Raw genomic sequence first — 57,671 nt, 5'->3', positions numbered from 1 at the left:
TATCATCTAAATCTATGAGACTCACTATTTCAATCTCGTAATCAGGAACGCTTTGTAATATTTGCTGTTTTCCCTCTGGTAAAATTACAGCTCGCAACATTGGATGACGATGGATCACCTTGTGAAAACTTTTTGAAAGACGATTGATATCCAATGCTGTTTCATATTCAAAATATGTTTGAGGTGAAATACCACTTAATTCAAACTGTGAATTCCTTCCTAACATATACGCCGTCTGAACTTCTGTTAAGGAAAATGGATTAGACAAATCTTTAACATGAGTTGGTTTACTTTCAAAGTTTTCTTCTTTATGCTCTAACTTTACACAAGAACTCAGTTGAGCGATTGTAGGGTGCTTAAAAAAATCTGTTGTACTTATTTTTAAGCAGTCTTTTCTTAATAAATTAATTACCTGAAGTGCTTTAATAGATTCTCCTTTTAATGCAAAAAAATTATCATGAATACCGATTCCCTCAATCTCCATAACTTTTTCCCACGCACGCACCAATTTTTGTTCAATTTCATTGCGCGGGGCAACGTATGGAATTGATACATAATCCGTTTGGGTTATATCCAATAACCTTTTTCTATCCACTTTTCCATTTGGATTCAATGGAATCTCTTCTACCTGAATCATTTTTTCAGGAATCATAAACTCAGGTAATTTATTACTTAAATATTTTCTGATTTCACCAAAAGACACCTTGTTATCCGATACATAGTAGGCAGCTAATAATTTCCTATTTCCATACACTTGATCAACAACGATAGCCTGGTTTATTTCTGGATATTCCCTTAATTGAGTTTCGATTTCTCTTAATTCAATCCGATACCCTCGAATTTTCACTTGATGATCCATTCGACCTAAATACTCAAGTTCTCCATTAGGCAACCAACGAACGAGATCACCTGTATGATACATCATTTCCCCTGCCGCAAAAGGACTCTGTACAAATTTTTCATCTGTCAGTTTACTTTTACCAAGATACCCTCGTGCTACCGCTACTCCAGCAATGCAGAGTTCACCGGGAATTCCAAATGGTTTTAATTGGCCATACTTATTCAATATATAGGAATGATAATTCGGATTTGGTTTGCCGATCGTAACTTCTTTGGAAGTGCTCAAGTCTTTTACTGTTGCGCAAATGGTTGTTTCTGTGGGACCATAAATATTTAAAATTGTTGCTTCACTGATACAACGAATTTTTTCAACCAAATCAATGGAAAATGATTCTCCTGCTAATAAAATAGATTTTAAATCTTTTAGAAAAATCGCCCCTTCTGGATCACTCAAAATCACTTCCATTCGCGATGGCGTTGATTCCCATAAATCCACCTTATGTTTTTTGACCAAATGAGCCAATTCTTTTGTTGCAAACTGGTCCTCTGTAGCAATTACTACTTTTGAACCTTGCGTTAAAGGAAGACATATTTCTAACAAGGAAATATCAAAAGATACACTAGCAAGAAACAAGAATGATTGATTAGCCTTTACTTTTTCTCTCATTACATTTAAAAAATGAACTAGCGATTTTTGTTCGATCATTACCCCTTTTGGATTTCCTGTCGATCCTGATGTGTAAATAACATAAGCCAAATCATTAGGATTATGTTCTCGTACTAAATTACTTTCTTCACCTTGGAAAAGATATTCTTTATCAAGATACAGTACTTCACCCGCAAATTGCGGCAATACTTCCTCTGTTCGCTTACTAAGTAAATATTTTGCTTGACTATCTTGTAACATATATTCAATTCGTTCAGTTGGGTAGTTAGGGTCGATTGGTAAATACGCTGCTCCTACTTTTAAAATCCCCATCATACCAATAATCATTTCTAATGACCGATCTACCATAACGCCAATAATACTTTCTTTTGAAACACCTTTACTTTGAAGAATAGAAGCCAATTGATTCGCTTTCTTATTCAATTCTCTATATGTCAAAGATTGTTCATTACAAACAACAGCAATTTGATCTGGAGTTTTTAATACTTGCGCTTCAAACAAATCTTGAAATGATTGAAACAAGTCTATACCCGTTTGAAAAGTATTCAATCCTTCTAACAACTCTTTTTCTTCTTCTGCAATAATACAAATATCTTTCAATGCCAAATTCGGATTTTGTGAAACTTGCTTTAAAACATAACAATACGAATTGGCAAACTGTTGCAAAGAAGAGAATGAACGGGACTTGCAAGAAATTTGAAATTCAAATTCATTATGTATTTCATTCCATTTTCTTCGTATCCATAGGGCTAAATTATTCTCTGCGTATTCTTCTAGCGAATTTTCATTATGTAATCCTTCCATCCCGATTACAATTTGAAAAGGAGTTAAATTGTGTTTAACTAATAATTCAGAGAGCGGATACTCCTGATTTTCATACCCGAATAAAGTCGTTTGTTCAATCTCATTTACTAATTGTTTAAAGGTGTGATGCGGCTGGATTTCACTTCCTAAAGGAATCAACTTATTAAGATTCTCACTTTGTTCAAGATTCTTTTCAATTATAGGAATACCAATAGTAATTCTTTCTTGATCTGTATAATGTGCCAAACAAACCCTTAAAGCGGCTTGAAACCAGCTAAATAATAATAAATCTTGAGACTTACTTATTTTTTGTATACTTTTACTAAATTCTACATTCACTATGACTTGAACGTACTCACAAGGTGTTTCTTTATTTAGTTGGTAATCGCTATTAAATTTAAATACAGAAAAATCGAGAATCTCGGAAGATAATTGCTCCTTCCAAAACGCTTCTACTTCTTTATTTTCATGAATCGAACTTCGATCTTTAATGTGCATTTTTATCTTTATCCCCCTAATATTCATTTCTTCTACTCGTTAATTTTTAAGCCAACTTCAAGCCCATGGAGAAACACTTGATGATTATCCAAACATAAAAATTGCTGAATATCTTCAAATTTCATATGACCAACGGAACAAACCCCTAAATTTAATGTCTCAGCAACCATATTTAAGGTAGCAGTGATAATGCCTGACTCAATACAAGCAAATAAATATCCATCTGAACCGTATTTCGGGATGGAAGCGTTCGCATTATAAACCAAATAAACTGAGAAGGCAGATTGAGTAAATAAATCCTGATTAATTAACTCATGATCACTTTTGATTACTTGATCAATGTTGTTTACAATCACAAGACTATTTTTTGATGGGTTATAATAATAAAATCCAGCTTTCATACCCTCTATACGTTTTGGTTTTACATAAACAAAGATATCAATGGGATAGAGCCCGCCTGCACTTGCGTAATGATAGTATATTTTTTCTTCCCTAACCTGTTTTAGAGTTGATAAGAATCGGGAAAATTCCGAAAAATTAATATGTTTTTCCATATCAAATTGACGACAAGATCTACGTTCCTTGATTATAGTAGGTAGCTCATTTGTTGTTTCAAGTTGAATTTCGGTCGACCGTGCAGCAACGTGCGTGCGATTTAATTGTTCACTCATATATTTATCTAACTTTTCTTTAGAAAAGCGAATCTGGTTGCTATATGGATTTGAAAAAATCTTTTCTTGTGAAGAAAATACTTCTCTTGGGTGTAATATGTTACTTACTAACACACGATTTTTTATCATGAGCTCTATGTTTTTTTGTGTCTCTTCTACATTTCCTAACGAAAAGCGCTCTACTAGTTCACTAATTTTCACACCTTTTTGAGCCATAAAATAAAAATCTGGAAACCACTCAGACAGAATACCTGTAAATCTCATTTCCCCTATCAAAACTTCATTATGCAACTTCTCCCAATGCTTAATCGGAGACCAGTAATAAATTTTCTCGCTCATATAACCCTCCATAAACGTTTAACTTATTTTTGAAATGCAATTTTCTAATTTACAAAAATTTTTTCGGATTCTGCTCCTTGTCTCATATTGATTATAAATACATGCACTTTAACGAAACTTGAAAATAATGAAATAACTTTTTCTTCATTAAAATTTTTTATTTCATCATAAAAAATGATTTCTTTTTGGATATTTCACATCCTTTCCCATAGTAATCCTATAAGGTATAAACCATTTATAACATTGAGAATATTCATGTATTTCCAATGTGAAATTATTGTAATGGATTGGAGAGCGGTTGAATATAGTTATTAAGTCAAATAATGTTGAGAAAGTTTTATTTATTATATCGATAAAATTTTATGATGTAATTTATTACAAATAGATTAAGAAAAGAGTTTTAAATTTTTCTTAATCAGTTAGTGTGAAAATATCACATGCTATTACATACAATCGAGTTACTTACATTTCATATTCAAAATAGAGAAAAGACACCTTGAATGGTGTCTTTTCTCTATTTTAATTCCATATACTTTTTACGCCTTTGTTATTTTTAAACGATTTGTAGGAATTAATACAACTCGAACATCTAGTTCGTTATATGTTCGAATATATAATAAACATTATATGAATTACGAATGTATTTCAGGTAATTTTATAAATAAACTCAAAGATATCTTCTCCTCCTACTGTCACAAAAGAAACAATCTATTGCTTATTTCTTTTATTAAATTGTAATATAATTACAGTATGTGAAATTATATTACATTAACTTTAAAAACGAAGTGAGAATAATCTTCACTTCGCTTTTTTTATTTGCAATCCTTGTTAAATTTGCTCAATGCAGTATTTATTTCCACATTCTTCGCTTTTATTTAATCGGTTTCTCTGTTTTTAAGACAAATGAACTTAATGCAGGAACTTTAATTTTATTGTCATGGACAACATAAAGTGGTTTACTTCCCGCCTGCTTGCTGTCTACTAGTACTTTCCAAGGCCCTTTCGATGGAAGTGTTATTTCAACAGCTTCTCTATTTGCATTGTGAGCCACTGTAAAGTATTCATTTTTATTCCCCTCTATTGTATAAGCTACAGTATTTTTCGGAGCATCAATAAATGATACGTGTGTTTTTATTTGCTCTGCAGATGTCATTCGAAAAGCTGAGTACTTTTTGCGTAATTCTATTAAACCCTTCATATAATCTACTTCATTATTAAACGTTGCACGGCGCAGCCAATCCATCTGGTTAATTGAATCTGGAGATTTGTAACTATTATGATCACCGTATTTCGTCCGCATAAACTCTTGCCCTGCATGTAAAAATGGAACTCCTTGTGATGTTAATAAAATTGAAGAAGACAATTTGTGCATTTGTTTTCGCATTTCTTCACTGTCACCTGGATTAGTTAACTCAAGTTTATCCCATAATGTATGATTGTCATGTGCTTCCACATAAGTTAATACCTGTTCAGGATCTTGATAGGTAGACGAATTTGTATCATAGTCAATACCTGCTGTAATGCCTTTTTTAATACGATCTTCCATGTTTTGCTTTCCATTTACAAAACCATTTTCCTTTTCCTCAAATACACTACCTTTCAACCCATCACGTATATTATCGTTAAAATGAGCAATCCCTTTCATTTTCTCTGCATTTTTTTGATTTGCTTTCAACTCAGCTGCAAGAGGTGTATTTAAATCCCATCCTTCTCCGTGTAGTATAATAGAAGGGTCAATTTGATTAACAGCTTTACGTATTTCATTCATCGTTTCATAATCATGAATACCCATTAAATCAAAACGGAATCCATCTAAATTGTATTCTTTTGCCCAATATGTTACAGAATCTATCATAAATTTCCTCATCATTTTTCTTTCTGAAGCAGTATCATTTCCTACTCCAGTTCCATTTGCAAATGTTCCATCTTCATTGTAACGATAATAATAACCTGGAACTAACTTATGAAAATTAGATTCAGCAGCATTATACATATGGTTATATACTACATCCATCACTACTCGAAGATTATTATCATGTAGTGTTTGAACCATTTGCTTTAATTCAGTTATTCGAACAGTTGGCTCATAAGGATTTGTAGAATAGGAGCCTTCTGGAACGTTGAAATTTTTAGGATCATATCCCCAGTTATATTGCGGTTCATTTAAAGTCTCTTCATTTACTGAAGCATAATCAAATATCGGTAAAAACTGAACGTGAGTAACACCAAGGTCCTTTATATGATCAAGTCCTGTTTTTACACCTCCTGGCCCTTTTGTTCCTTTTTCTGTTACACCTAAATACTTCCCTTTCTGTTTAATACCACTTTCAGGTTGAATGGAAAGATCGCGTACATGTAACTCATAAATAATAGCATCTTCCGGATTTTTAAATTTTGGCTTTTTGTTTGCTTTCCATTTTTTCGGATTTGTTTCTTCTAAATTAACGACTGCACCTTTATCCCCATTTACAGAAGCAGCACGCACATATGGATCAACCGCTTCAGTCCACTTATCACCAATTTTGACCTTATACGCATAAAAGAGCCCTTTTTGGTTCCCCTTTAGTTCTGCTGTCCAAGTTCCCTTTTCACCTTGTTGCATGTTTATTTCAGCACCTATTTTATCGTTCCAGTTTTTATATGTAACTAACTTCGCTTCGCTTGCAGTAGGAGCCCATAAACGGAACTTTGTATGTTGCGGAGTATATGTATTTCCTAAATCGTTGCCACCATAATAAAATAAATTATCAAATTCTTCGCTACGAATGACTTTACCAATTTCAGTATTCGTATCAGCTAAGTTTTCAATTTTAACTTTGTATGTTTGTTTTAAATCAATTTTCTGTTCCGTAATTATTTTAACCTTATTAGTAATATCTCCACTGTTTGTATCATAAGGAGTAATATTTTTAATTTTAATGCCTTCAATTTCAATTTTCTTTTCCTTAATATGAAACGGGACATTAGTCGTTACAGTAATTTCATTAAAACTATCAATAGTTGCTTTTTGAATTGAGAGATCCGATGAAGGCTTAGAGTTATATACTTTTTCATCACCCGAAAGAATCCATACTTCAGCACGACCGTCCTTTATATTTTCAATCCAACGATCCCCACCATCTTTTTCCCATTCATTTGTTCGAACTATAAATCCTACACGATTATAGTCACCGTCTATTTTTATCTTAGCGTATTTTCCAAATTCATCTTCACCAGTAAATTCATAAGATGTACCATTTGCATTTTCTCCCCATAACCAAAGATTCCAGTCTTTTGTATTTCCAAGCTTTTCTTTGTAATGAATGATAATTTCAGTTGTTTTCGAATTTGAAACTGCCTTCACACTCTGAAAAGAGAAAACAGATGATAACATAATGATTAAAGTAAGTAATAAAACTGTTTTATTACTTAATCTTTTTGTAATTTGCACCACATACACCCTTTCTTCAAATATTACTAGCGATTTATTATGCTTACACTGAATAACACTGCTTAAATTAATCTAGAAATCTCTTTTAATTCACCTCCATATTGGCTATTTTCACGTATGTATTTCAATGACCTTTTAATACGAAAGCGTTTGCATTAATGCTTAAAAAAATAGATTTGTGTATGCCCTCATATATTTGTAAATGCTAAAAGGTCAGGGAAATCATTTTAAAGCAATCGTTTGTTATCGCTTTCATTTTATAGACTTTCTATCAAGAGGTCAATATATTATTAATTTTCTGTTTTTACACACTTTAAACCTTATTTATCGCAACTTCTTACAGATAACGCACCTAATTATTGCTTAGTCAGTTTATTTCCAACAATACATTACGAAAAAAACAGCTAATATCCTTAAAATGATATTAGCTGTTTTTTCATAATGTATTAATATATGAATGATAACTATATTTCTAAATTACTTAATTTTTGCTGCATCAAATGCTTTTTGAACTGCTTGAACTTCAGCTGTATTCGCACCATATTTATTAGTTGCCACTCGAATACATGCTGATTTCAATTCTTTGAAATTAGAAGTCATGTTTAACTCATCTGTATTTGCATAATAGAAAATATCAAACATTTTATCTTCACCAATTCCTTTAACAGTTACTCCGTTATGAGTTCCACCTTTCGCAATGAGATACGCAACTTTATTAATAATACTTGAATTAAAATGAACACCGCCTTGATCCCATCCATTAAAATCGTTAAATTCACTGTAATCATCTGGATAAGGTACTCCTAGTGAAGATGGAACAGAAGCTGGGTTTTCCATATCACGGAAAACAGATCCTGTTTGTTCTCCCATTGTCCAGTTAAAGTTTCCATTATTTACGTATTTCTCAATAGATGTTCCCATAATATCAGATAATGCCTCATTAATCGCACCGGATTCTCCGTAATATTCAAGATTAGATTCGCTAGAAGTAACAGCATGTGTAAATTCATGTCCAGCTACGTCATATGCTTTAACGATAGGATCGCCATATACAAGCATACTTCCATTATTAGCACTTAATGCATTCTGCCAATTTTTCGGATCATTCGTCTCTTCAGAATCCCAAGCGTGTACAACTGAAACTACTTTTTGTCCTTTATTATCAAAGCTATTACGCTTGTATTTATCTTTATAAAAATCAAATACTTTTGTTGCTAAGTAATGAGCACTTACTGCTTTTGGATCGTTAAATGTTGCCGAAGTACTAGTCGCTAATGTACCAGGATAATAGCTTTCTTCTTTAGTAATATCTCTGTAATTCACATCATATGTTTCAATTCCTTGCCCTCTTGTATAATCAGCAAGAGCATATTTGCCATTACTTTGTTTAGAGATACCAAATGAACGAGAAATACCTAAATCATCTTTTCCTGTTCCAGTTAATGATGTAAGACTGCTTTGTTTACTTTTCTTTAAAGCTCCAACTAGTTTGTCACTGGCTTTTAAGTTAGATTCTTGTACCATATTTTTTAACATATCACCATTTTGTGCATTTACTAAATAAGTACCAGAAACATAGTTTGGTGTTGCAGCTTCAAAGGTAACTTGGTATGCATTTTTAGCTTCTCCATTATCTTCATCAACAAAAATAACCTCTTTAACTTCTGGCTCAGAAATAAACTTGATATCGTTCCCGTACTTCGTATAAATAAATTGTTTTGCTTCATCTTTTGATAGATTAATAGGTTTTTTCAATTCTTCTTGTTTTAAATTTTGCGCGCTATCACCTGAAACACTTTTAATAACACCATTATTATCTACGTGTGCAGTTAATTGATGACCATATACTTCTTTTCCTTCGTATGTTTGCTGCATACGTACAAGTGTAGTTCCATCATACGAACCACGTTTTTGAAGGACTTTATAATCTACTCCTGCTTCTCCATTGACTTGTTTTTGGGACAGAGCTTGCTCTGTTTTCTCCTTAAGTGCATCCTTTACTACATTTTCTGGTGCCTTTTGTGACGGCTGTGTAAGTTCACCCGAACGGAACGATTCCTCTTGAATTTGAACTTGTAGTTGATCTGTTTCCTCTGCATGACCTACGCCATATGGTGCCACAGCTGTTAAAGCTAATCCTGTTGTTAATGCTACCTTAGTTAATGTCTTTTTGTTTTTCATTATTTCACCTCGTATAATTTTTGAAATAGAAAGCTTGTACAAAGTATACTGTCTATTCCTGTCGGAAAAAAGAGAAAATAAGAAATTTATGTAACATTATGCAAAATTACATAAATTGTGGTCAATATTATAAATAATGAACGGAACACATATGTACATTATTTTGAATAAAAGAGAATCCTTATAGACACTCATCCAATTGGTTAGTTATTAATTATCTATATTCATTCTAATAAAAGTATACTTACATCTAAATAACAACATAAAAACCCACTCTTTACTATTGTAAGAGTGGGTTTCATACTATTAAAATAACAATTACTATAAGAAACCTTATAATTTATATTTTTTTAGTAATCCTATTAAGTTTTTTATAAAATTCACCTTTTGTCTTTGCATGATTAAACTCATTTGGATTAATATTTGCTTTTTGTGCGAGTGCTACAATTTCTTCTTTTGAAATTGAGTCTTTCGTATTTATAGATGCTATATTTGTGTATTTTCCGTCTTCTGTTTTTGGAATTTCTAAAATCCCTTTATTCACAAGATCAACTACAGCCTTATGCTCTGAAGAATGTAAATCTACACCAGTAATTTTCCAATTACGCATAACTTTTGGTGTGTATACACCGTTCTTTACCTCTTTTAAATATGTAATAGCAAGGTTACGAATGGTTCCACCAGTTTCTCCAAATGCATTCTCTTGTTTAGATGACCAAATTTGTTCAAACTTACGCCCCTCTAAAGCTCCCCCTTTTGCCTGAAGAGCCTCCATTCTATATGCATTCATTCCCAGCGTCATAACATCGCTCGTTTTGATTGGTTTGTTTGTACGAATAGAGCGTAAATTTGTAATTCTACTTCCATATGGTTTTGTTAAGTCAATTTCGTATTTTACGCCTCCAAAGAAATCGTTCGTACTGTATTTAGATGCACGGCGGGTTTTATCAAAGCTAACGGTTACATCTCCGGCACGAGATGAGTTAAAATATCCTGCTGCCCATTCCATATAGTCTTTTAAATCTTTTCCAGAAATCTTATATACTGTAATTTCTCCCAAGGCATATTGGTAATTGTACGCAATATCTTTTTTCTTAATAGGACCTATATCCAAACGGGCATAATCATTATCAATTTGATGGGCTACTACATCTGCTTTACTGTAGTAGAGCATGACTTCATGAAAGAAATCTGATAAAGGTGTTTCTTGAATCTGAACACTTGGAATACCTTTTATTTCATTTTCAGGAACAAGATTTCTCCCCTTTAATTGAGCGACTACAACATTTGCATCTCCTCTCGCATATTCGTGAAAAGGTGTTAATGTTTCTTCAAGTGTAGGATCAGATAATATCGTTGTTCCATCAGCATTTTTTACAGGTATAGCGGTAGCAATTTTATCTTTTAAAACCAATTTCCCATCTTGCTTTGTAAAAGTAAGGTCAATACGTGAAATATGTGTTCCATATTTATCTGGTTCTGTAATAATTACGCCATTTACAACTTCTTTTTTTACAAGTTTATGCATATGAGCCGCAAAAATAGCGCTTAGTTCCGGACAAGCATTTGCAATATCTTGAACACCAGTACCAGGGATACCATTCTCATTTTCTAATCCCATATGCATAACTCCTACCATTACATCTACTTTACCTTCTAATTCCTTAATTGCCTTTTTCGTCTCTTCTACCGGATTTTTCACCACTACACCATCTAAGTGATCTGTCCCTTTTTCAAAATCACTAATCATTGGTGTATTCATACCAATAATCCCAACTTTAATTCCACCTTTTTCTACAATTGTATATGCAGGAAGAAAGCGCTCTCCATTTTCCTTATAAATATTTCCTGCTAACGTTTTTCCCTTATATTGCTCACTAACTTTTTTCAATGTATCTAATCCAAAATTGAATTCATGATTTCCAAATGCCCAGGCGTCATATCCCATTGTATTCATCGCTACCATCATTGGCGATTGTGGTTTATCGTTGAATAATTCTACTGAGTTTCCTTGAATTGTATCCCCAGCATCTACTAATATGGTATTGGGATTTTCTTGACGGACCTTCTTTATAACCGTATAAAGCTGCGTCAAACTTCCACTCATATTTGCTCCATCAAGCGCATAATCCCAAGGCATAAATCTACCATGAATATCTGCAGTACCTAACAATGTGATATTAACTTCAGATTCCTCAGCCTTAGAGATAGGTGGTTTGACTATTACTGCTGTTCCAAGCAGTAATAGAATTACAAAGTAACATACATAGTTCTTCCATTTCATTTTTTGCATAATAATAATATTTCTCCCCTTTTTGTACTTTCATAAAGTTGCTTGAACTTTAAAAATGTAACTTATTATTTAGGAAACTTCAACTACAAAAGATAATTTTGAAGGTGGTTCTGTTGCAAAATAAAGAGAATAAATTGCATACATCCCCTAACAGAATTGTATTTTATCGTTTCCTGACAGAATACCCCTTCCTTAAGCGTGTGAAGAGTACTTTCAAAATAAGGACATATCATTCATCATCATAAAATCATTATTTCAATTTACTAAAATTCGCATATAAAATATGTTATGATGATTATTTTTTTGAATTTCATTGTCGAAGTATTTCCTTCTCAATGAAAATACTTCCAAAAAAATAACCCCGCTCTTCATTTAAGACGGGGTTACACTTATACAGAAAATCGGATAGTTTTATATTTTCTTAAGCTTATTGGTTACTTTCAACTAATTTCATTCTATTTTTGTTTTCTTCTGAGTCAATATGAATCAACCGTTTTACCTGTTTATAATACGCATCAATAAATAGGGAATGATTTTTACTTTTCAATTTCACAAAGCGATTTTATCTCTTTTATTTGTGAAATATGACGCTGTTCATGTAAATAAATCAGTTCTATCCACTGATCAAGGGATAATTCTCCAAGAGCTGGATGCATCACTGCTTTTTTCGCTAATATAGACTCATCTTCTATTGTACTCAGGAAACGCATCAATTCTTTTCTTGATTCGTTTAGCATATTGAGCATTTGCTCCACTTCAAATGGTTCTATACTTGGTTCAATCATTTCTGGAGCTATAAACTTTTTCGTTCTATCTAATAAAATAGTGTGAATTTCTTTACGCTCATTTTGGGTACTATCTAACTTTTTTAATCCTGATGAAATAACTGTTATAACTCTCTCATCTAATAAAACTAAATGATGACAAACTTGTGCAATACTCCATTTATCCTTATCTGGTTTCCTATTAAATTGAGCATCACTCAACAAATTAATTTCCTCAACTAATTGATCTCTCGTTTCATAAAACTTGTCATTTACAAATGTATCCATGTGGATTCTCCTTTCATTGCAACCTACATACTTAAATTCCTACGCTAGAAATATTATCTTCAAAAAAAGTTTTTCTTTCACTACTATTCCAATTTCATTTTAAAGCTACAAATGAAATTATTTGTTTTTTATATCTTTTTAATTGGCACAAATAAATTAACCTTTAACTTTCCGTCTAGATCTTCAGCAACATTATTTAAGCAAAACTCTAAATTATCTCTATCATAATCTGCATCATACTCACTATTTGGTAGCCACTCTGCATACATGTATTGATACGCTTCACTTAATTTATGAGGTTCATCATAGAACTGGTATAGACCATATGTACCTCCATCTAATCTTTTAAATTGCACATCATGATGCTTTTCTTTATCGAAGTTTTCAGGAATCGTAACACATGCATCATGCCGGCACTTATGACTTGCAACAAGTTCAGGATTATCTAATGATATTCCGATAAATGATTGCTCTGGTGGATAAAGTTTATTTTCAATTGACCAATTCAGTAACTTTCCCCAGTGATCTTGTGGTTCAAAGTAGCTACCAGTTCGTCTTATATATGCTACTTCTAATGGTGGAAATTTTTTTATAAAAACTTTCATTTACATCTTCTCCCCTATAAATATGTACACTGTTTATTTAGCTTTCTTTAAATATTTATTCCTTCTTAAATAAAAAGAATCCTCTAATCACATGAATTTTAATTGAAATACAATTGATTACTATTACTACTACTAAAGTAGTATGTACTTTCATACTTTTATTTGATTTTAAATTCTTTTTAAATCGATATATTAATTGTAAGAAAATAAAAAGGTGGAGGATTTTAATTGATTAAAGGAATATACGAAGCGCATTTACCAGTATAATGTCCTATCAATTTATCATTAAATAAATGTAAAAAATGACCCTATTTATTCATTTTTAATGCGTATGTATGTACATTTGTTAATTTATTCGATATATTATGGGTATTGAATGATTACGTGAAGTGTATAGGTCGCTTATATAACACCTTATATTTTTATATCCGTGAAAACTACAAAGTGTATGAAAATCCATTTGTCAAATGAATTTAGTGCGGAAGGAGGTTTGTGGTTACTTCATAGGGTATAATAATCAGTTTTTTACTGATAAAAATATAGGAGGCGACATAATGTTTCGTACGATTTCAAATTTCATGAGAGTAGCTGAGATAAGAAGGAAAATCCTTTTTACACTAGCGATGTTAATCGTTTTTCGAATTGGCACGTTTATTCCAGTTCCTCATACTAACGCAGAGGTATTAAAAGTACAAGATCAAGCTAACGTTCTAGGTATGTTAAACGTATTTGGCGGAGGAGCATTGCAACACTTCTCAATCTTTGCTGTAGGTATTACACCATATATTACAGCTTCCATCATAGTACAGTTACTACAAATGGATGTTATACCTAAATTTTCGGAATGGGCAAAGCAAGGAGAAATGGGCCGTAAGAAATCAGCTCAATTCACTCGATACTTTACAATCATTCTCGCATTCATACAGGCCATCGGAATGTCTTATGGCTTTAATAATATAGCAGGTGGACAATTAATAACAGATCAAAGCTGGACTACATACTTATTTATTGCGACAGTTTTAACTGCAGGTACTGCATTTTTACTTTGGTTAGGCGAACAAATTACCGCTAACGGAGTTGGTAATGGTATTTCGATGATTATCTTCGCAGGTCTCGTTGCCGCCATTCCAAATGTTGCAAATCAAATTTATTTACAACAATTCCAAAATGCTGGCGATCAGCTATTTATGCACATAATAAAAATTGTTTTAATTGGACTCGTAATTTTAGCGATAGTTGTTGGTGTTATTTACATTCAACAAGCTGTACGTAAAATACCGATCCAATATGCAAAAGCTGTTTCAGGAAACAATCAATATCAAGGAGCAAAAAACACTCATTTACCGCTTAAAGTAAATAGTGCTGGTGTTATACCAGTTATCTTTGCTTCTGCATTTTTAATGACGCCGCGTACAATTGCGCAGCTCTTCCCTGATTCAAGCGTATCAAAATGGTTAGTTGCAAATCTTGATTTCGCACATCCAATTGGAATGACACTTTATGTCGGTCTTATTGTTGCTTTCACATACTTCTACGCATTTATTCAAGTAAATCCTGAACAAATGGCTGAGAATTTGAAAAAGCAAAATGGATATGTTCCTGGTATTCGTCCTGGTAAAGCAACTGAACAATATGTAACTAAAATTCTATACCGTTTAACATTTATCGGTGCAATTTTCTTAGGTGCTATTTCTATATTACCGCTCATATTCACGAAAATTGCTACGTTACCACCTTCTGCTCAAATTGGTGGTACAAGCTTACTTATCATTGTCGGTGTAGCACTAGAAACTATGAAGACGTTAGAAAGCCAGCTTGTAAAACGTCATTATAAAGGCTTTATTAAAAAAGTGAATTAATTATCAAAAACACAGTTGGTTATTTTTCCAACTGTGTTTTTGATTTTGTCAGTCCTGTAATATACAGGGCTATTGCTTTATTAAACTACATCTCCTTCTCTAATAACCGCCCTTTTTTGAAATAAGTCCGTAGTGTTGAACGATTGGCCAAAAATACACCAATCAATATAAAACAAGCCCCCATTCCCATTGTAGGATTTAAAGGTTCTCCTAAAATGATATATCCCACAATTATTGCAATTAATGGTGATACATATAACCACGTCGATGGAAATACTGGATTTGTTTTTGATAAGAGCCAGTAATATAATCCGTGTCCACCAATCGATCCGATAAATATGAGATATAAAATAGGCCATTGCACACTCCATGAAGTTAATACGGTTACATTTGGTTGTTCTACAATAATAGATGCGATTAGTAGTAAAATCCCTCCATAAAACATTTGAATACCGTTAATAAGAAATGGTGATACATTTGATAAATCTGACAGTATTTCTTTCGAACGAATAGAGCCTATTCCGTAAAATAACTCCCCTATAACTAACACAATACAAGCAATACTCCATATGAAACTTACTTGTTGATGCATTCCTGGTAAAGAAACAAATATAACACCTGCTAGTGCAATAACTAAAGCAACGAGTTGTTCCTTTTGTAATTTCTCCCTATTCCTCTTTGCTTGTATTAATAAAATCATCATTGGTCCCGTAGCAGAAAGAACAGCAGCTAATCCCGAAGAAATATATTGTTCTGACCAATATAAACTTGCGAATGTCATAAATGTTAAACAAAATCCAGCATACATAATGCGTTTTGAAAATATATGTGGCATAATTTCTTTTCGCTTTAATTTAAAAATAATCATAAGGATTATGCCCGCTAAAAAGAAGCGAATTCCTGCTGAAAACAACGGTGGCACCCCTGCTTCAATTCCAATTTTTATCGTTAAAAATGTTGTCCCGAAAATAATACATACTAAAATGTAATTAAAAATGACCATTTTGCTTCCTCCTTTTTACTCTTAGAATGAGTATAGAGGCTATGGTGTATAACAGTGTATCGGTATATATAACAGTTACTTCAAGTTGTAGTTGATTCCCTATATATTTTTCGCTTTAATTAAGTTAAAAAGAAAAATAGGTGAACCTATGAAAATTGTATTGCGTAAAGAAACAAACATACCGTATTACAAGCAAATATATATGCAAATTGTTGACAGAATACAAAGTGGTATGCTTTCACATGGTGAATCTCTTCCTTCTTTACGTTGTATGGCCACAGATTTACAAATCAATGTATTAACAGTTCGTAAAGCGTATAAACAGTTAGAAACGAAAGGGTATATACGCATCGAACAAGGAAAAGGTGCTTACATATATAAACGGGTAAAGAAAGATTTCAAACCAATTCCGTATAAATGGCAACAAATGAAAACGATTAATGTTATGCGTTCTCAATATGCAATGAATAAGCACCGTAAATATTATAATTTTTCACAAGCAATTCTGTATCCTCGTCTGTTACCAAATCCATTTTTGGCAGATGAAATGCATAAATTGCTGGATAAAAATCCGATGTTGTTAGCAACTTATGGGCCAGTTCAAGGCGATTATGAATTGCGAGTTGAAATAGCAAATTACTTAAATGAACACCAGAAATTAGTGACAGACCCATCTCAATTATTAATTACAAGCGGCGCACAACAAGGAATTGATTTAATTGCTCAAACATTATTAAAACCTGGAGATATTGTATTAGTAGAAAGTCCATGTTACAGTGCTGCGCTTGATATTTTCATCAATAAAGGTGTTCAAATCATTCCCGTTTCTCTTGATAATCATGGAGTTCGCTCCGACTTAATTGATGATATTTGTCAAAGTAAAAATCCCGTTTTATTGTATACGAATCCCACCTTCCAGAATCCGACAGGTACAGTAATGAGTAAAGAACGAAGAATGGAACTTATAGAACTATCGGAGTTATATCAATTTTTTATTATTGAAGATGATTCTTTCGGAGAAATATATTTTGAGGATGCTATAATCCCGCCCCCAATCAAAAGTTTTGATAAGGATGGCCACGTAATATATATAAAAGGATTTAGTAAAACGTTAGCACCAGGACTGCGTATCGCGGCACTTATTGCCGATGGTCCTATTTTTGAATGGCTATATGCAGTAAAAGGTTCAATGGATATCGGTAGTCCTTTATTAACACAGAAGGCACTTCTACCGTTTTTACGTGCAGAACGTATGAAAAACCATTTAGAAAAATTACGTACAGCTTTACAAATGAGACGTGATTTAACAATTGATATATTATCGCCATTAAAAGAACTACACTTTGAAATACCAAATGGAGGTTTTAATTTATGGGTGACACTACCTGATTCGATAGATCCCTTTACCTTATTACAAAAAGCAAATGAAGTAGATGTCTCTTTTTTACCAGGAACAGCTTGTCTATTAAATTACGAAACAAATGATAACCAATTAAGAATTAGCTATTCAATGTTAAACGAGAAAGATATGGAAATTGGATTAGAAAAATTACACGATACAATACGAAACAGTATTTGTTAGAAGTAATATCACAATAGCTAACAATAAATAATACTCGAAAATGAAAATGTATAGTATGGGATATTATTTATTGTTGAACTTTTTCGTTATTCTGAACAACCGGTTTTAAAACTTGTCTTTCTTTTAATTCTTCAACAAGACCATATTGATCAATAATAATTGCTTTCATTTCCTCTCCTCCTTGCTGTTTATTTTAATAACATACAATTATTTCTCAAAATTTTTTGCCTTGAATTAACATATAATTATTTTTGGGGGTAATTATGCAAGAAGCATTATAAAGTGAAACTTTAATCAACCCTCGCCAATCGGGCTTTTTCGGGAAGTTGGTCCCCTCCCAACTTCTTTACTTTCCCTGAATTTTAAGATGGGACTCTTACTGCCCAGCAAATAGCGGGATGAATTCCACCACGAATCTTACACACATCTTAGAATCATCCAAAACTGTTTTATTGATCAAATTCAAAAGAAATGGGGCTAACTATATGAGTGAAAAGATGTTTAAAATAAACGGAATTGATATATGTACAGAAAGCTTTGGAAACCCTAAGAACCCTGCTATTTTATTAATTATGGGCGCTACATGTTCCATGGTTTATTGGGACGAAGAGTTTTGTGAGCTGTTGGCTAGTACGGGGAAGTTTGTTATTCGCTTTGATAACCGTGATGTTGGACGCTCTGTTGCCTATGAACCTAGAACTTCCAATTACACAGTAACAGATATGGCTGAAGATGCAATTGGAGTACTAGATGCTTATCATATTGATAAAGCTCACCTATTTGGCATGTCATTAGGTGGTATGATTGCTCAAATTGCCGCTGTAAAACATCCCGAAAGAATTTTGACGCTAACTTTACTAGCGACTAGTGTAATAGGATCTGATGACAATACTCGCGATTTACCTCCAATGGACGAAAGGATTTTAACACATCATGTAAATGGCACAAGTATAGATTGGGCAAATAAAAATGATGTGGCAGAGTATTTAGTTTCAGGATCTCGTCTATTATGTGGATCAGAACGAATATTTGATGAAAATAGAGTTTATAAACAAGTAAAACAAGAAATAGAACGCGCAAACAATTTATTAAGTATGTTTAATCACGCTTTACTTCAAGGTGATGATGCATATGAAGGTGTACTTCAATCCATACAAACACCTACATTAGTTATTCACGGAACAGACGATACAGCACTACCATTTGAACATGGCCTCGCACTAATTGATGAAATTCCAAACTCAGTACTATTAACCCTTAAAGGGGCAGGCCATGAAAACCATCCAGATGACTGGGAAAGCATAATTAATGCTGTTTCTAAACATACATCTAAAATTTAGATAAATAACTAATGGAAGGGTCACAAATTGTATTGTGCCCCTTTCATTTACAAACAAAACCCCATCACTGTATTCGTATGTATAGTGATGGGGACTTCTTATATTTTTCTATGTTTAAAAAAATGGACAATCTAATTGATCAACAGATTCCCATAATTTTTTTTTTGCATTTTCAGTGGATGTATTTGTGTCTAGTGTCATGTTTTTAAAAGGGTTTACTTCGACTTTTAATAAGGATGAAGGCTCCACATATAATGAGAAAACATGGCTGCTTGGTAAAGCTTTAGAAACGTCAATATCTCCTACTTGTTTGAATAGTTGCTGCGCAGCAAAGAAGAAGAAATTAGTTGGATTTGATTGTTTATTCAGCCACGCAAGCATTTCAGGTGATACCGATTTATGAATATTGATTTTTACTCGATCACCACGTTTATATCGCCTAGATCGCATACTTCCACCAACTAACTTATCGTTAAGTTTGTAAATCCTAACTCTTTTTGCTTATGCTCTCTATATTTTGGCGAACAAGTATAGACTAATAATCCTCGTGCATTTGTAAATAACGGATTATCTACAAAGATTACATTTTTGAGTCGTCCTTTTTGCTTTAAAATCATTTTTAAACTGTTTTTAATAATTACTGCACCCCCGCCATAAATAAACACGTATGGATCGTCTTTCATATCATCAATTTTATTTATAATATCTGTTGCAACACGCGCTGCTAAACCTAATAGCGCTGGCTGTGATTCCTCAACTAACAATGTATTTCTCGGATGCTTATCATTTAAATAAATTTGATTGAATTCTGTAATGCTATCAATCGTTTTAGTTGGATACTTCCGGTTCCATCTCGTAATGATTTGTAGTAACGTCTCTTTTACACCATAAGATAAACCTTTACTTAGTTGCGGACGGAAATTCACCCCTAATGAAACGACTTCTTCTGTCGTCCCTGCGCCAATATCAAAAGAGAGTAGAGTTTTATCTACAAAATCAATTTCAGAAACTTGATTTTGCTCACATTCTATTTTATGTTTCACAACATTTCCTTCTTCATCGTATACAATGCCCCACGTCCCAGAAGCACCCTCAGGCAGGCATTTACAATACTCAATTGAAACATTAATTGTCACATCGCGTCCGTTCGGATAATGGAAAATAACCTTATGATTTCCCATATAACGTTTTGCATTTTCAGCAGCTATTTCTTGTGTAATAAGCTGCATAGGAAGAGCGACAGATAAATCATAACGAATATTAATATGGCTAGAAGTTGGACTTTGACGCATAGCGCTTACCGCCAAACCTGATAGTATTGTAATAACCATTAACTCATCCGTTGACTTATTTGATTTCTTCTCTACCTCAGTACCTTTTAATTGATCTTGAATGACTTTTTCTCCAACGATGTATCGTACATTATTTAGCATTAACGATGGCGAACTTATAGTCACATCAATGTGGTTTTCTAATTCAGATAATGAAACATCTACCTCATCTAAGAGTCCTGTAGGCTCACCTATATATAAAGAATAAATACTCGGAATAAAAATAGGGTCTTGCCCTTTCACCATTAACTTCAAACCGTTGTTTCCTGCATCTGCACCAGCTTTTAAAAGTATAGACATAACTACCCCCTAAATTAATCTGACATCCCTTCCAAATATATGCGAGCCCATTCTTTTACATTCAAATGTATTGTAATTTTTTATTTATCATAGAACTAAAATATTACATACTTACATATTTCGTGTAAAAAGTATTTGACATGATACTTTTCCAATTTTATACTTATATTTGTAAAGAGTTTTTTACAATCAAGGGGGCAATTATTTATTGAATACTAAAAAAACTATTTTTATAATCATTGTTTTAGCATTAATTGCAATACTAGTACATGGCACATATAAATACATAACTGAAGGTTCTATTTTGGGCGGTACGATTTTTGCTATTTCGTTAATACTTAGTAATTTAATTAATTACATTACTTGGGGAGATCCCCACGGTGTATCAGAAGAAAGTCAAGATGAAATGGGACAACAAATTACATATAAAAGCTTTAAAATTGCATATTTTGTGCTTGTAATTGTAATGTTCCTTATATTAATCTTCTCTGAAGGATTTTCTATGGGGGCTAATTTAGATGGAGTAAAAAACCTCCCTCTGTTCATCGCAATTTGCTCTTCCTTCTTTATTTATCCTATTGTCGAACTCGTAGTTGCAAAACAATATAAGTAAAAAGATGAGGTTTTCTACATGTAGAAAACCTCATCTTTTTATATTTACATACTCTCTACAATTGCTTTTAATTTATTCACAGTCCGCCAATTCCTAACTGTAGCTGGTGTATGTAACTTCTGAAACTGGTTCATTAATTTAGAATTTCGAATGCTATTTTTGAAAAATAAATAAACGACCTTCTCATCTATATAGCAATCTTCAAGTTCACTTTTAAATATAAGCAATTGACTACTCTCTTCTTCAGAAAGTACATTAGCTAAAAAAGCAACATGAACACTTTCTCCTTCTAACAATGAATGAACTTCATACGGACATTGCTTAATAATATTTATAAATTCATCATGTGTTCTTAGCATGACTGGAACATCGAAATCAAATTCATTTTTTATTTCCGTTTGTATTCGGTCTTTTAGAAAGTTTATATCTTCCTCAGATTCGAACACGATATTACCACTTTGTATATACGTTTTCACTTGTTTTAACCCTATTGATTCAAACACTCGTTTTAACTCAGCCATTTTGATTACTTTATGTCCACCGACATTGATTCCTCTTAGTAATGCAATATAAAGTGTCATACTATTCCCCCCACAATAAAATGAACTTATCAATTGAATCGATTTCCCCACTCATATTTCTCGGATATTTGTTTTAATTCTTCTAACATATCATGAATAGATAATACCTCAAATAAAATAATATACTCACTTGAAAAATGGTGATGATAATGATTTGGTTTATAATCTTTTAAATCATTTTTATAACTCCAAGTTGAGATATTAAAAAATTCACAAACTAACACTGTAAGAAAAACTGCAATCCCAGTTTTAATCACTCTTCCCCCAACGATATTCCATTTTCTATCTTGATTTATTTTTTATATCCTTCATTTCTGTTTCATTTCATATACATATATTGTATATTATTAAAATAAAAAAACCTACTACATGAATATTCAAGAGTAAGTTTTCTATCTCATTATTTCATTATAGACAAATGCATTATTATTTGTTGGCCTATTGGTCCCATTCTTCTAAAACCTTTATCTTGGAAGCCGACTTTTGCATATAAATTTTGTGCAGGAATATTTCTTTCATTCACAGCAAGTACAACTTCATTTTTTATTGGAAAATAACGTTTTACAAACTCTTCTAATAATAACAATGACTTTTTAGCGAATCCTTTTCTTTGTCTATTATGATTTATAGAAAATGATGTTAAAAGTAAAGCATCCTCATTATCTGTGAACTCCTTTACTCTATCTCCCGTTTCCAATGCGAAAAGACCCACCGGTACCCCATTGTAATCTAAAATAACAATCACATTTTTTGTACGATCACTTTTTGCTTTCTCCAGTAATGCGCTTGGATCTGATGTAAACTGAACTTGTTCACTTGGTAAAGTAAATGTTTGTATAACTTCTTTATATTTCTCCTTATACGGAACTAATTGAATTTCCCCTGTGTGTATGTTCATGCTAAACTCTCCCATTTTTTAGCTTATTAACTTATACCTTGCTGTGCTTTTGAATGCACTCTTCCATCTAAAAAGGTAATTTCAACAAATGAATTTGGATTGTTTCCTTTCCAAGCAAAAATTTGTTTAATTTGTGTAGAATGTTCTACCCCTTCTTCTATAAGTAAATCTCCTTCAAAACCAATTAAATCTTTCACTTCTGTATAAGTCATCCCTTCATTTATACTCGAAAAATGATTTATATTGATAGACTCTTTCTGTTGCCTTTCCATCACAGTAGAAGAAGTTGCTGTTTGATTTTTCACTTCTTTTCTCTGTTCACACGCTGTCATACTGAAACCTAAGCATAAACTAAACAATATACATGCGCTTTTTTTCATCATAACAGTTGTCCCTCCCATCATAATTAAACCATATTTTTCCTTGAAAATAAACTGAATATTTAATATTGTATTTAAAAACCTCGTACAATTAAGTACGAGGCTAATTTCATTTATTCAAATGATTATTTGATTGATCATCCTGTTCTTTTCTTAACTCTTGTTCTTCATCTTTTGGTAATTGTTTATCATTATCTTTAATTGGATTCGTTTCTCTATTTTCTATCATATCATTTGGAACTTGTGGCATTACTCGGCCCACAATAGCGGCTAATTCATCTAGTATACCTTCACCTGTTTTTCCTTTTTTAATTTGCTTTCCGATTTGTTTGAGCCGTTCATACGTATCAACATCTGCTACAACGACTGCATTAGCACCGTCAGGGTCATTTTTTAAACTTTCTGCAACAGAGTATTTAATTGATTCAACTCGAGTTCGATCAAGTTTTGCTTTTACATCAATACCTACAATAGCATATTTTCCAACAACGACCGCCGTTGCATCATTCACACCTGGCACACTTGCTGCTAAAGATGCTAAATGATCTGCTGCTTTTTCATTTGGCTTATTTGATTTATTCGTATAATTAACATTTTTCATTGAAACATTTTTTTGTTCCGGCTTTTCGTTTGGATTGTCTTTTTTTCCAATACTGCATCCAGTTATAACGAAGCAAAGCATCAATATATATATTAGAGTTTTCATTATTTTCACCACTTCACTATTAAGGTTTAATCATAAATTTTTTCAACAGCTTGCATTTTCTTTACCTTTTCCTCGGCCCCGCTATTAGCATTAATGAATATTTGGTACGTATCTTTTCCTAAAGTGCCTACAAATTCATAGCAAAGCACTTCATTATGCAAATCATTGACTACTAAAGCTTTACGTTCTTCCATGACTTTTACATCCGGATTGATTTTCTTTCTTGCTTCTGCTGCAGTTAGCTTTGCCGATGGAACTGTTCGCTTTTGATGTGACGCTAAATATTCTTTTGCGGAGAACCCAACGATAGAACCATCATCTAAAGCAATTTTCATTTGGATTGCTTCTGGATAAATTCGTACTCCATTTTCATTTACTACATACGTAAATACACCAACATTATCATATTGAGAGCTATCATAAAGCTCCATATTATTAAACTTATGGTCCTTTAAAAATTTCAAACCTTTACTACCTGCATCGTTTAAACTAACTTTCTGTTCTTTAATTTCGCGGTTATTCATAACCCAAATTGGATATCCGCCTTTTCCGGTAATATCCATATAGAACTCATTATTCGTTGCTTCATCTTTAATTTTCACACTATAGAAGGATTCTTTCGCACCTTTTCCGCTTTTCTCAACATCTACTTTTTCATTTCCTTTTAAATTCAGAAACGATTTTGCGATTTTCGCCGCTTCATCTTTAGAAATTGCCTTTCCTTCCGCTTCAAATCCGCCTTTTTTATTTTTTTGCGCACTTGTAAAGGTCGGTCCGAAGTTTGTAGAAGAATATGATGTTACGTTTTTCTCTACAGTTTTCAATCCATCAATAATTGTGTTATCTGCTGGATCGCGATTTGATGCAAGTGCCATTTCTACATCCATCCAGCGTAAATTATTTTTCAAAACAAGATGTTGTACTTTTCTTAGTTCATCTTGTATATTTCCTGCATTTGAATATAAAGTTTGTAGCGTTTTATATTCTTGCTCATTTAACGGCTCTTTTTCTAAATCACGAATGGCTGCACGGTAACTGAAATCACCGATATTCGCTAAAAATTCTTCCGTTTTATTAAATGGCATTAATGTTAAAGGAAGTTGCCCTACATCCGAGCGAGCTTCAGATGTTAAACGCCATACATCCGCTAATGCAGGTGATAAAGATGATCGTGAATTCATCGCAAGTGTTGTGCCAATTTTATCGTGTAATAAATCGACTTCGTATGCTAAATCATGGAATGCACGTTGATAGCTATTTTCCGCTCGAATTAAAACTGCATTTTTCTCTTGGTGCTCTTTATAGCCCCAATAGCCTGTTCCTACTACACCGACTGTTAATAATACAATGATAATACCTCGTAACATTGTCCCACCTCCGCTCTATTTACAGAAAATATGTTTACCGATTTTTTTAATTTGTGGACGAGTCCAAATCCATTTACTAGTCGCAGTATCTGGATTGAAATAATATAAAGCATTTCCTGTTGGATCCCATCCGTTAATCGCATCTAAAACTGCTTTTTTTGCTGTTTCATTTGGCGTTAAATATATTTGTCCATCGGCTACCGCTGTAAATGCTCTAGGTTCAAAGATTACACCTGAAACAGTATTTGGGAATGACGCACTTGTAACACGATTCAAAATAACGGCAGCTACTGCAACTTGTCCTAAATACGGTTCACCACGCGATTCTCCGTATACTGCGTTTGCCATAAGCTGAATATCATTTTGAGAATAACCGTTCGGAACATTTGTCCCTTTATTTTGAGGTGGTTTATTCTCTTGTGCAGTGCCACCGCTATTTCCTTTATTCGTTGTCGTCCCTTTATTAGCAGTTGACTTGTCATACTTCGTTGCCTTCACGAGCATTTGCTTCGTTTTAGCTCCAGCTAAACCATCAACGGGTAATCCGAATTTCTCTTGAAAATTCCGAAGTGCCCAATATGTACCCCATCCGAAAACACCATCCACTTTTCCCGTATAAAACCCGTTATATTTCAAACGAGATTGCAGTTCAATGACATCTTCGCCAGATGCTCCTCTTTGAATAACTTGATTAGAAAAAGCTTCTACATTCTTTAATTGTATACTACTGACCATTAAAGACAGTCCTATGAACGCAAGTAAAACTGCTATTTTAAAAATAGCTTTTTGGCGCATAATTTTCCCTCCTTAATTACGGAAATGATTTCTTGGTTATGTTTTGTAAAAGCCTCGCTTTTATGTAAAGAAGACAAAAAAATCCAAACTAATATCGTTGAAAAAATATGTAAACAATATAAAAAAGGATAAAAGGAGTTCATCATGAAAAAATTGTTAAAACGTGTCGCACTTGTCATTCTGTTCCTAACAACATGTTCAAATATATATACAGGCTTATCAATTGTTCATGCGCAGCCGCCGTATGCCAAATGGGGTAAACTTGCCGTAGAAAAGACGAAAGAACAATACCCAAAAGCAGAAATTATTGACTATCTTCATATAGGTAGAAAACCAAAAACAGTTCAAATAACTGTTGAAAAATTTAAATTGTGGTTACGTGAGAACGGAAAAGAATACGGTGTTTTTGTTGATGTAGAATTTGAAACGAAGACGGAGAAATTTATAAAGTTGTCGTTTCAGAAGACGAGTAGATAAAGTGAAACCTTAATCAGTGGGGGTTTTGTTCATCTCCCACTAATCATCAGCCCTCACCAATCGGACTTTTACGGGCAGCCCGACAAATAGCTGGATAAAGTGAAACCCCCACTGTTAAAAACAGACACAGTGGGGTTCTTGCATTTCTAAAATTCTTTTCTAAAGTTTCGATTCCCTAAAAATCTTACCAATATACAAATAGAGCCAATTACAACTGCTATCCCTATACTGTATAAAAGTACTTTACCATATCCACCTATTCTCGGATCTAAAAACGGATATGGATACCAATTCACGATTGGACCACGTATTAAGCTATATACAACGTAAAAAAACGGGAATAAAAGCCAACTTGCAGCTTGTTTCCAAGTGATTTTCTTAATAGGTGGATTTAAAATCCAATCTAAAAGCATTGTAATCGGCATGATATAATGTAGCACAGTATTTACCCATGGTATTGCCGTTTGAAGTGACTCTTCTAACCCTCTTAGTAACAAAAAATAAACGAGTCCTGTCGTAAGTATATATACCGTCGCCGCACCACGAAGTATACTAAACTGCTCTGAGCGACCAAATGTAGCTGTTCCGATACTACTTAAAAGGAGAATACATGCAACTAAAATGTTACTTTCGATAGTAAAGAAACTAAAAAAGTTAACTGGATTGAACGGTTTCACTTGTGCCCTGATTATGAATTGCGTAATAATGGCGCTACATACTAGAAGACTTAAACAGAATCTAAATAAAGATAAAATTTTTTCATCCTTCATACATTCCCTCCTTTTCTTATATATAATTAGAATTTCCCTGTACATGCTCAATAAATAGTTTTAATGGAACGAGCCCACGTTTTGGCATATGACTACTTATAATAGCTACTACTTCTAACTGAGGAATGATAACGATGTATTGTCCGCCGTATCCCATAGCGAAATATATACAATACGGTATGTGAAATCTTTCGGTATGTAATACCCACCAGTGATATCCATATGCGCCGACATGTTCATATGTTTCAAAATGCGCCCTACTTGACTCTTCTAACCATTTCGCTGATACAATTTCTTTTTCATCCCAATATCCATTTTGCAAACATAATTTTCCTAATTTTAATAAATCGGTAGATTTCATTTTCATACCGAAGCCGCCGACATATATACCCTGCGGATCTTGTTGCCACTCGTATTCGTTAATTTCTAATGGATTAAATAAATATTTCTTTGCAAACCGCTCTGTCGACATTCCAGTAGCTTCTTGAATAATATAGCTCAGTAAATGAGAAGAACCTGAATTATAATTCATTTTTGTAGCAGGTTCTTCAATTATTGGCTTTTCTAATATGTACTGTACCCAGTTCTCTGATTCTACAAAGTCATTTGGGAATACTACTCCATTCCCAAACTCTTTCCAGTCCTCACCAGTAGTCATTGTTAATAAGTGATATAGTGTTAAATTATGTTTTCCCCTAGGTACATTTTCAATCCACTCTGTGATCGGTGTATGTATATCATTTATATAGCCCTTATCAACTGTAATACCAATTAATAAAGATACGATACTTTTTGTAATCGAATTTATTTTATATAAGTTATTTGCACATTCGGGTGTTTTATAATACTCAGTTGTTAATTGTCCTTTTTGATAAACAAGAAATGTATTCACTTTTTTCTTTTCGAATTTATTTTCTAGTTGCTTGAAATCCAAAAACTTTACCTCCATTTAAATAGTTAATCCATTTATTATATCTTGTTCCTTCATTTTAAACATAATTGTGCTCAAATAAAAATAAACCTGTCAGCCATAATGAACTGACAGGTTTATTTTTATAATTTCGTACGAACATTCCAAAGCTCTGGGAAGAATTGTTGATCAAGTACTCGCTTTAAATAAGAAACACCAGAGGATCCACCTGTACCCATTTTATGTCCAATAATTCTTTCTACTGTTTTCATATGACGGAAACGCCATTGTTGTAGCCAGTCTTCAATATCAATCAATTTTTCAGCAAGCTGATATAAATTCCAATATTTTTTCACATCCGCATACACTTCTAACCATGCTGCTTCTACTGTTGCATCTTCTTCATAAGGCTGCGTAATATCACGGTTTAACACATCTTTATGAATAGAGAATCCTTCTTTTACTAATGCTTGAATCGCGACATCATATAGACTTGGTGCATGTAGCGCTTTATGAAGTCGTGCATGTAATTCTGGATCCTTTTCATAAATTTTTAATGCATGTGGCGTTTTATAGCCAAGTGCATACTCAATCATACGATATTGATACGATTGAAAACCTGAAGCTTGACCGAGTGAATCACGAAACTCAATATATTCTGATGGTGTTAATGTCGCAAGAATATCCCAAGATTGAATAATTTGAGACTGAATTTTTGATACACGTGCTAACATTTTAAAAGCTGGTTGTAATTTATCTTGTTTAATAGATTCAATCGCCGCATTTAGCTCATGTAAAATGAGCTTCATCCAAAGCTCACTTGCTTGGTGAATAACGATAAATAACATTTCATCATGATGGTCTGATAATCTTTTTTGAGAAGATAGTAAATTATCTAATTGTAAATATTCCCCATACGTCATATTCTCTTTAAAATCCGTATGAATCCCTTTTTCCATAATTACTTTTTCATTTTCTTTCATATTAGCCAAACGCCCCTTTTATATGATTCTACTTATATTGGTCTAATAACGGCTCGAACTGGACTTCCATCCGCATCAGTTAATGCAAGTGGTAATGCAATCAATTCATAATCACCGTCTGCTACATGATCTAGTACGACATTTTCTAAAATATGAATTCCATGTTTAAATAATTGATGATGCGCTGCTAATTCTTTATCATCTAGCGGATCAACTGATGGGACATCTACTCCGATTAAACGAATACCTTTCTCCGAAAGAAAAGGTGCTATGTCTGCACGTAAATGAGGGATCACATCTGGAAATTCTTCAGCTTTTCCATGTGAAGATGTACGTAATAATAATCGTTCTACACCTTCTAAATGAAAGCTTTCTAATTCCTTTTTCCCGATGCTTTCAAGATTAGAAACGTCAATAATCCGTGCTGGGCCAACATAAACTTGAACATCTAAATCCAATACTTTCTTTCCATCATTATCAAAATGAAATGGTGCATCAATATGAGTGCCTGTATGAATACTCATCGTTAACTTTCCAACATTTACCGAGCCACTTTCTTCTTTTGACCATGAAACTTCATATGAGAACGGTGTGTCTCCTGGCCACGTTGCAATATCATTATTTAGCGGTTGTGAAATATCAATCCACTCTGATGTTTTCATGCTTATGCCACAACCTCTCGCTTATTTTCAAACTGCTTATACTCTTCTTCTTTCATAATTTTCTTTAATATTTGTACAGATTTCCACACTTCTTCATATGTGTTATATAAAGCGACCGGCGCCAGTCTTACTCCATTAGGTGCTCGGAAATCAGGGATAACTCCATTTGCTTTTAGCGCTTTACAAATACGTGCTGCTTCTGCATGTTCTAAATATATGTGCCCGCCACGTTTTTCATCCTCTAATGGATTTCCAATTGTAAATCCGAAATCTTTTAATTCGTGATCAATTAAATTCAGCATATATCTTGTAATATGTAAAGATTTTTCGCGTAAACGTTCAATACCAGCATCTTTAAACATTTCAAGAGAACCAATTAAAGGTGCTGTACTTAATACGTGCGGTGTACCAATTTGATAAGCACCTGCATGATCGGCAGCTGTTAATGTATGCTCCATATCAAACTGTTTATCTTTTCTAGAACTAAACCATCCAGACAATCCTGGCAGTCTATTAAAATGTTTACTATTTACATAAAGGCCTGCAACACTACCCGGTCCTGCATTTAAATATTTATAATTGCACCAAACAGCAAAATCGACATCCCAATCTTTGAAATGATGCGGAATAGATCCTATTGAATGGCATAAATCAAATCCAATGTGAATGCCGCGTTTATGAGCTTCCGTTGTTAAACTTTTCATATCAAGAATTTGACCACTTCTATATAAAACAGAAGGTAATAAAATTAAAGCGATATCATCTTCCATCGCATGGATAATATCTTCTTCAGAAAGTGTTCTACCATCTCGGCTTTTCACTCTTACTAAATGCTCCTCTGGATCTAATCCTTTTAAACGAATTTGACTTTGAAGTGCATAAATATCTGATGGGAAAGTCAATTCATCCGCAAGTATTTTTGTACGTATTCCTTTCGGCTCATAAAACGTCGCAATAACTTGGTGTATATTCGCAGTTGTGGAACCGGTTACAATAGTTTCTTCCGGTAAAGCTCCAATAAGAGGGGCTGTAAGTTTACCTAATTTCTCTGAAAGGAAAAACCACGGATGCTCACCTTCTGTCCAGCCGTCAATACCATACTCTTTCCACGAATCTAGCAACGTAAGTAATGATTTCTCTGCTCTTTTTGAAAGTAGCCCTAATGAGTTTCCATCTAAATATATAGTACCTTCTTTTTTATAGAATTCAGTTTGAAAATCTTTCAGTTCATCATGTTTATCACATTCAAGCGCATACTCATAAGTTGGTTGAAATGGTTCTTTATACATGGTGTCACCTTCTCTTAATTTTCTTTTTATTCTAACTAATTGAAATATATCACCTTAATTGATACAACGTCAATGATATTATGTCAGTTGACTTTATATATGAACTTCTTTTACAATACAATTATATTTTCAGATATTTCAGTATAAAGAGGTGATTCTTTGAAAAACAGTACCCTTTCATCAAGAAAACACCGCTCCTTAGAAACGAAGAAGAAACTATTACACTCTGGTTACACTATTTTTATACGTAACGGATTTCAAAAAACGACAATTACACAAATTATTAAACATGCAGAAACCGGATATGGTACAGCATATGTATACTTCAAAAACAAAGATAATCTCCTAATTAGTTTAATGGAAGATGTTATGAATCAATTTTATGATATTGCTGAGCGCTCCTTTTCGCCTCAAACAAAAGAGGAAGCACATAAAATGATTCAAAATCAAGTTAGAGCATTTCTACAACTAGCAAAGAAAGAACGAGCTATTTTACAAGTAGTACAAGAAGCGATTGGATTATCAAAAGAAATACGTCAAAAATGGGACGAGATACGGGAACGCTTTATAAACAATATTACGCAGGATATTACATACTCTCAAGAAAGTGGATTAGCACAGCCTGAATTAAATAAAGAAATTGTAGCACGTGCTTGGTTTGCGATGAATGAGATGTTTCTTTGGACGATTGTGAAAAATGATAACAATCTAGAGTTGGAAGAGATAATATATACATTGACAGAAATGTATACCACTGGGTTATATAAATAGCACATCTTCAATAAATAAGGTGTGCTATTTTACATCTATAAAAATATATTATCCGGGTATGGTAGTGCTAAAGGAGGCTTTTCAGAAAATGAGAAATATTGTAGTTTTAAAGATTCACCATCTATCGATTTCAGTTTTCCACTAGTAATTTCACATTCAAACACAACAACAATATATTCTACTTGATCGCCATTCGGATATATATGACGGAACCTTTCCCCTCCAAATACCCCTTTTTGTTTTTTTACTTGTACTTTCAATCCTGTTTCTTCCCATACTTCCCGAATTACTGCTTCTTCTGGAGTTTCTCCAGGTTCAATTGCTCCAGCTGGCAAACTCCAGTATTCTCCACCAGGATATTGAAATAAGATTTTCCCTTGCTCATTTTTAATAACAGCAGCTATACTCGGTATTAGAATTAGTTCACAGCCTAATTGCTCACGGATTTTTTTATAATATAGCGACATCGACATATAATTCTCTCCCACTCCAATAATAAACAACTGTATTTTCTGACACCTATTGTATAATAATACCAATAGCAATTTCTATATAGAAAGGATAAGAAAATGACCCAAGTACAACTAGTAAATAGCTTCCTATCATTTTTAGGTACGACAAAACAGCCTACTAGCTTAAAGTTTTTAAATGAGCTTATTAAAGCTCATCAAGAAAAAGTAAAGTGGGAAACTCTTACTAAAATAATCGACTGGGAAAAAGGTAAGAAAACAGAGGATTATTTTCCTTCCATTGAGACATACATAAACTGTATTACAACAAAAGGTCTCAGGGGTACTTGTTGGACGCACTCAATTGGATTTCATTGGTTATTATCAAATCTTGGTTTTAATGTTCATTATATGTATATGGATCCCGGACATTTATGCTTACGGGTTAACTTAGACCAACCTTATTATGTTGATGTTGGTTATTGTGCACCTTTATTCCAATCTTACCCACTTTATGAATCATTTCAAGTAAGTAATGTAAGAGAAACTTTCACTTATGAAGTCTCAAATAATAGGATTAAAATTGCTAGAAATCCAGGTCCAGCAAAAATCTTACATGCAGAGCCAATACATTTATCAAGTATGAAAGAACTCATTACAAAGTCTAACGATTGGCATACATCTCCTGTATTAAAGAAAATTCAAATTTTCGGTTATATCGATGGTATTCCAACTTCTATTAATGATAATGTTTTAAAACGATATTTCCAAGGTAAGAAAAGAGAACATAACCTTACCTCTTTTGAACTTACTTATTGGATAACAGAAAGATTTCGTATTGATCAAGAAATATTTGAACGAGCTATTAAAATTTTCAATGAAAAATCTTCAAATAATAAAAACGTTACTCAATCCTTTGAGTAACGTTTTTCTCTTAATATGTCTTTAATATTAATTTTCTTTATTATAAGCAGTTTCTACACACTCTGCTAGACGCTCTATTTGTTCTATAGTTAAACCTCGTGAAATCCAGCCTGTTAACTTATACATCATTTTATAATAAAAATTACTAGGTTCATATTCTGAAATTACTGTTAGTGCTGTACCTTCCTCATCTTCTTCTAACATATAAGTCATTGCTGAATATCCTTGCTTCATTTCACTACCAAGTGAAATAATATGCGGTGCATCGTATTCAAGGATTTCTACTTCAGCCTCGAATATTTTCTTACCGACTTTTTGAACAGTAATATATTTATCTCCTACACGTGGATTCTCTTTATCCATATTTGAAGGATAGCGATTTTCTATTATAAACGTATTCCATTCTTTTATTTTTTCATCTTCTATTATGTAGTCACATACAACATCCAATGGTGCTTTTATTACTATTTCAATTGCAAAACTCATTATAATGCCCCTCTCAAATACCCTATCCATTTCTATTTTAACTAAATCATTATGCCATATTTTATATAGTGAAATACAAGTAGAATTTCAACTTTTTATTGTGAGGGGGATTCAATAAATAATCATTTTTTATTAATTTAAAAACTTATTCATATAAAATATTTTATTAAAGATACAACAATTAAAAACAAAGCCACGAGTAGTAAAGCAATTCCTATACTTCTATTTTCTTTTCCGTTATTTTTTAAATTTTGCACGCCTAAGCTAACTAACATAAACCCTAAAAGCGTTTGTAAAATTAGCATACTCAGTTCCGAAGTATCATTCCAACTATAAATGGAATACCCCATTATAATAATTGCAAGTAAAACAGTTACGATCCTATTCATACGCAAACCCTCCCTTTTTAAAAAGAAACCGCTAAGTTTTCTTAGCGGTTTTATTAACAATTTATATTTAGTAAATGTGCTTTTCATGAATTTGATATAAGTCAAAAGAATTTCCTGTCCAATATAACTACGCATGTTAGCCCACTTTTTCTTTATTCAGTCTACTTACAATTCCAACAATAAATTTATATTCAACCCTTCTCTTCTTATCTTTCTTAAAACCCTCTTTCGTATCAAAAATAAAACAAGTTTTCCGAAACCAAATACGTACGTATAATGACTCAAAATAAATAGGTTTTATAATACCTCGTTCTTCAAATTCAGTCCCATCTTTATTTTCAGTTTCCGTTCGAACAAACCACCTATTCCCGATTCCAATTTCAATGTACTTCACACACTAACCTCCATTAGGAAATTTCCCTTCTAACAATTCTATTATTTCCCCGGTAAGCGCACATTCCGACAGAACATGAGCCCACAAAGAAAAAGTAGATTGCAAAAATCTACTTTATAACTTATATTTTTGCATTCGTTTATAAAATGTACTACGGGGTACATTTAATAGTTTTGCAGCTAACGAAACATTTCCATTTGTCTTTTGTAATGCTTCAATCATGCTATCACGCTGTATTTTTTCGCGAAAATGTAATGTATGTTCTGTTTTATTTTCAGCTTGCAACTCAAGTTGTTCTTGATTTCCCATCATTGTTTGTATCAAAAAAACGACTTGTTTTTCGCATATTTCCCGTCCTTGCGACAAAATGTAAATACGTTCTAATACATTTACTAGTTCCCGAATATTTCCGGGCCATGTATGTTGTAAAAATTGATTGTATATACTCTTTGGAAATACAACATTCCAATTCTTCCGTTCGCAAAAGTGTTGTATAAAATATGGGATATCCTCTTTTCTTTCTATTAACGATGGAACATATAACGGATAAACGTGCAAACGATAATATAAATCTTGGCGGAATTTCCCTTCTTCTACTAACCGTAGTAAATCTTTATGTGTGGCAGTAATAATACGAATATTTACTGGTACCAATTTTGAACTCCCAATTGGAGTTATTGTGCGTTCTTGTAAAACACGCAATAATGCTACTTGCATCTCTGGTGGTACTTCACCAATTTCATCTAAAAATAATGTTCCTCCGTTTGCTTGTTCAAATTTCCCTTTATATCCTTGACGTCGCGCACCTGTAAATGCACCTTCAGCATAACCGAACAATTCACTTTCCATTAATTCTTTAGGCAAAGAACCGCAGTTAACAGCTATAAAGGGCCCGTCTTTTCTTGGACTATTTTCATGAATCGCTCTCGCGACATATTCCTTTCCTACTCCTGTCTCACCACATACATACACACTAGCATCAGTCGGTGAAACAAGCTTAATTTCTTCTAGTGTGTGTTGAAATGCTCTGCTTGTCCCGGTAACTCCTGGAAAAGTAATTCCTTTTATAAATGTGAAAGTAGAATATGTATTCATTTGTTTGTTTTCCTTTAAATACATACATTTCCCAATCATTCTTTCATTACTATATACCGGTATCTCTAATTTAGTTTCCAATCCATGGTGCATTAACTCTTCAACTTTCATTCTTGACCAATTATTTATTCGTTCACGAACGCTCTTACTCGCAGAAACGATAACATCACGATGATTACAAATAACTACTTGTTCATCACTATCAATGACATCTAAAAAACGATGGATTAAGTGTAATTCATTTTGATGAACTCTTATGCTACATTCACGTTCTATCGCATGTGCAATTGAAGTTACCATACCGAGCATATATGGATGCGAAAATTCAATTGGACACGAGAAATCTAGAACACCAATTAATTTCCCATCATCATTATGAATGGGAGCAGCCGCACAACTCCAGCTATGAGATGCCACGGTGTAATGTTCAGTACCACTTATCATAATAGCTTCTTCAATTTCTAGCGCTGTTCCAATTGCATTTGTGCCAACAGCTGATTCCGTCCATTTTACACCTTCAATAAAATTAATATGTTTCGCTCGCTTTAACGTTTGTTTATTTCCACTTAACGATAGAACATAACCATCTGGATCGATTAATAATGCCATCATTTGTAGTTCATCAATGGTTTTTCTCATATTTTGTATTTGAGGTAATGCGATATCAAGGAAAATTTCACTCTTTTTCTTTTGTTCTTGAAAAATGTTAGAAGACAAAATTTTCTGACCTTTATTCATGTGAGGATTAACATTAGCCTGTTTACATCGATGCCACGATTCTGAAATTCTTTGATTTATGCGATTTGAATCAAGAACACCTTCATTAACAAACTTTTTCCATGTATGTAAGTAAAACGGTGAAGCTAACATTGTATCATCTCCCTTTTAATTGTTTTGGAGATTTATAAAACATACTTTTATTATAAAACTGAATAAAAGCGTTTTCAATACAACTAGCAAGACGACACAAATATGTTAATAATTTGAATATCTAAATGCACTTCTTTATTCTTTTTTAGTAGCACTATATTTTATATAATGGACGCAAAGAAAATACATAACCAAAACCACTTTTGTGGATTACCATTTATAAAGAAAACAATCACGGCTATTGCAAATAAAATAGTGGATGCTAAACTAAAATATAATTTTGTTTTAATTTCTCTTATCCCTCACCCCTCTGCTACTTTACAGTACATACTAACTCTTCATTTTTCATCTCTACTATGTACTCCTGTAAAACATATTCTTTCCCGCCATGGTTTTCATACCATTCATGTATTCCTTTAATATGCCTCTCGTCACTTCTAATTTTCGATTCTATTTCATTATACTGTTCATAACTATCATATTCCCATATGGCAAATACTTCAGACGTACCATTCTTATTATCTTTCATCCAGCGTCCTATTAGCCTAGAACCATGCTTTAATTGATTAGGTAAGTTCGTGTGATTGAAATGATCATTAAATACTTCTATGAATTCATTTTTCACTACATAGTACTTCCTTCTGTAAAACATACTTCTTCACCTCTTTCATGAAAAGTATTAGTAAATCTTCCCATCACTACCGTATTATAATACTTTCCATCCGATAGTCTTTTGTCATTTTTCAAAATGCCTTCTACTTCAAAACCTAATTTTTTATAAAGATGAATAGCTTTCTCGTTTGTCTCTAATACTTGTAAAGATATTTTATTTACTGCATTTTCGTCAGCCCATTTAATAGATTGTTGTAATAGGCTCTTCCCCATTCTATATCCCCAAAACTCTTTTAAAATACAAACGCCAAACTCCACTTTATGAGATAATCTCTTAAAATTTGATCCTTCACATCTTGAAAATCCAACAATTCGATTGTGCACTTCTACAACTAAAAAGAGATTCTTCGTTTCTTCACTATCTGTTTTTATTATTTTTTGAAACCCTAGGTCATCTATAAATCCCTCTCCAGCATCTCTATCCATATTTTCAGTTTCTCCATCAATCTGAACTCTAATTTTCGATAACTGCTCAGCATCTTTTTCAGCTGCAGAACGAATTGTATAAGTTAATCCATTTATATGATACTCTTGCTCTTTTACAATCATGTCAAACTCCTTTCAAATGAATATAATGGCGCTATTACAACTTGTTTACCTTGTTTCTCAAATTCCTGAACAGTTTCTTTACTAGCCTCTTCGTCAGTTATAATAAGGTCAATTTCTTTTAGAGACTCTCCTCTTATAAAACAATCTATTCCAAGTTTATTATGCGGAGCTAAACAAATATTTCTTCTAGCAATTTCACTTACTCTTTTACTAAAATAAGCAACTTCAGGTGTTGCAGTACTAATACCTTGTAATGAAATGCCTCCACCTGTAGAGAAATAAAAATCAATAGAAAATCTACTTATCAATTCAGAGGCAAATGTATCAGTAATATTTCCTGAAGGCTTTACTTTTCCACCAATTAAATATGTATCGATGTTCTTATATTCTCTTAGATGACCAGCTATTTCTATAGAATTCGTAATAACCGTAAATGATACTTCCGGTAAATATTTCAGCATCGCATTATGAATGGAAGCCCCGCCAATAAAAATAGAATCATCTTCTTGTATATAAGATGCCGCAACTTTTGCAATTGTGTCCTCATATATTGAGCTATCACTATAACGTTTAGCTGGTTCCGCAGCTAAGTTCCTCACTCGCGTAAGTTCAATTGCACCTCCGTGCGTTCTTTTTAATAAACCATCCTTTTCCATAATAGACAAATCTCTTCTTATAGAATCAATAGACATATCAAATCTTTCCGCAAGTTCCTTTGCGATTACTCTTCCATCTGTATTAAGTAGTTCTAAGATTCTCTCTCGACGTTCTTCAGTAAACATGTTATCACCACCGTTATTGAAGATTCAGAAACTTAAACTTTATTTTAATTATATGTATGCCCCTTCTGTTTTACAATATTTTCAGTTCTTATTTATTCCGTTTTATACAGCCTTCTCCCTCTTTCTATCCCAATAATTTGCCAACCAAATAAATGTATATCTGTATATTACGCAAAAATACTTCCATTTACCTTCCTGTTGATGTAAAATTATTCCTATGTTTTACTTTTTAATACAGAAAGGGATTACTATGAAATCATTAATCAAAACGACATGTACAGCATTATTATTTACTGGAATATTAACAGGATGTAATAGCAATACTACATCAAAACAAGAAAAGAGCGCTCTCGAAAAGAATGCAATGCACTATGGAGAAATAGTTAAAAACGAATACTATAGAGCAACAGTTGAAAATGCAAAGTTTGAAAAAATAGACAAAGAGCGGCGCCTTACTACTCGTGTTATGATTAATAATGTTCGGGACGATGGACAAACTATTGATCTTTCGGAAATAAAATATTTCATACAAGATGAAAAAACTGGTCAGAAATATGAAGGTGAAGCTCATCCGATAGATGACGAGCACTATAAAAATGTTCCACACGAATTCTCTTTAACTACTGACGTTGTGTTTGAACTGAAAACTTCACCAAAAGATTTAAATAATATGTATTTATACATAGATAGCAAAGCTGCGCCGTTAACAAATACATATTGGAAGCTTGATAATTTAGTATCTAAATAGAAAGACCAGTCTTAAATGACTGGTCTTTTTACATTCATACATTTACCTTTCATTAACACTTATATTCATTTTCTAATAACAACTTGAATAACATCAGCTAAACCAGTGTGCCCTTTCCCTTCAACTCGCTCTTGTTCTCCATTAAAGAAATGAATTACCTTATGTTCTTCACACCAAGTAAGAATATCAATTGGATCATACAGCATATCAACATCTTTTGGTCCACCAGTACCATAGTTTATTTGTTTTTTTGAGTAAACTTCAAACATAATTAAACCACCAGGCTTTATCGTTTGTATCATTTTACCTAATATCATTTTTTTATAATCATCATGAAAATGTCCAAATACCATAATTGCTGCATCATATTCATTTTCTGGCAAACTATCAGCTAATAAATCTACTTTTTTTGTATGCACGTTTACATTATGCTTCTCTGCCAATTTTTTTGTCTTCTCTAATCCATCTTCCGAATAATCAATAGCTGTTACTTCGTTCCCTTGTCTTGCTAGAAATACAGCATTTCTACCTTCTCCCTCCGCAAATGCTATTACTTTATTGTGATTTGCTAAACGAAATGCTTGTTCTTTAATAAATGTATTAGGTTCTTCCCCGTAAAAATATTCATCTGATTTATATCGATCATTCCAAAATTTAGTCATCATCTTCTCTCCTTCTTCATATCATTTTCTAACTACAATTAAAGATATCAAAGAGTCTTTTTATCCTTAATTAATTTAAAAATAAAAGCAGATTAAAAATCCACTTTTATTTTTTTCGCAAGATCTACGATTTTTTGATTTCGTAACTCTTCTTCCATTTTCTCTTCTGCTGCGAGCATTACTTCATTAATTAAACATCCAGGTTTGTCATGTAAACAACATTCAAACAATGATGTTTTACCTTCAATTGCATGTATAATATCTAAAAATGAAATATCTTCCCAATTCTTACTAAGCGAGTAACCGCCCTTTGGACCAGATGATGAATGTATCATCCCTTCCTTCGTCAACTTAGTTAGTATTTTAGACAAGTACGTTGGTGAAACATTTTGCATTTCTGCTAATTGGTGAACACTAACTAACTTATTTGGTGTAGCCTTTGCCAGAAAAAGCATTGTATGAAGAGCATAATTTGTAGCTTTAGAATATTTCATAATACAGCCCCTATTGTAGACTTCATGTATCTACAATAACTTTATTTTTTTATTATGTCAAACGTTTGTAATACTCCATACAACATTATTTCTTCACAAGTAATACATCTGCCGCGCAAATCGTCACTTCTCTAAATGGAGAGTCAAATAAAACACCTAGTTCAAAACCATCTTCAGTAAGAGCTATTTCATGATATAACCACCAAGCATTTTCAAAGTTTTCCGGCATAGAACACTTTGTTACTCCTATAAAGGTTACTTCAAGTTTATCAAATTCACTAAAAGTACCACTGCAATCTAATACGATAGACAAAGTATCTTCTGATTCTCTCTTTATTACTTTAATTACACTATCGTGTAGTGATGTCTTGTGTAACTGAGCGACATTTGACGGAAGTTTTTTCTCAATAGAATTAAAATATTCTACGTATAATTGATCTAATTGTGCCACTCTTTTCTCATAATCTGTTGACCACTTTTGCATACGTTTTTTCAGTTCACCTGATGGGTATTCTGAATTAATTGTGATGTTTTGTATAATTGAGTATATCGATTCAGGAAGGAATTTTAATAAATCTATTTTCCTTTCCTCTATTTCTTCCTTTAAACTTTGTATATCCATTTCTGACCATTCTTTTATAGACTCTATAAAACTTACAAATTCTAAAACTTGCATTTTTTTATACCAATCTCTTGTAAAATATTTCAATGACATCTCTCCTAAAACATTTTTAAATCCAGTAAAAACAATATATCCACTTATTATATCATTCCAATAACTATTTTTTCTAAAGAAAAAATGTAAAACTGTAAATATTCCGCCTATTATTTCTAAAACTTCAGAATATTTACAAAAGTATAAAATTAGAATACATTTTAGCTGTACAAGATTCACCTGTACAAAAATTCAAACAAAAAGGGATGGTTATATGTTGAAGAAATTAGTAGCAGGAACATTAGTAGCGGGTTTTGCATTAACTGGAGGACTAGGTGCGGTAAGTGCTGAAGAAAAAAGCAACACAATTAAGTCATTTGATTATTTAAAAGTGGATGAACAAAATGTTAATTCATTTGCAAAATTAAATGATCAGGATAAGAAAAATATCCAAATTACTATGGTATTACCAGAGCAAAATGAAAATGGGGATTGGCTAGCTTATGGTTTTACTAGTCGTGAAACATTAGATGCGTATATTGAAAAGGATAAAAAAGCAATTAAAAATAAAATTAATCCTTTAGGTAGCGGTGCTGGTAGTACTGATTTTTATGAACATAAAGATAAAGGTGGCCAATACATTTACTGGAGCAGCGGATTTAAAAACTTACCGTCTAGCTGGAATGACAGAATTTCTTCTGTAAGTACAGCGTCACCTTCTGCAAGTTATTCAACGACACTTTGGGAGCACACTTCAACACAAGGATATGGAAAAGGCGTTTTATTTAAACATGCTGATTGGTACGGTAAAACTGCTAATTTAGCTGCTGATTGGAACGATATTACTTCAGCGATTGAAATTAAATAGTAATAAGACATTTAATTTCTTCTATAAAAATTCAAACCACTATTCTCTCTTTCATTTAGAGAATAGTGGTTTATCATATTTCTATTTAAGCATGTACAGCATGTCCTACTGCTTGCATTAACGCTTCATGAATCGCCTCAGATAAAGTTGGATGTGCTGCAATATAATCTCTCATTATATCAGCGGTAACTTCTGTATGAATCATTACGGTTCCTTGACCAATAAGTTCAGTTGCATAAGGACCGATAATAGAAATCCCTACAATTTCTTGGTATTTAGGTTCCACAATGACTTTTACTTTCCCTACTTGTTCTCCTAAAATAAGAGCTTTTCCGTTCGCTGTAAAAGGAAATTCTCCGATGAGAATATCACCATATTGTTCTCTTGCACCTTTTTCACTTAACCCGACACTAGCTATTTCTGGAGCTGTGTATATACATCGAGGCACAGCGTGATAATTTACTTTCACGTCTTCTCCACTTGCGTGTAATGCTGCTGTCGTTCCTTCATGGAAGGCAACGTGAGCAAGCTGAATTCTACCGATCACATCACCAGCTGCGTAAATATGTGATACGTTCGTTTGCATATGTTCGTTCACAGCAATCCCTTTATTTGAAAACTGAACCCCTGCTTTTTCTAAATCTAATTGTTGTACACGTGGTTTTCGGCCGACAGAAATGAGAACATATTCCGGGTTAGCTTCTTGGATACTACCTTCATATTCAAATGAAGCTTGCTTCTTATAATTATTTAATCCTTTTAAAGCAGCTCCTGTAAATATTTCTACGCCATCACTTTCTAATTTCTCTCTTAAAATATGTGCGATATCTTCATCTTCATCTGGTAATAATTGCGGTGCCATTTCAACAATCGTAACTTTTGTCCCAAGGCGACTATAAATACTTGCAAACTCGCATCCTATTACACCACCGCCAACGATTAACAATGAAGATGGTACACTCTCAAGAGACATCGCATGGCTACTATTTAAAATCCATTTTCCATCAAACGGAGCGAATGGTAATTCTGTAGGTTCGGAACCAGCTGCGATAATAAACCTCTCTCCATCCACTACTTCTTCTTTATTTCCTTGTACAACTCGCACACGATGATCCGTTTCGAATTTCGCTTTTCCTTTTATAACTTTAATTTTATTTTTCTTCATTAAATATTGTATTCCTTGGACGAGTTGCATTACGATTTGTGATTTCCTTGCCTGTATTTGATCCCAATCAATTGATATACTTCCTGTATTAAGCGTAACCCCATAATCATTCGCTTTTCTCACAATGTCATGCACTTCTGCACTTTCTAATAATGATTTCGTCGGCATACACCCAACATTTAAACACGTTCCGCCAAGGTCAGCTTCATCAATAAGAGTGACCTCTTTTCCATTTTGAGCCGCGGTAATTGCCGCTACATATCCAGCTGGTCCGCCTCCAATTACAACTAATTTACTCATTCTCTCACCTTCTCTTTATAAAAGAATTGTTATAGGTTCTTCTAAATAATATTTAATTGTGCGTAAAAATGCAGCTGCTGGTGCACCGTCTAGTACACGATGATCGAATGTTAAACTTAAAGGTAACATACTACCTTTTTTTAATTTTTTCCCTTTATATACAGGAACATGTTCAATTGCGCCAATACCTAAAATACCAGTCTCAGGTGTATTTAATACAGGTGTGAAATATTCAATACCAAAGCTACCTAAATTACTAATTGTAAATGTCGTTCCGTGCATATCATCACTACTTAAGCTACCTGCTCGCGCCTTTTGTGCCATATCCTTAATCTCTTTAGACAACTCTACTAAAGATAAATTATTTGCAAAGCGAATAGCTGGAACGACTAATCCTTTTTCTAATGCGACTGCTATGCCTAAATGCACATGTTCAAATTGATGAATTGCATCATCTATATAAGCGCTGTTCATTTCTTTATGCTCTCTAAGCGCTAATACAATAGCACGAGAAACGAAATCCGTAATGGTTAGTTTGTTTTCGTATCGTTTTTGTACAACTTCCGCTATGTCTTTATGTAATGCAACTAAATCTGTAACATCTACTTTCATCGTTAATGTTAATTGCGCACTATTTTGTAAGCTTGCATGCATACGACTCGCAATTGCTTTTCTCATACCAGTAACAGGAACGACTGTACTTTCTTCTTGTTCAGGTACTTCTGGATTTGCTACTCTTTCTTCTAGCGCCTTTAATACATCTGCCTTTGTAATCCTTCCGCCAGGACCTGTACCAACTAATGCCTTGATATCCAGATTTTCAGACTTTGCAATTTTCTTCGCTACAGGTGAAATTTTAATTCTTTGCTTCGATACTTCTTTCCCATTTGGTTCTTGATTTTGTATATTTTGTACTTCTATATTAGATGTTTTTTCTTCTATAACATGTGTGCTTTCCTGCATTTCTACTTTTTCATTCGGTTTACCGATGTAGCAAATTACAGTACCAGGCGGCACTCCTTCATCTTCACTTACAGCTATATCAAGTACCGTACCATCAGCTGGCGCTTCAATTTCCGTTTCAATTTTTTCTGAATTAATACTAGCAATCAGTTCTCCTTTTGCTACATTATCGCCTGCTTTAATATTCCAGCTCGTAATAATACCTTCTTTCATCGCCATACCTAACTTCGGCATTACAACTTCTACAGCCATGTGTCTCTCTCCCTTCTCATCGTTTTATTACACATGTAATAAAGATTGGTCTCCAATCATTTCTGATACAGTTTCAATTACTTTTTCTGGCGTTGGCAAATACAACTTTTCAAGTGGTGGTGAGAACGGAACAGGTGTATGTGGTGCTGTAATTCGTTTAATAGGTGCATCTAACAAATCAAAACCTTTATCCGCTACAATTGCCGCAATATCTGTTGCGATACTACATCTTGGATTCGCTTCGTCAATAACGATAAGACGATTTGTTTTTTCAACAGATGATAAAATAGTATCTTCATCAAGCGGTGATAAAGATCGTGGATCAATTACTTCTACTTCAAGCCCCTTTTTCGATAATTGCTTTGCAGCTGCAAGTGCTGTATGAACTTGTTTTCCGATTGCGACAATTGTTACATCAGAACCTTCTCGTTTAATATCTGCTTTTCCTAAAGGAATTGTATAATACCCTTCCGGCACTTCACCTTTCATATTGTAAAGTGTTTTATCTTCAAAGAAGATTACTGGATCATCATCTTCAATTGCTGCTAATAATAAGCCTTTTGCATCATACGGCGTGGAAGGAACAACAACTTTAATACCTGGTATGCTCGTAAATAATGCGTACAAACTTTGTGAATGCTGAGCTGCTGCACTAAAACCAGCACCATGCATCGTACGTACTGTAACGGGTACTTTTGCTTTACCTCCAAACATATAACGGAATTTCGCACCTTGGTTTAATACTTGGTCAAGACAACTACCGATAAAATCATTAAACATTAACTCAGCTATCGGACGTAACCCAGTTGCAGCAGCTGCCATCGCAGCTCCCATATAACCCGCTTCAGAAATTGGTGTATCCAATATACGATTTCGGCCAAACTCTTGTACAAGTCCTTTCGTAACACCAAGAACACCACCCCAAGCTTCATCATCTTGCAGATGATCAACTTGTGCACCGCCTGCAACATCTTCACCTATTAAAATTACATTTTCATCACGACGCATTGAGATTTTCATCGCTTCATTAATTGCAGTTGACATACTTACTGTTCTAGTCATAATTTTTCACCCTCCTCTTATTTGTAAGAAACGTATACATCTTTTAATAATTCTTCATCGTCTGGGTATGGACTATTTTCACTAAATTCAATGGATCTTTGTACTGCATCATCTACTGCTTTTTCCATATCAACAAGTTCAGATTCCGTTAATAAACCTTCATGAATTAAATGCTTACGGAAATTCACAATCGCATCTTTTTCATTTAAATGTTCTTCTTTTTCTTCTGATGTTTTATATGTTTGCGCTTCACCTTCAAAATGACCGTAATTACGATATGTCATACATTCAATAATTGTTGGACCATCACCATTACGCGCACGTTCCACTGCTTCTGCAGCAGCTTTATATACAGCTAGAAGATCTTTTCCATCTACTTGAACGCCTGGAATATTATAAGCTTTTGCACGATCCGCAATAGAATCACAACTTGAAGCATATTCAAAGGTAGTTGCTTCACCGTAACCGTTATTTTCTGCAATAAAAATAACTGGTAACTTCCAAATCGCCGCTAAATTAACCCCTTCATGGAATGTTCCTTCATTATTTGCTCCGTCACCGAAGAAACAAACACTTACATCTTTTGTTCCTTTATATTTAGCTGTCAATGCTGAACCGCAAGCAAGTGGGAAACCCCCGCCTACAATGCCATTAGCACCAAGCATTCCTTTATCTAAATCCGCAATATGCATGGAACCGCCTTTACCTTTACATAATCCTGTCGCTTTCCCGAAAAGTTCAGCCATCATACCATTTAAATCACAACCTTTTGCGATACAATGTCCATGACCTCTATGTGTACTTGTAATACTGTCACTATCCGTTAAGTGGGCACATACACCAACTGCTACCGCTTCTTCACCTGCGTATAAATGAACGAAACCTGGCAAAACGCCTTGTGCGAACAATTCATGCACCTTATCTTCAAACTTACGAATCTCTAACATTTTTTCGTACATCCAACGAGCTTGTTCTTTCGTAATTTCATTCCCTTTACTTTCAGTTGTTTTTAACATGTCCAGCCCTCCTATTTTCTTGTTCGTCTGTTATATTGCAAGTACCGTGCCAAATTCTAATCCTTGATTTAATAGGTTTTCTCTTTTCTTTCATAATAAAAAAGTGGACAAAATGAGACATCTGTCTCGTTTTGTCCACTTTTGTTCACCTAATTTGAGAACTATTATTTTATTCATTATCAAAGCTCTGCTGTAATTTTCGGATGTAAATAATTTGGCCAATATGATATGCATTATGAGTTGTTACATTCGCTAACACTTCCCACCACTTTGCAGAAACAGGAAATCCTACTACATCACTTTCAACCTTTTCTTCATTTATAAGATTTTTCCATTGTAACAGTTTTTTTAGTAGTTTTTCCCGTAATTCATCGAAAGTTTGATTATCTGAAAGCATAAAACTTTTGTTATTATCTCCAATAGCGGGTACTGCATTCACATTTGATTCTTTATACCTAGTTTGCCACGTAGAGTTCCAATACAGTAAATGTTGTACGATTTCGGCTATACTATTACTCTCTTCATTCGGTTTCCAGAAAGCTTCCCTCTCAGACAAACCCTTAACTGCATCTGAAAATGGAATATACCAACTGGGATCGTTTGCATTCGCCAACAATTGATCTGCTAATACATCCTTCACATGGACCATTTTTCTTCCCTCATTTCATTATCATATTAATATACACTACTCTATATACGCTCATTCCCTATAATCCCCTTTTTTACATACAAATTGATTTCATACTGAATGTAAGAATAATAGATTTTCTTATCATAACTCGTTATGATAAAAGAAAAAGAAAGCTGGCGGAAAATGAATAAAAAAATCGCAATAATTACAGGAGCCTCAAGTGGATTTGGACTATTAACTACACTCGAACTCGCAAAAAAAGATTATTTAGTTATTGCTACAATGCGGAACCTTGAAAAACAAGTAAACTTACTATCTCAAGCTACTCAACTCAACTTACAACAAAAAATAAAAATTCAACAATTAGATGTAACCGATCAAAACTCTATACATAACTTCCAATTATTTTTAAAAGAAATACAAAAAGTAGACCTACTTGTTAATAATGCAGGATATGCAAATGGCGGCTTTGTAGAAGAAATTCCAGTAGAGGAATACCGTAAACAATTTGAAACGAACCTATTTGGAGCTATATCAATTACCCGACTTGTCTTACCGTATATGAGAAAACAAAGAATTGGAAAAATCATCAATATAAGCAGCATTAGCGGCCAAGTTGGATTCCCTGGTTTATCTCCTTATGTATCTTCAAAATATGCATTAGAAGGCTGGAGTGAATCGCTTCGCTTAGAAGTAAAACCTTTCGGAATAGATGTTGCTTTAATTGAACCAGGTTCTTATAACACAAACATATGGGAGGTTGGGAAACAACTAGCTGAAAACCAATCTGATACAACATCTCCTTACAAAGAGTATATGGATAAAATACAAAAACATATTAATAGCGGTAGTGATACATTCGGTAATCCGATAGATGTTGCTAATAAAATTGTAGAAATTGCTGAATCTAAGCGTACAAATTTACGATATCCAATTGGTAAAGGTGTGAAATTTATGATCTTTGCGAAGAAGATTCTTCCTTGGAGATTGTGGGAACACCTTGTTTTGAGAAGCTTTAAGAAAATGTAATAAACTTTTTGAAAACTATTTTGAAAGGGATGCTAATTAAATGTTAGGTTTACCGTATGGGAAAGTGTTTTTAGTGCCGTGGACTGAAGAATGGGAAATTGAGTTTATGAAAGAGAAACAACTCATTGAGGAACAAATTGGCGAACATATTTTAGCGATACACCATATTGGTAGTACTTCTATTCCATATTTAAGTGCAAAGCCAATTATTGATATAGCAATTGAATTAGAAAATTATACGGACGGTATACATTGTATTAAAAAGTTAGAACTACTAAACTATAAATATAGAAAAGAAGTATTACCCGAAAGATACTATTTTAATAAAGGTGAACCAAGAACTCATCAAATTCATATGTATGAACAAGGGAATACATATTTAATAGAACAATTACAATTTCGTGATTACTTAATAGACAATAAAACTGCACGCATGCAGTATGAACAGTTAAAGATTCAACTTTCACAAGCTAACCCTACTGATAAACATAAGTATGCAGAGGATAAAACTAATTTCATTACATCTATATTAACTAAAATAAATGCTTAAATAAACAAGAAACCATTTAGTAGTAAATGGTTTCTTGTTTATTAGTTATTTCATTTAATTACTTGAAATAAATTGGACTATATTACGGTTATCCTCTTCTAAATAACTTATGATGCCTTCAGGATATGTCGGCTTCTCCTGTAATTCCTCTAGACTTTTCCAAATTAATATAATATCCTCATGCTCTTTATGCCTTATTTCATTTGTAATGATTTTTTCAACAGTCCCCAATGTATCAATGTACAATGATGACCTTTTTCGTTGTCCCAATCAAAAATGTGTTCATTTACAATTACTAACTCTTGAACATTAACTTTCAAATCGTATTCTTCTATTAACTCTCGAATTATTGCTTCTTTTGACGTTTCACCAAATTCAATAGAGCCACCTGGAAAACGATAAAATGATTCATTTTCATCGCATTGTACAAGTACTTTAGAATGATCTTCATTTAAAATCATTGCTTCAGCACGTAATTTAGGATTTTTCATTTTGTCTCCCCATTCATTCCACATATGATTAAATCCAATAGGTATAAAAGAAAAAATTAAGAATAATTCCTGTTATTACTAATAGCGGAACCGTTCCTAAAGAAATGACATATTCCCTCGATTCTTTATCAAATTTCCACTCCATAAATGATTGAAAGCAGTATAAAGTTATTAAAAATAAAATGGGTAAATTACTAATATAAACGGGATTTAAAGTAGCACATATCATCGTAAAAATTATATAAGAAATAATAAGAGCCCTAGTGCCCCATTTATGAAAGTTGTTTACATATTTACTATTCCAGTCTGTTTGTTTCGGTATATTTAGTTTTTTCCTCACTACTTTTTCAACAACAACTAAGGATATAATCCATACTATTAATAAAATTCCTTTAACCCAAAACAGTGATGTTTCCTCCTTTACCTTTTCTCCGGCTGATCACTCGGATACGTAGCATTCCTTTTATTTTCTACGTCCCAACTAATAATTGTCGCACTATCACGTCCCAACTGATGATGCAAGTGTTCTAAAACATTGTGAATATTTTCTTTAAGTGTTTTATCATTTCTGTTCATAGCATTATACAAATTTACAGGTATTTCATATCGGCGTTCCCCGCATTCTAATACTCCATCTGTCACCATTACAATTCGGTTCTTTCCAGTACGTAATTCACGAATACCTGATGAATAGCAAGGAACAGGTAAATCAAATGTGTTTACATTTCCAATCCATTCGTAAAAATGACGTTGATTTAATGCATATTGTCCTAACTTATGTAACTCTTCATGAAATACATACACTAAACAATCACCGATAGAAAGCCACCATATATAATTTTCTTTCCTTACACATAGTAAGCAAGCTGTTTCACCTTTAATTTTTTTGCACTTTTCCTTAAATGAAGATGCCTGAAAAATTGTCAGTATATGATTTTCAACAGATTGAAACACTGTATTAATTGGTTCATTCAAAATTACTTTTATATTTTCATATTCTTTTTCGATTGTATTTACTACTAAATCAACACTTTCTGCACTATTATGTCCATCTAATATAGTTGCAAATTCCCATTCACCATTTGACCAAACTAATGCACCATCTTCATTCTTTTTCGCTCCAGCACTTTTATTCCCGCCATATTTACCAAGTACAATATCACCATATTGTTTAACTGAAATTTCTCCTAAACACATTTCTATATTTCCAACCCATGAATATTGTGTATTATTTGTTGTATGCATACTCATTTACCATATACTTTCGTATTCTTTCACATAGTTTTTTTATTTTCTCTTCGTCACCATATGGTGCGCCAGTCCATTTCGCTATCTCGGTTGGTGACCAAAACTCTTTTGGTGTATTCGGATAACGCGGAATAATGTGCATATGCATATGTGGTACACCATTTCCTGAAACAAAAGTGTAAATATGCTCTGCACCTTCGCTTTCTTTTAGCGCTTTACTTACTCTACTTGTTATAAGTCCGAACGCTTTCGCTTCTTCATCTGTTAGTTCAGCAAGGCCAGGTACATGTCTTTTTATATCTATCATTACATAACCCAGGTATGTTTCTTCACTATCCCAGTGGACATGTCCAACGTAAACGAGTTCATCTTCGTAAATAGCTCCACCTGGAACTATAATATTTCCTATATGTTTTTTGCAAATGAAACAGTTTTGTTCTATTTGATTGTTTGTTGACATATCCATCACCTTCCTTTTCATATATAATATCACAAAAAAAGGAAAAACAGGTTTCGTATTCCGAATTTTCATTCTTTTGATACAACAATTTTTGAAATGAATTTACATCTCATTATTTCTTCAAAAACGCAATCACAATTATAATCCCAATTACAATTCCTATTACTAAATTATTTGTAAAGTGCCCTTGAAATACACCAATTACAACCCCTATACCGACACCTATTGCCAAAGCATCATTTCTTTTTTTATTTTTAGCCAAAATCACATCTCCTCCCACCATTTCTCCCTAAATAACATACATTTACTTGAATGTATTAATATACGCACTATCTCTCTTAAATATTTCCAAAAAATGTACTGTAACTTCACATATAATATTTTCCATTTTCTGTACATACTCCTTTTATATTGGAAAATTTTCAAGTAACTATTAATTATACATAGGCATTTACTATAAGAAAGCTTCGTAATTTATTGAAGGAGGAACGATTCAAATGTATCCTCATTGGAATCCAAATATAAATCAACAGTATGTTTATTCCCCTCATCCCGCAAGGAATACATTGCATCATGATTCACAATATATGATGCAGCGTATTGCAAGTCTTGAAAATCAATTAACTAAATTAATCTCATTAATCGAGGAAAATAATCAATTAATTAAATCAATGGAACAACAAAAAAACCAAGTTTGTGCACCAGCTGGAGGTTCTGTTATCGTTCGTATGTGATCTGGATGCAATAAAAAACACACTTTGTATTATAAAAGTGTGTTTTTTATTCATTATTTTCTTTTCGTATGGAACCCTTGTGTAATTCGATCTAATATAATTGCGATTACTACGATAGCTAATCCAGCTTCAAATCCCATTCCGATATTAACTTGTGTTACAGAGCGATATACATCAACTCCAAGTCCTGGAGCTCCTACAAGTGATGCTGTTACAACCATCGATAACGAAAGCATAATGCTTTGGTTCACACCAGCCATAATCGTTCCGGTTGCAAGTGGTAATTGTACTTTAAATAGTTTTTGTGATGCTGTGGATCCAAATGCATTCGCTGCTTCAATTAAATCTTCTGGAACTTGTCTAATTCCTAAGTCAGTAAAACGAATTGTCGGTGGCATTGCAAAGATTACTGATGCAATAATTCCAGGTACTACACCTACTCCGAAAAATGTAATCGCTGGAATAAGGTATACGAATGCAGGCATTGTTTGCATAAAATCTAATGTTGGTTTTAAAAATTTTGAGAAACGTTCATTTTGAGATGCTAATATACCAATTGGAATTCCGACAATAATTGAAATAATAACAGACGTAAGTACGAGTGCCAATGTTTGCATCGTTTGTGCCCAGTAGTTAATATTCAAAATAAATAATAATCCAATAAGCGTAAAAATGACTAAAGATAATTTCCTCGTTGTGTACCAAATGAGGAAACATAAGATAATAATCATCAATATGGCGGGTATTATTGTTAAAAAATTAGTGAGTAAATCAACAAATCCGCCAATAATATAAGAGAATCCTCGGAATAAGCCTTCAAAGTGCTCATATAAACTTGCAACAAATGAGTCGACCCATTCCCCTAATGGAATCCGCGGTATACTATTCATCGTCTTTCACCTCTTCCTCAATGTTTCCTGCAAGAGCTTGAATGACACTTTCACGTTTAATAATTCCTCTTAGCCTTTTCTTCTCATCGATTACTGGTAACGGATATTTCATCTCTGCCATTTTTGCATATGTCTCTTCCAGTAAAGTATCCAAATACACATGCGGAATATCATTAAGTAATAAATCAGCAATCGGCCACTGTTTTTGTACTGCTTTACTCGCATCATCCGCAGTTAATATACCTAAAAACTCATACTTTTTGTTTACAACATATACAGTTGAAACACCTGCATTCCTCATAATTTGAAGGGCTACACGAGGTCCACGGTCAATTAATAAAGTTTCTGGTCGTTTTAAAATAGACTCCGCCGTAATTACTTTTCCTAAATTCACATCCGCAACAAACTTTTCTACAAATTCATTAGCGGGGCTCATCATAATTTCTTCTGGTGTTCCAATTTGGACGATTTCTCCATCTTTCATTAATGCGATACGATCTCCAATTCGAAGCGCTTCGTCTAAATCATGCGTAATAAATATAATCGTTTTTTCCATTTTATCTTGTAACTCTAACAATTCATCTTGCATTTCTTTTCGAATAAGTGGATCTAATGCACTGAATGACTCGTCCATTAGTAATACATCTGGATTATTCGTTAGTGCCCTTGCGATTCCAACGCGCTGTTGCATACCACCACTAAGTTGACTTGGGTAATTATCTTTATGATGATCGAGTCCTACTAACTGTAGCGATTCTAACGCTTTTTTCTCTCGCTCTTCAACCGGAACTCCTTGTATTTCTAAACCATATGCAACATTTTGTATAACTGTACGATGCGGAAATAGAGCGAATTTCTGAAATACCATACTCATTTTCGTTCTTCTTACTCTCCGTAACTCTTCTTTTCCCATCGTTGCGATGTCTTCACCATCTATGTATATATGACCTGCAGTTGGTTTAATCAATTGATTTAACATACGAACTAGCGTAGATTTCCCGCTACCAGACAAACCCATAATAACGAAAATCTCTCCAGAGTAAACTTCAAACGTTGCTTTTTTCACCCCAACGTTCATTCCTGTCTCTTTTAAAATTTCCGATTTACTTTTTCCTTCTTTTAATAAGGAAAGGGCCCTTTGCGGATGTTTCCCGAATACTTTTGTTACGTTTTCAACACGCACCTTTGTATTATCCATGTCACTACTCCTTTTCTACCCATCTATTCACATAGTGTTGCGATTTTACAAAGAAATATTACATAAAAATGACATTCATAAGATTTCTTTAAAATTCTCGTTTCCGTTCATAATAAGAATGCTTACTTATACATTTATTTTATAAGGCAAACGTTACTTAGGAGGTTTTCGATGCGAAAGAAAATTTGGTTTATATGCCTTGCATTATTTATTACTATGATTTTCACTTCATGTAATGCAACAAATGCAAATTCGAAAGGAAAAATTAAACTTGGTGTAACAAGTTGGAAAGAAAATATTGCAACCGCAAACATGTGGAAAGTTTTATTAGAAGAAAAAGGCTACAAAGTTGAGCTCATGTATTTAGAAAAAGCCGCAATTTGGACTGGTGTCGCTCGTGGTGATGTTGATGCGAATTTAGAAGTATGGCTACCAGTTACAGATAAACCGCTAAACGATCGTTATAAAGATGATATTGTCTTAAAATCAAAATGGTACGAAGGTACTGGACTAGGTTTAGTCGTCCCTTCTTATATGAAAAACATAAACAGTATCGAAGATTTAAATGCTCATAAAGATGAACTAGAGAATAAAATTGTCGGTATTGAACCCGGTAGTAGTCTTATGAATTTAACGAATAAAGCAATGAAAGAATATGATATAAAACTAAAACTTGTCCAATCCTCTGAAGCTGCGATGATGAGTGAACTAAAGAAAGCATATACGAAAAAGAAACCAATCGCTGTTACGCTTTGGAATCCGCATTGGGGCTTTTCAGAATTTGACTTAAAATATTTAAAAGACCCTAAGAAAGTATATGGTGAAAAAGATGACATTTATTACTCTGTTCGTAAAGGTTTCGAAAAAGACCATCCGGATATCATAAAATACTTTGACAAATGGAAGATGAACGATGAACAGCTTGGTACATTAATGGTCGAGTTAAATAAAACGAAAGATCCCGAAGAAGCGGCGCGAAAATGGATTAAGAAGAATCAAGCGCTAGTTGATGAATGGATAAAAGATTAATAAAAATAGGCTAGAGGGTTAGCATATCCTCTAGCCTGTTTTTAACTTATTTTTTCGTAACAACGTTATCTACAATCCCATATGCCTTCGCTTCTTCTGCAGTCATAAAATAATCTCTTTCTGTATCATGTGCTACTCTTTCAATCGGTTGCCCCGTTTTTTCTGCAATCATTTTATTAATATCATGCTTTAACTTTAATATTCTTTTCGCAGTTATTTCAATTTCTGTTGCTTGCCCTTGTGCACCACCAAGCGGCTGATGAATCATAATTTCACTGTTAGGGAGAGCAAACCGTTTTCCTTTTGCCCCTGATAATAATAACAATGCACCGAATGATGCCGCAAAGCCCATGCATAGCGTTTGCACATCTGGTTTAATTAAATTCATCGTATCTAATATTGCAAAACCTGCTGTCGTTGAACCGCCAGGGCTATTGATGTATAAGAATATATCTTTTTCTGCATCTTCTGCTTCTAAAAATAATAATTGCGCTACGACACTACTCGCTACTTGATCATTAATTTCTGAGCCGATAATAATAATGCGGTCTTTCAATAACCTTGAATATATATCATAGGAACGTTCTCCTAATTTTGTTTGTTCTACTACATATGGAATTGCATTCATTTTAAATCCCTCCAATACTTGTTATGCTGCGTAAAGCATATAACTGTAGGAAGAAGGTTTTTTCACATTAAATAATAAGACTGGCTGTTTAGATGGTAACTTAGTAAAATCTATTGTCGGAAGAAGCTTCGTTAATAATTCCGGTCTTTCCTCACGAATAGATGTTACAACAACTTCAATATCCTCTGTGAATTCGACTATCTCAATCCCTTCTTCACTTACAGTTTTCAGCCTATTTCTACTCCGAAATAAAGAAGCTTTCACTGCACCTTCTGATACAGAACACACTTTAGCAATATCAGCGATACTATATTGAAAAACATCTTTTAATAATAAAATTGCGGATTGCTGTACATTTAATGAAGACAATACTTTCCCTACCATTTCATGCAAATCTGCAATGTTCTCATGTGGTTCTTCAAAAGTGAGTTGTTCTCTTATTTTTTCATGAACAGACTTACACTTCATCTGATCTAACCAACGATTTCTTGCTATTTTATAGACGAGTGTCATACAAATATCTTTATTTCTATATTTTTGAAGCACTTTACACACTGTTTCTTGGGCGAGATCTTCCCCATCCCATTTGTTTTTCGTTAAAAAAGTACAGTATCTTTTTAACTCTCCATATTGTTCAATTAAAAAGTTTATATTTGAATGATTCATATCGATATGATCCTTTAAAACATGAGTTACTTTTGTGCACAAAATAACCACTCCTTTTCAGCGCTTACTTAATAAACGATTCAACATTAAAAAAAGTTACGGGGATATAAAAAAATAATGTTTATGTTCAATAATTCGCGGTCATAAATATGTTATGTACAATTTTACGTGAGGAGGAACAAATTTGCCAAAATTAACAATTGAAGGTGCGGGAACTTTTGATGTAAAAGAAGGAACAAAGTTAGTATTAGCAATTGAAGATAGCGGTGTTAACATTCTCCATCGTTGTGGTGGGAATGCACGTTGCACAACTTGTAGAGTAGAAATACTAGCAGGTGATTTCTGTGAAGCAAGTGCGAATGAGAAACATGCAATGACGGAAAAAGGGATTGAAGATCATTTACGATTATCTTGTCAAATGCGTGTACATAAAGATATAGTCGTTCGTCCGGTACTTACAGTTGAAAATTCAGGTCTTGATGCCGGGCCGCGTCCGGCGGAGTAAAGCGATGAATTTAAAACAGCTCGCTGGCGAATATGCCGCTAACTTTGTAAATGATGGCATGAAGATTGGGCTTGGTACAGGTTCTACTGTATATTGGACAATACAAAAATTAGGTGAGCGTGTAAAAGAAGGATTATCATTTCAAGCTGTACCAACATCAAAGGAAACTGAAGCATTAGCACATCAACTAAATATCCCCCTACTTTCGTTAAACGACGTACAAAGTCTTGATCTTACAATTGATGGAGCGGATGAAATTGATTCAAATTTACAACTTATAAAAGGCGGTGGCGGTGCATTACTTCGTGAAAAAATCGTTGCCTCTTCCTCTAAAGAACTAATTATCATTGCTGATGAATCGAAACTTGTAACACATTTAGGTAATTTTCCATTACCTGTTGAAATCATCCCTTTTTCATGGAAACAAACCGAAAATAAAATTCAGTCTTTAGGGTGTCAAACAACGTTACGTTTAAAAAATAATGAAACCTATATAACCGATAACAATAACATGATTATCGATTGTATATTCCCTAATCATATTTCTAATCCTGCCCATTTACACACCCAATTAAAAATGATTACTGGTGTAGTTGAAACAGGGTTGTTTATAAGTATGACGAGTACAGCAATTATTGGTACTAAAAATGGGATAAAGAAATTGTAATAAAAGCTAACTTTTTAAAGTTGGCTTTTTAGTATGTTCTTCTTCTCTTAATAGTGCTTTATTATGATATACTAGGAAAACGCAAACTGATTACACTAGAAAGGACTGAACATTTTGCAATCCAAACTTATAACAGAACTTGCTGATTTAGAA

61 protein-coding genes and 1 pseudogene (2 of these 62 running past the window's edge) are annotated in these 57,671 nt (G+C 33.3%); 16 read left to right on the top strand and 46 right to left on the bottom strand.

From position 1 onward, the window contains the following. The 7 genes from HMPREF2590_RS15175 to HMPREF2590_RS15145 all read right to left on the bottom strand — a co-directional run. Positions 1-2,809, bottom strand: the 5' portion of a protein-coding gene (locus tag HMPREF2590_RS15175; protein WP_050821879.1) for a non-ribosomal peptide synthetase. Its footprint begins 4,208 nt before the window's first position; the window shows 2,809 of its 7,017 coding nt (coding positions 1-2,809); its start codon is at positions 2,807-2,809; its stop codon lies off the left edge, out of view. 32 nt (positions 2,810-2,841) lie between these two features. Next, positions 2,842-3,819, bottom strand: coding sequence for a SagB/ThcOx family dehydrogenase (locus HMPREF2590_RS15170; protein WP_030025811.1), 978 nt, complete (start codon positions 3,817-3,819; stop codon positions 2,842-2,844). Positions 3,820-4,690: 871 nt separating this feature from the next. Then, positions 4,691-7,249, bottom strand: a complete 2,559-nt coding sequence (gene pulA, locus HMPREF2590_RS15165) for a type I pullulanase (RefSeq protein ID WP_050821880.1) — start codon at positions 7,247-7,249, stop codon at positions 4,691-4,693. A 477-nt stretch (positions 7,250-7,726) separates the two neighbouring features. After that, positions 7,727-9,430: a M4 family metallopeptidase gene (locus HMPREF2590_RS15160; protein ID WP_050821881.1), complete on the bottom strand. Its 1,704-nt coding sequence runs from the start codon at positions 9,428-9,430 to the stop codon at positions 7,727-7,729. Between the two features lie 340 nt (positions 9,431-9,770). Then, the gene (locus HMPREF2590_RS15155; protein ID WP_050821882.1) at positions 9,771-11,723 is read right to left on the bottom strand and encodes a bifunctional metallophosphatase/5'-nucleotidase; all 1,953 of its coding nucleotides are present in this window, start codon (positions 11,721-11,723) and stop codon (positions 9,771-9,773) included. A 536-nt stretch (positions 11,724-12,259) separates the two neighbouring features. Continuing rightward, the gene (locus tag HMPREF2590_RS15150) at positions 12,260-12,775 is read right to left on the bottom strand and encodes a DinB family protein (protein WP_050821883.1); all 516 of its coding nucleotides are present in this window, start codon (positions 12,773-12,775) and stop codon (positions 12,260-12,262) included. Between the two features lie 128 nt (positions 12,776-12,903). Further along, a complete protein-coding gene (locus HMPREF2590_RS15145) occupies positions 12,904-13,380 on the bottom strand; it encodes an AraC family transcriptional regulator (protein ID WP_000862353.1) in 477 nt (158 codons plus the stop codon). Positions 13,381-13,934: 554 nt separating this feature from the next. Between HMPREF2590_RS15145 and secY the strand changes: the two genes are divergently transcribed. Next, positions 13,935-15,239: a preprotein translocase subunit SecY gene (secY, locus tag HMPREF2590_RS15140; RefSeq protein ID WP_000490133.1), complete on the top strand. Its 1,305-nt coding sequence runs from the start codon at positions 13,935-13,937 to the stop codon at positions 15,237-15,239. Between the two features lie 85 nt (positions 15,240-15,324). Here secY and HMPREF2590_RS15135 read toward each other — a convergent pair whose 3' ends face one another. After that, entirely contained in the window at positions 15,325-16,242 is a 918-nt protein-coding gene (locus HMPREF2590_RS15135; protein WP_050821884.1) for a DMT family transporter, read from the bottom strand. A gap of 148 nt (positions 16,243-16,390) precedes the next feature. On the opposite strand from HMPREF2590_RS15135, the gene pdxR reads away from it, so the two are divergent. Continuing rightward, positions 16,391-17,824: a MocR-like pyridoxine biosynthesis transcription factor PdxR gene (gene pdxR, locus HMPREF2590_RS15130; protein ID WP_000706791.1), complete on the top strand. Its 1,434-nt coding sequence runs from the start codon at positions 16,391-16,393 to the stop codon at positions 17,822-17,824. A gap of 485 nt (positions 17,825-18,309) precedes the next feature. After that, positions 18,310-19,164: a BCA family alpha/beta fold macrolide esterase gene (gene mleBCA / locus HMPREF2590_RS15125; protein ID WP_001291321.1), complete on the top strand. Its 855-nt coding sequence runs from the start codon at positions 18,310-18,312 to the stop codon at positions 19,162-19,164. Positions 19,165-19,278: 114 nt separating this feature from the next. Here the strand turns inward: mleBCA and HMPREF2590_RS15120 are convergent, their stop codons facing one another. Together HMPREF2590_RS15120 and HMPREF2590_RS15115 are read right to left on the bottom strand one after the other, a co-directional pair. Continuing rightward, entirely contained in the window at positions 19,279-19,614 is a 336-nt protein-coding gene (locus tag HMPREF2590_RS15120) for a hypothetical protein (protein ID WP_001257760.1), read from the bottom strand. Between the two features lie 11 nt (positions 19,615-19,625). Further along, positions 19,626-20,795 (bottom strand): ParM/StbA family protein, encoded by a 1,170-nt coding sequence (locus HMPREF2590_RS15115; RefSeq protein ID WP_000025622.1) that lies wholly within the window; start codon positions 20,793-20,795, stop codon positions 19,626-19,628. 208 nt (positions 20,796-21,003) lie between these two features. Between HMPREF2590_RS15115 and HMPREF2590_RS15110 the strand changes: the two genes are divergently transcribed. Continuing rightward, positions 21,004-21,408, top strand: a complete 405-nt coding sequence (locus HMPREF2590_RS15110; RefSeq protein ID WP_001093143.1) for a hypothetical protein — start codon at positions 21,004-21,006, stop codon at positions 21,406-21,408. 44 nt (positions 21,409-21,452) lie between these two features. Here the strand turns inward: HMPREF2590_RS15110 and HMPREF2590_RS15105 are convergent, their stop codons facing one another. The 6 genes from HMPREF2590_RS15105 to sleB all read right to left on the bottom strand — a co-directional run bounded on the left by HMPREF2590_RS15105 (position 21,453) and on the right by sleB (position 26,135). Next, positions 21,453-21,989, bottom strand: a complete 537-nt coding sequence (locus HMPREF2590_RS15105; protein ID WP_000177396.1) for a DUF1697 domain-containing protein — start codon at positions 21,987-21,989, stop codon at positions 21,453-21,455. 400 nt (positions 21,990-22,389) lie between these two features. Next, a complete protein-coding gene (locus HMPREF2590_RS15095) occupies positions 22,390-22,902 on the bottom strand; it encodes a GNAT family N-acetyltransferase (protein ID WP_002061531.1) in 513 nt (170 codons plus the stop codon). A gap of 11 nt (positions 22,903-22,913) precedes the next feature. Then, on the bottom strand, positions 22,914-23,270 hold the full coding sequence (locus HMPREF2590_RS15090) for a hypothetical protein (protein ID WP_000976447.1): 357 nt from the start codon (positions 23,268-23,270) through the stop codon (positions 22,914-22,916). A gap of 106 nt (positions 23,271-23,376) precedes the next feature. Next, positions 23,377-23,973, bottom strand: a complete 597-nt coding sequence (locus HMPREF2590_RS15085; protein WP_000854053.1) for a YhcN/YlaJ family sporulation lipoprotein — start codon at positions 23,971-23,973, stop codon at positions 23,377-23,379. 26 nt (positions 23,974-23,999) lie between these two features. Further along, positions 24,000-25,340, bottom strand: coding sequence for a germination protein YpeB (ypeB, locus tag HMPREF2590_RS15080; RefSeq protein ID WP_000943727.1), 1,341 nt, complete (start codon positions 25,338-25,340; stop codon positions 24,000-24,002). Between the two features lie 15 nt (positions 25,341-25,355). Then, positions 25,356-26,135 (bottom strand): spore cortex-lytic enzyme, encoded by a 780-nt coding sequence (gene sleB, locus HMPREF2590_RS15075; protein WP_001249053.1) that lies wholly within the window; start codon positions 26,133-26,135, stop codon positions 25,356-25,358. Positions 26,136-26,279: 144 nt separating this feature from the next. Between sleB and HMPREF2590_RS15070 the strand changes: the two genes are divergently transcribed. Beyond that, positions 26,280-26,612 (top strand): DUF3889 domain-containing protein, encoded by a 333-nt coding sequence (locus HMPREF2590_RS15070; RefSeq protein WP_000734900.1) that lies wholly within the window; start codon positions 26,280-26,282, stop codon positions 26,610-26,612. Between the two features lie 146 nt (positions 26,613-26,758). On the opposite strand, the gene HMPREF2590_RS15065 is transcribed toward HMPREF2590_RS15070, so the two are convergent. The 5 genes from HMPREF2590_RS15065 to kynU form a co-directional block, all read right to left on the bottom strand. Continuing rightward, the gene (locus HMPREF2590_RS15065) at positions 26,759-27,382 is read right to left on the bottom strand and encodes a Pr6Pr family membrane protein (RefSeq protein WP_000650953.1); all 624 of its coding nucleotides are present in this window, start codon (positions 27,380-27,382) and stop codon (positions 26,759-26,761) included. Positions 27,383-27,398: 16 nt separating this feature from the next. Next, entirely contained in the window at positions 27,399-28,316 is a 918-nt protein-coding gene (locus HMPREF2590_RS15060; protein ID WP_050821885.1) for a serine hydrolase domain-containing protein, read from the bottom strand. Between the two features lie 119 nt (positions 28,317-28,435). Continuing rightward, a complete protein-coding gene (gene kynA / locus HMPREF2590_RS15055) occupies positions 28,436-29,275 on the bottom strand; it encodes a tryptophan 2,3-dioxygenase (protein WP_050821886.1) in 840 nt (279 codons plus the stop codon). Positions 29,276-29,307: 32 nt separating this feature from the next. Next, positions 29,308-29,937 carry an arylformamidase gene (gene kynB / locus HMPREF2590_RS15050; RefSeq protein ID WP_000858061.1) on the bottom strand — a complete coding sequence of 210 codons (630 nt, stop codon included), beginning with the start codon at positions 29,935-29,937 and terminating at the stop codon, positions 29,308-29,310. A 2-nt stretch (positions 29,938-29,939) separates the two neighbouring features. Further along, complete coding sequence (gene kynU / locus HMPREF2590_RS15045; RefSeq protein WP_000276293.1) at positions 29,940-31,226, bottom strand: kynureninase; 1,287 nt, start codon at positions 31,224-31,226, stop codon at positions 29,940-29,942. Between the two features lie 159 nt (positions 31,227-31,385). Between kynU and HMPREF2590_RS15040 the strand changes: the two genes are divergently transcribed. Beyond that, entirely contained in the window at positions 31,386-31,997 is a 612-nt protein-coding gene (locus tag HMPREF2590_RS15040) for a TetR/AcrR family transcriptional regulator (RefSeq protein WP_000798555.1), read from the top strand. A 35-nt stretch (positions 31,998-32,032) separates the two neighbouring features. Here the strand turns inward: HMPREF2590_RS15040 and HMPREF2590_RS15035 are convergent, their stop codons facing one another. Further along, positions 32,033-32,470 (bottom strand): NUDIX hydrolase, encoded by a 438-nt coding sequence (locus HMPREF2590_RS15035; RefSeq protein WP_000062913.1) that lies wholly within the window; start codon positions 32,468-32,470, stop codon positions 32,033-32,035. 96 nt (positions 32,471-32,566) lie between these two features. Here HMPREF2590_RS15035 and HMPREF2590_RS15030 point away from each other — a divergent pair, with 96 nt between their 5' ends. Further along, entirely contained in the window at positions 32,567-33,370 is an 804-nt protein-coding gene (locus HMPREF2590_RS15030) for an arylamine N-acetyltransferase family protein (protein ID WP_000195535.1), read from the top strand. Between the two features lie 27 nt (positions 33,371-33,397). Here HMPREF2590_RS15030 and HMPREF2590_RS15025 read toward each other — a convergent pair whose 3' ends face one another. From HMPREF2590_RS15025 to HMPREF2590_RS14990, 7 genes are all read right to left on the bottom strand, one after another. Further along, the gene (locus HMPREF2590_RS15025) at positions 33,398-33,856 is read right to left on the bottom strand and encodes an SRPBCC family protein (protein ID WP_000006410.1); all 459 of its coding nucleotides are present in this window, start codon (positions 33,854-33,856) and stop codon (positions 33,398-33,400) included. A 149-nt stretch (positions 33,857-34,005) separates the two neighbouring features. Continuing rightward, entirely contained in the window at positions 34,006-34,245 is a 240-nt protein-coding gene (locus HMPREF2590_RS29985; protein WP_001080075.1) for a DUF3953 domain-containing protein, read from the bottom strand. A gap of 136 nt (positions 34,246-34,381) precedes the next feature. Beyond that, positions 34,382-34,639: a DUF3977 family protein gene (locus HMPREF2590_RS15015; RefSeq protein ID WP_000873842.1), complete on the bottom strand. Its 258-nt coding sequence runs from the start codon at positions 34,637-34,639 to the stop codon at positions 34,382-34,384. A 114-nt stretch (positions 34,640-34,753) separates the two neighbouring features. Then, on the bottom strand, positions 34,754-36,604 hold the full coding sequence (locus tag HMPREF2590_RS15010; protein ID WP_065845373.1) for a sigma-54-dependent Fis family transcriptional regulator: 1,851 nt from the start codon (positions 36,602-36,604) through the stop codon (positions 34,754-34,756). Between the two features lie 313 nt (positions 36,605-36,917). After that, positions 36,918-37,256 carry an NIPSNAP family protein gene (locus HMPREF2590_RS15000; RefSeq protein ID WP_000499983.1) on the bottom strand — a complete coding sequence of 113 codons (339 nt, stop codon included), beginning with the start codon at positions 37,254-37,256 and terminating at the stop codon, positions 36,918-36,920. Next, complete coding sequence (locus HMPREF2590_RS14995) at positions 37,229-37,825, bottom strand: GNAT family N-acetyltransferase (RefSeq protein WP_000635686.1); 597 nt, start codon at positions 37,823-37,825, stop codon at positions 37,229-37,231. The genes HMPREF2590_RS15000 and HMPREF2590_RS14995 overlap by 28 nt, the downstream gene beginning before the upstream one ends. After that, positions 37,822-38,607, bottom strand: coding sequence for a DeoR/GlpR family DNA-binding transcription regulator (locus HMPREF2590_RS14990; protein ID WP_000493656.1), 786 nt, complete (start codon positions 38,605-38,607; stop codon positions 37,822-37,824). The genes HMPREF2590_RS14995 and HMPREF2590_RS14990 overlap by 4 nt, the downstream gene beginning before the upstream one ends. A gap of 250 nt (positions 38,608-38,857) precedes the next feature. On the opposite strand from HMPREF2590_RS14990, the gene HMPREF2590_RS14985 reads away from it, so the two are divergent. After that, entirely contained in the window at positions 38,858-39,355 is a 498-nt protein-coding gene (locus HMPREF2590_RS14985; RefSeq protein WP_000838470.1) for a hypothetical protein, read from the top strand. A 65-nt stretch (positions 39,356-39,420) separates the two neighbouring features. Here HMPREF2590_RS14985 and HMPREF2590_RS14980 read toward each other — a convergent pair whose 3' ends face one another. From HMPREF2590_RS14980 to HMPREF2590_RS14970, 3 genes are all read right to left on the bottom strand, one after another. After that, a complete protein-coding gene (locus tag HMPREF2590_RS14980) occupies positions 39,421-40,020 on the bottom strand; it encodes a class I SAM-dependent methyltransferase (RefSeq protein WP_001987438.1) in 600 nt (199 codons plus the stop codon). An 89-nt stretch (positions 40,021-40,109) separates the two neighbouring features. Beyond that, complete coding sequence (locus HMPREF2590_RS14975; protein WP_000877650.1) at positions 40,110-40,511, bottom strand: Rrf2 family transcriptional regulator; 402 nt, start codon at positions 40,509-40,511, stop codon at positions 40,110-40,112. Between the two features lie 85 nt (positions 40,512-40,596). Next, positions 40,597-41,220, bottom strand: coding sequence for a DUF4085 domain-containing protein (locus tag HMPREF2590_RS14970; RefSeq protein ID WP_000873445.1), 624 nt, complete (start codon positions 41,218-41,220; stop codon positions 40,597-40,599). Between the two features lie 220 nt (positions 41,221-41,440). Here HMPREF2590_RS14970 and HMPREF2590_RS14965 point away from each other — a divergent pair, with 220 nt between their 5' ends. Next, complete coding sequence (locus HMPREF2590_RS14965; RefSeq protein ID WP_000914430.1) at positions 41,441-42,034, top strand: hypothetical protein; 594 nt, start codon at positions 41,441-41,443, stop codon at positions 42,032-42,034. A gap of 85 nt (positions 42,035-42,119) precedes the next feature. On the opposite strand, the gene lpdA is transcribed toward HMPREF2590_RS14965, so the two are convergent. From lpdA to HMPREF2590_RS14940, 5 genes are all read right to left on the bottom strand, one after another. Beyond that, positions 42,120-43,499 carry a dihydrolipoyl dehydrogenase gene (gene lpdA, locus HMPREF2590_RS14960; RefSeq protein WP_061139195.1) on the bottom strand — a complete coding sequence of 460 codons (1,380 nt, stop codon included), beginning with the start codon at positions 43,497-43,499 and terminating at the stop codon, positions 42,120-42,122. A 15-nt stretch (positions 43,500-43,514) separates the two neighbouring features. Continuing rightward, a complete protein-coding gene (locus HMPREF2590_RS14955; RefSeq protein ID WP_000257762.1) occupies positions 43,515-44,714 on the bottom strand; it encodes a dihydrolipoamide acetyltransferase family protein in 1,200 nt (399 codons plus the stop codon). Between the two features lie 27 nt (positions 44,715-44,741). Further along, on the bottom strand, positions 44,742-45,776 hold the full coding sequence (gene acoB, locus HMPREF2590_RS14950; protein ID WP_000198898.1) for an acetoin:2,6-dichlorophenolindophenol oxidoreductase subunit beta: 1,035 nt from the start codon (positions 45,774-45,776) through the stop codon (positions 44,742-44,744). Between the two features lie 17 nt (positions 45,777-45,793). After that, positions 45,794-46,792: an acetoin:2,6-dichlorophenolindophenol oxidoreductase subunit alpha gene (acoA, locus tag HMPREF2590_RS14945; protein WP_000921275.1), complete on the bottom strand. Its 999-nt coding sequence runs from the start codon at positions 46,790-46,792 to the stop codon at positions 45,794-45,796. A gap of 169 nt (positions 46,793-46,961) precedes the next feature. Further along, on the bottom strand, positions 46,962-47,441 hold the full coding sequence (locus HMPREF2590_RS14940) for a DinB family protein (protein WP_000233785.1): 480 nt from the start codon (positions 47,439-47,441) through the stop codon (positions 46,962-46,964). Between the two features lie 165 nt (positions 47,442-47,606). Here HMPREF2590_RS14940 and HMPREF2590_RS14935 point away from each other — a divergent pair, with 165 nt between their 5' ends. Beyond that, positions 47,607-48,452 (top strand): oxidoreductase, encoded by an 846-nt coding sequence (locus HMPREF2590_RS14935; RefSeq protein WP_001034802.1) that lies wholly within the window; start codon positions 47,607-47,609, stop codon positions 48,450-48,452. Positions 48,453-48,492: 40 nt separating this feature from the next. Continuing rightward, positions 48,493-49,002: a GrpB family protein gene (locus HMPREF2590_RS14930; protein ID WP_000901213.1), complete on the top strand. Its 510-nt coding sequence runs from the start codon at positions 48,493-48,495 to the stop codon at positions 49,000-49,002. Between the two features lie 54 nt (positions 49,003-49,056). On the opposite strand, the pseudogene HMPREF2590_RS14925 reads toward HMPREF2590_RS14930, so the two are convergent. The 5 genes and pseudogenes from HMPREF2590_RS14925 to HMPREF2590_RS14905 all read right to left on the bottom strand — a co-directional run bounded on the left by HMPREF2590_RS14925 (position 49,057) and on the right by HMPREF2590_RS14905 (position 51,481). Continuing rightward, positions 49,057-49,493: pseudogene (locus HMPREF2590_RS14925) on the bottom strand (NUDIX domain-containing protein). A 28-nt stretch (positions 49,494-49,521) separates the two neighbouring features. Continuing rightward, complete coding sequence (locus HMPREF2590_RS14920) at positions 49,522-49,860, bottom strand: DUF4181 domain-containing protein (RefSeq protein ID WP_074625254.1); 339 nt, start codon at positions 49,858-49,860, stop codon at positions 49,522-49,524. A 53-nt stretch (positions 49,861-49,913) separates the two neighbouring features. Continuing rightward, a complete protein-coding gene (locus tag HMPREF2590_RS14915) occupies positions 49,914-50,738 on the bottom strand; it encodes a PP2C family serine/threonine-protein phosphatase (RefSeq protein ID WP_065845371.1) in 825 nt (274 codons plus the stop codon). After that, on the bottom strand, positions 50,722-51,222 hold the full coding sequence (locus tag HMPREF2590_RS14910) for an HIT family protein (RefSeq protein WP_002005170.1): 501 nt from the start codon (positions 51,220-51,222) through the stop codon (positions 50,722-50,724). The genes HMPREF2590_RS14915 and HMPREF2590_RS14910 overlap by 17 nt, the downstream gene beginning before the upstream one ends. Positions 51,223-51,313: 91 nt before the next feature. Further along, positions 51,314-51,481: a glycine zipper domain-containing protein gene (locus HMPREF2590_RS14905; protein ID WP_002196584.1), complete on the bottom strand. Its 168-nt coding sequence runs from the start codon at positions 51,479-51,481 to the stop codon at positions 51,314-51,316. 217 nt (positions 51,482-51,698) lie between these two features. On the opposite strand from HMPREF2590_RS14905, the gene HMPREF2590_RS29980 reads away from it, so the two are divergent. Then, positions 51,699-51,935 carry a hypothetical protein gene (locus HMPREF2590_RS29980; protein WP_000283222.1) on the top strand — a complete coding sequence of 79 codons (237 nt, stop codon included), beginning with the start codon at positions 51,699-51,701 and terminating at the stop codon, positions 51,933-51,935. A 53-nt stretch (positions 51,936-51,988) separates the two neighbouring features. Here HMPREF2590_RS29980 and HMPREF2590_RS14895 read toward each other — a convergent pair whose 3' ends face one another. Together HMPREF2590_RS14895 and HMPREF2590_RS14890 are read right to left on the bottom strand one after the other, a co-directional pair. Then, positions 51,989-52,825 (bottom strand): ABC transporter permease, encoded by an 837-nt coding sequence (locus HMPREF2590_RS14895; protein ID WP_001084760.1) that lies wholly within the window; start codon positions 52,823-52,825, stop codon positions 51,989-51,991. After that, on the bottom strand, positions 52,818-54,023 hold the full coding sequence (locus tag HMPREF2590_RS14890; protein WP_000370606.1) for a quaternary amine ABC transporter ATP-binding protein: 1,206 nt from the start codon (positions 54,021-54,023) through the stop codon (positions 52,818-52,820). Before HMPREF2590_RS14890 ends, HMPREF2590_RS14895 begins: the two co-directional genes overlap by 8 nt. Positions 54,024-54,194: 171 nt before the next feature. On the opposite strand from HMPREF2590_RS14890, the gene HMPREF2590_RS14885 reads away from it, so the two are divergent. Next, positions 54,195-55,052 (top strand): glycine betaine ABC transporter substrate-binding protein, encoded by an 858-nt coding sequence (locus HMPREF2590_RS14885; protein WP_001227619.1) that lies wholly within the window; start codon positions 54,195-54,197, stop codon positions 55,050-55,052. 46 nt (positions 55,053-55,098) lie between these two features. On the opposite strand, the gene clpP is transcribed toward HMPREF2590_RS14885, so the two are convergent. Together clpP and HMPREF2590_RS14875 are read right to left on the bottom strand one after the other, a co-directional pair. Then, a complete protein-coding gene (gene clpP, locus HMPREF2590_RS14880) occupies positions 55,099-55,680 on the bottom strand; it encodes an ATP-dependent Clp endopeptidase proteolytic subunit ClpP (protein ID WP_000991611.1) in 582 nt (193 codons plus the stop codon). A gap of 21 nt (positions 55,681-55,701) precedes the next feature. Next, the gene (locus tag HMPREF2590_RS14875) at positions 55,702-56,388 is read right to left on the bottom strand and encodes an RNA polymerase subunit sigma-70 (protein WP_050821890.1); all 687 of its coding nucleotides are present in this window, start codon (positions 56,386-56,388) and stop codon (positions 55,702-55,704) included. Between the two features lie 142 nt (positions 56,389-56,530). Here HMPREF2590_RS14875 and HMPREF2590_RS14870 point away from each other — a divergent pair, with 142 nt between their 5' ends. The 3 genes from HMPREF2590_RS14870 to HMPREF2590_RS14860 form a co-directional block, all read left to right on the top strand. Further along, entirely contained in the window at positions 56,531-56,851 is a 321-nt protein-coding gene (locus HMPREF2590_RS14870; RefSeq protein ID WP_001125388.1) for a 2Fe-2S iron-sulfur cluster-binding protein, read from the top strand. Between the two features lie 4 nt (positions 56,852-56,855). Next, complete coding sequence (rpiA, locus tag HMPREF2590_RS14865) at positions 56,856-57,518, top strand: ribose 5-phosphate isomerase A (protein WP_001049985.1); 663 nt, start codon at positions 56,856-56,858, stop codon at positions 57,516-57,518. 114 nt (positions 57,519-57,632) lie between these two features. Beyond that, positions 57,633-57,671 carry the beginning of a GNAT family N-acetyltransferase gene (locus HMPREF2590_RS14860; RefSeq protein ID WP_001190864.1) on the top strand. It continues 396 nt past the right edge of the window, so the window shows 39 of its 435 coding nt (coding positions 1-39); the start codon lies at positions 57,633-57,635; its stop codon lies beyond the right edge, outside the window.

The sequence above is a fragment of the Bacillus sp. HMSC036E02 genome (genome assembly GCF_001836235.1).
GTDB classification, from domain to species: domain Bacteria; phylum Bacillota; class Bacilli; order Bacillales; family Bacillaceae_G; genus Bacillus_A; species Bacillus_A cereus.
This window is presented reverse-complemented; position numbering and strand designations above follow the sequence as displayed.

Coding starts and splice junctions, on each gene's coding strand:
- HMPREF2590_RS15065 (WP_000650953.1), bottom strand. CDS start 27,382: ATGAAGGATGAAAAAATTTTATCTTTATTTAGATTCTGTTTAAGTCTT.
- HMPREF2590_RS15170 (WP_030025811.1), bottom strand. CDS start 3,819: ATGAGCGAGAAAATTTATTACTGGTCTCCGATTAAGCATTGGGAGAAG.
- acoB (WP_000198898.1), bottom strand. CDS start 45,776: ATGACTAGAACAGTAAGTATGTCAACTGCAATTAATGAAGCGATGAAA.
- HMPREF2590_RS15030 (WP_000195535.1), top strand. CDS start 32,567: ATGACCCAAGTACAACTAGTAAATAGCTTCCTATCATTTTTAGGTACG.
- HMPREF2590_RS14965 (WP_000914430.1), top strand. CDS start 41,441: ATGTTGAAGAAATTAGTAGCAGGAACATTAGTAGCGGGTTTTGCATTA.
- HMPREF2590_RS15160 (WP_050821881.1), bottom strand. CDS start 9,430: ATGAAAAACAAAAAGACATTAACTAAGGTAGCATTAACAACAGGATTA.
- HMPREF2590_RS14885 (WP_001227619.1), top strand. CDS start 54,195: ATGCGAAAGAAAATTTGGTTTATATGCCTTGCATTATTTATTACTATG.
- HMPREF2590_RS15035 (WP_000062913.1), bottom strand. CDS start 32,470: ATGTCGATGTCGCTATATTATAAAAAAATCCGTGAGCAATTAGGCTGT.
- HMPREF2590_RS14995 (WP_000635686.1), bottom strand. CDS start 37,825: ATGATTGTAAAAGAGCAAGAGTATCATATAAATGGATTAACTTATACA.
- HMPREF2590_RS15010 (WP_065845373.1), bottom strand. CDS start 36,604: ATGTTAGCTTCACCGTTTTACTTACATACATGGAAAAAGTTTGTTAAT.
- HMPREF2590_RS15095 (WP_002061531.1), bottom strand. CDS start 22,902: ATGGGAGAGTTTAGCATGAACATACACACAGGGGAAATTCAATTAGTT.
- HMPREF2590_RS14895 (WP_001084760.1), bottom strand. CDS start 52,825: ATGAATAGTATACCGCGGATTCCATTAGGGGAATGGGTCGACTCATTT.
- HMPREF2590_RS14955 (WP_000257762.1), bottom strand. CDS start 44,714: ATGGCTGTAGAAGTTGTAATGCCGAAGTTAGGTATGGCGATGAAAGAA.
- HMPREF2590_RS15070 (WP_000734900.1), top strand. CDS start 26,280: ATGAAAAAATTGTTAAAACGTGTCGCACTTGTCATTCTGTTCCTAACA.
- HMPREF2590_RS29980 (WP_000283222.1), top strand. CDS start 51,699: ATGTATCCTCATTGGAATCCAAATATAAATCAACAGTATGTTTATTCC.
- HMPREF2590_RS15145 (WP_000862353.1), bottom strand. CDS start 13,380: ATGAAAGTTTTTATAAAAAAATTTCCACCATTAGAAGTAGCATATATA.
- HMPREF2590_RS15090 (WP_000976447.1), bottom strand. CDS start 23,270: ATGATGAAAAAAAGCGCATGTATATTGTTTAGTTTATGCTTAGGTTTC.
- HMPREF2590_RS29985 (WP_001080075.1), bottom strand. CDS start 34,245: ATGAATAGGATCGTAACTGTTTTACTTGCAATTATTATAATGGGGTAT.
- HMPREF2590_RS14935 (WP_001034802.1), top strand. CDS start 47,607: ATGAATAAAAAAATCGCAATAATTACAGGAGCCTCAAGTGGATTTGGA.
- HMPREF2590_RS15150 (WP_050821883.1), bottom strand. CDS start 12,775: ATGGATACATTTGTAAATGACAAGTTTTATGAAACGAGAGATCAATTA.
- HMPREF2590_RS14975 (WP_000877650.1), bottom strand. CDS start 40,511: ATGAAATATTCTAAAGCTACAAATTATGCTCTTCATACAATGCTTTTT.
- kynA (WP_050821886.1), bottom strand. CDS start 29,275: ATGAAAGAAAATGAAAAAGTAATTATGGAAAAAGGGATTCATACGGAT.
- mleBCA (WP_001291321.1), top strand. CDS start 18,310: ATGAGTGAAAAGATGTTTAAAATAAACGGAATTGATATATGTACAGAA.
- HMPREF2590_RS15085 (WP_000854053.1), bottom strand. CDS start 23,973: ATGAAAACTCTAATATATATATTGATGCTTTGCTTCGTTATAACTGGA.
- HMPREF2590_RS14980 (WP_001987438.1), bottom strand. CDS start 40,020: ATGATGACTAAATTTTGGAATGATCGATATAAATCAGATGAATATTTT.
- kynU (WP_000276293.1), bottom strand. CDS start 31,226: ATGTATAAAGAACCATTTCAACCAACTTATGAGTATGCGCTTGAATGT.
- HMPREF2590_RS15120 (WP_001257760.1), bottom strand. CDS start 19,614: ATGCGATCTAGGCGATATAAACGTGGTGATCGAGTAAAAATCAATATT.
- HMPREF2590_RS15135 (WP_050821884.1), bottom strand. CDS start 16,242: ATGGTCATTTTTAATTACATTTTAGTATGTATTATTTTCGGGACAACA.
- rpiA (WP_001049985.1), top strand. CDS start 56,856: ATGAATTTAAAACAGCTCGCTGGCGAATATGCCGCTAACTTTGTAAAT.
- HMPREF2590_RS14910 (WP_002005170.1), bottom strand. CDS start 51,222: ATGAAAAGGAAGGTGATGGATATGTCAACAAACAATCAAATAGAACAA.
- HMPREF2590_RS14915 (WP_065845371.1), bottom strand. CDS start 50,738: ATGCATACAACAAATAATACACAATATTCATGGGTTGGAAATATAGAA.
- sleB (WP_001249053.1), bottom strand. CDS start 26,135: ATGCGCCAAAAAGCTATTTTTAAAATAGCAGTTTTACTTGCGTTCATA.
- clpP (WP_000991611.1), bottom strand. CDS start 55,680: ATGAATGCAATTCCATATGTAGTAGAACAAACAAAATTAGGAGAACGT.
- HMPREF2590_RS15115 (WP_000025622.1), bottom strand. CDS start 20,795: ATGTCTATACTTTTAAAAGCTGGTGCAGATGCAGGAAACAACGGTTTG.
- lpdA (WP_061139195.1), bottom strand. CDS start 43,499: ATGAGTAAATTAGTTGTAATTGGAGGCGGACCAGCTGGATATGTAGCG.
- HMPREF2590_RS15000 (WP_000499983.1), bottom strand. CDS start 37,256: ATGTTTTACAGAAGGAAGTACTATGTAGTGAAAAATGAATTCATAGAA.
- ypeB (WP_000943727.1), bottom strand. CDS start 25,340: ATGTTACGAGGTATTATCATTGTATTATTAACAGTCGGTGTAGTAGGA.
- secY (WP_000490133.1), top strand. CDS start 13,935: ATGTTTCGTACGATTTCAAATTTCATGAGAGTAGCTGAGATAAGAAGG.
- HMPREF2590_RS14985 (WP_000838470.1), top strand. CDS start 38,858: ATGAAATCATTAATCAAAACGACATGTACAGCATTATTATTTACTGGA.
- HMPREF2590_RS14890 (WP_000370606.1), bottom strand. CDS start 54,023: ATGGATAATACAAAGGTGCGTGTTGAAAACGTAACAAAAGTATTCGGG.
- kynB (WP_000858061.1), bottom strand. CDS start 29,937: ATGAAAACATCAGAGTGGATTGATATTTCACAACCGCTAAATAATGAT.
- HMPREF2590_RS15155 (WP_050821882.1), bottom strand. CDS start 11,723: ATGCAAAAAATGAAATGGAAGAACTATGTATGTTACTTTGTAATTCTA.
- HMPREF2590_RS14940 (WP_000233785.1), bottom strand. CDS start 47,441: ATGGTCCATGTGAAGGATGTATTAGCAGATCAATTGTTGGCGAATGCA.
- HMPREF2590_RS15105 (WP_000177396.1), bottom strand. CDS start 21,989: ATGACACTTTATATTGCATTACTAAGAGGAATCAATGTCGGTGGACAT.
- HMPREF2590_RS14930 (WP_000901213.1), top strand. CDS start 48,493: ATGTTAGGTTTACCGTATGGGAAAGTGTTTTTAGTGCCGTGGACTGAA.
- pdxR (WP_000706791.1), top strand. CDS start 16,391: ATGAAAATTGTATTGCGTAAAGAAACAAACATACCGTATTACAAGCAA.
- HMPREF2590_RS15025 (WP_000006410.1), bottom strand. CDS start 33,856: ATGAGTTTTGCAATTGAAATAGTAATAAAAGCACCATTGGATGTTGTA.
- acoA (WP_000921275.1), bottom strand. CDS start 46,792: ATGTTAAAAACAACTGAAAGTAAAGGGAATGAAATTACGAAAGAACAA.
- HMPREF2590_RS14990 (WP_000493656.1), bottom strand. CDS start 38,607: ATGTTTACTGAAGAACGTCGAGAGAGAATCTTAGAACTACTTAATACA.